Annotated in this window: 52 protein-coding genes (1 of these 52 only partly in view); 14 read left to right on the top strand and 38 right to left on the bottom strand. The window is 53.9% G+C overall.

All coding sequences use genetic code 11. The annotated features are described in order from the left end of the window. Nucleotides 1-659: hypothetical protein (locus tag OSC10802_RS42380; protein WP_044170224.1), on the top strand; the 659-nt coding region annotated here is incomplete at its 5' end. A 395-nt stretch (nt 660-1,054) separates the two neighbouring features. Here the strand turns inward: OSC10802_RS42380 and OSC10802_RS44965 are convergent. The 13 genes from OSC10802_RS44965 to OSC10802_RS0129440 form a co-directional block, all read right to left on the bottom strand. Next, on the bottom strand, nt 1,055-1,489 hold the full coding sequence (locus tag OSC10802_RS44965) for a hypothetical protein (protein ID WP_155968566.1): 435 nt from the start codon (nt 1,487-1,489) through the stop codon (nt 1,055-1,057). 277 nt (nt 1,490-1,766) lie between these two features. Further along, nucleotides 1,767-1,928 (bottom strand): hypothetical protein, encoded by a 162-nt coding sequence (locus tag OSC10802_RS51490; protein WP_155968568.1) that lies wholly within the window; start codon nt 1,926-1,928, stop codon nt 1,767-1,769. 527 nt (nt 1,929-2,455) lie between these two features. Continuing rightward, the gene (locus OSC10802_RS0129390; RefSeq protein ID WP_017720360.1) at nt 2,456-4,159 is read right to left on the bottom strand and encodes an ABC-ATPase domain-containing protein; all 1,704 of its coding nucleotides are present in this window, start codon (nt 4,157-4,159) and stop codon (nt 2,456-2,458) included. Between the two features lie 331 nt (nt 4,160-4,490). Next, entirely contained in the window at nt 4,491-4,940 is a 450-nt protein-coding gene (locus OSC10802_RS0129395) for a protein tyrosine phosphatase family protein (protein WP_232731780.1), read from the bottom strand. A 66-nt stretch (nt 4,941-5,006) separates the two neighbouring features. After that, entirely contained in the window at nt 5,007-5,177 is a 171-nt protein-coding gene (locus OSC10802_RS51495) for a hypothetical protein (RefSeq protein WP_017720362.1), read from the bottom strand. 397 nt (nt 5,178-5,574) lie between these two features. Further along, nucleotides 5,575-6,669: a DJ-1/PfpI/YhbO family deglycase/protease gene (locus OSC10802_RS0129405; protein WP_017720363.1), complete on the bottom strand. Its 1,095-nt coding sequence runs from the start codon at nt 6,667-6,669 to the stop codon at nt 5,575-5,577. A 476-nt stretch (nt 6,670-7,145) separates the two neighbouring features. Continuing rightward, nucleotides 7,146-7,610 (bottom strand): hypothetical protein, encoded by a 465-nt coding sequence (locus OSC10802_RS42390; protein WP_017720364.1) that lies wholly within the window; start codon nt 7,608-7,610, stop codon nt 7,146-7,148. 423 nt (nt 7,611-8,033) lie between these two features. Continuing rightward, the gene (locus OSC10802_RS0129415) at nt 8,034-8,585 is read right to left on the bottom strand and encodes a DUF2231 domain-containing protein (RefSeq protein ID WP_017720365.1); all 552 of its coding nucleotides are present in this window, start codon (nt 8,583-8,585) and stop codon (nt 8,034-8,036) included. A gap of 476 nt (nt 8,586-9,061) precedes the next feature. Then, the gene (locus OSC10802_RS0129420; RefSeq protein WP_017720366.1) at nt 9,062-9,334 is read right to left on the bottom strand and encodes a hypothetical protein; all 273 of its coding nucleotides are present in this window, start codon (nt 9,332-9,334) and stop codon (nt 9,062-9,064) included. A 34-nt stretch (nt 9,335-9,368) separates the two neighbouring features. Continuing rightward, nucleotides 9,369-9,899, bottom strand: coding sequence for a DUF2267 domain-containing protein (locus OSC10802_RS42395; protein WP_017720367.1), 531 nt, complete (start codon nt 9,897-9,899; stop codon nt 9,369-9,371). A gap of 224 nt (nt 9,900-10,123) precedes the next feature. Further along, nucleotides 10,124-10,282 carry a YqaE/Pmp3 family membrane protein gene (locus tag OSC10802_RS46785; RefSeq protein WP_071593367.1) on the bottom strand — a complete coding sequence of 53 codons (159 nt, stop codon included), beginning with the start codon at nt 10,280-10,282 and terminating at the stop codon, nt 10,124-10,126. Between the two features lie 151 nt (nt 10,283-10,433). Next, nucleotides 10,434-10,940 (bottom strand): Dps family protein, encoded by a 507-nt coding sequence (locus OSC10802_RS0129435; protein ID WP_017720370.1) that lies wholly within the window; start codon nt 10,938-10,940, stop codon nt 10,434-10,436. 137 nt (nt 10,941-11,077) lie between these two features. Continuing rightward, on the bottom strand, nt 11,078-11,311 hold the full coding sequence (locus OSC10802_RS0129440; RefSeq protein WP_017720371.1) for a hypothetical protein: 234 nt from the start codon (nt 11,309-11,311) through the stop codon (nt 11,078-11,080). Nucleotides 11,312-11,956: 645 nt separating this feature from the next. Between OSC10802_RS0129440 and OSC10802_RS0129455 the strand changes: the two genes are divergently transcribed. Further along, nucleotides 11,957-12,385, top strand: coding sequence for a response regulator (locus tag OSC10802_RS0129455; protein ID WP_017720374.1), 429 nt, complete (start codon nt 11,957-11,959; stop codon nt 12,383-12,385). Here OSC10802_RS0129455 and OSC10802_RS0129460 read toward each other — a convergent pair. From OSC10802_RS0129460 to OSC10802_RS0129480, 5 genes are all read right to left on the bottom strand, one after another. Continuing rightward, on the bottom strand, nt 12,360-12,776 hold the full coding sequence (locus OSC10802_RS0129460; protein WP_017720375.1) for a Na-translocating system protein MpsC family protein: 417 nt from the start codon (nt 12,774-12,776) through the stop codon (nt 12,360-12,362). The two genes, OSC10802_RS0129455 and OSC10802_RS0129460, sit on opposite strands and share 26 nt — an antisense overlap. A gap of 115 nt (nt 12,777-12,891) precedes the next feature. Then, the gene (locus tag OSC10802_RS0129465; protein WP_017720376.1) at nt 12,892-16,029 is read right to left on the bottom strand and encodes a coiled-coil domain-containing protein; all 3,138 of its coding nucleotides are present in this window, start codon (nt 16,027-16,029) and stop codon (nt 12,892-12,894) included. A gap of 37 nt (nt 16,030-16,066) precedes the next feature. Next, nucleotides 16,067-16,246, bottom strand: coding sequence for a hypothetical protein (locus OSC10802_RS0129470; RefSeq protein WP_017720377.1), 180 nt, complete (start codon nt 16,244-16,246; stop codon nt 16,067-16,069). 26 nt (nt 16,247-16,272) lie between these two features. After that, nucleotides 16,273-16,689, bottom strand: coding sequence for a hypothetical protein (locus OSC10802_RS0129475; protein ID WP_017720378.1), 417 nt, complete (start codon nt 16,687-16,689; stop codon nt 16,273-16,275). Between the two features lie 296 nt (nt 16,690-16,985). Then, nucleotides 16,986-18,095: a YihY/virulence factor BrkB family protein gene (locus tag OSC10802_RS0129480; RefSeq protein WP_017720379.1), complete on the bottom strand. Its 1,110-nt coding sequence runs from the start codon at nt 18,093-18,095 to the stop codon at nt 16,986-16,988. 725 nt (nt 18,096-18,820) lie between these two features. Here OSC10802_RS0129480 and OSC10802_RS0129490 point away from each other — a divergent pair. Continuing rightward, the gene (locus OSC10802_RS0129490; RefSeq protein ID WP_017720382.1) at nt 18,821-19,138 is read left to right on the top strand and encodes a hypothetical protein; all 318 of its coding nucleotides are present in this window, start codon (nt 18,821-18,823) and stop codon (nt 19,136-19,138) included. A 132-nt stretch (nt 19,139-19,270) separates the two neighbouring features. On the opposite strand, the gene OSC10802_RS56795 is transcribed toward OSC10802_RS0129490, so the two are convergent. The 4 genes from OSC10802_RS56795 to OSC10802_RS46790 all read right to left on the bottom strand — a co-directional run bounded on the left by OSC10802_RS56795 (nt 19,271) and on the right by OSC10802_RS46790 (nt 20,559). After that, on the bottom strand, nt 19,271-19,549 hold the full coding sequence (locus OSC10802_RS56795) for a hypothetical protein (RefSeq protein ID WP_369797103.1): 279 nt from the start codon (nt 19,547-19,549) through the stop codon (nt 19,271-19,273). A 21-nt stretch (nt 19,550-19,570) separates the two neighbouring features. Beyond that, entirely contained in the window at nt 19,571-19,720 is a 150-nt protein-coding gene (locus OSC10802_RS56800; RefSeq protein ID WP_369797104.1) for a hypothetical protein, read from the bottom strand. Between the two features lie 49 nt (nt 19,721-19,769). Then, a complete protein-coding gene (locus OSC10802_RS56805; RefSeq protein WP_369797105.1) occupies nt 19,770-20,099 on the bottom strand; it encodes a type 1 glutamine amidotransferase family protein in 330 nt (109 codons plus the stop codon). Nucleotides 20,100-20,379: 280 nt separating this feature from the next. Further along, entirely contained in the window at nt 20,380-20,559 is a 180-nt protein-coding gene (locus OSC10802_RS46790) for a hypothetical protein (protein WP_017720383.1), read from the bottom strand. Nucleotides 20,560-20,853: 294 nt separating this feature from the next. On the opposite strand from OSC10802_RS46790, the gene OSC10802_RS0129505 reads away from it, so the two are divergent. After that, nucleotides 20,854-22,827, top strand: coding sequence for an ATP-binding protein (locus OSC10802_RS0129505; RefSeq protein WP_017720384.1), 1,974 nt, complete (start codon nt 20,854-20,856; stop codon nt 22,825-22,827). Between the two features lie 365 nt (nt 22,828-23,192). Continuing rightward, entirely contained in the window at nt 23,193-24,194 is a 1,002-nt protein-coding gene (locus OSC10802_RS0129515; protein WP_044170225.1) for an IS4 family transposase, read from the top strand. A gap of 194 nt (nt 24,195-24,388) precedes the next feature. Here the strand turns inward: OSC10802_RS0129515 and OSC10802_RS0129520 are convergent, their stop codons facing one another. The 3 genes from OSC10802_RS0129520 to OSC10802_RS0129530 form a co-directional block, all read right to left on the bottom strand. Further along, on the bottom strand, nt 24,389-26,041 hold the full coding sequence (locus tag OSC10802_RS0129520; RefSeq protein WP_017720387.1) for an alpha-amylase family glycosyl hydrolase: 1,653 nt from the start codon (nt 26,039-26,041) through the stop codon (nt 24,389-24,391). A 216-nt stretch (nt 26,042-26,257) separates the two neighbouring features. After that, the gene (locus tag OSC10802_RS51500; protein WP_155968570.1) at nt 26,258-26,419 is read right to left on the bottom strand and encodes a hypothetical protein; all 162 of its coding nucleotides are present in this window, start codon (nt 26,417-26,419) and stop codon (nt 26,258-26,260) included. A 250-nt stretch (nt 26,420-26,669) separates the two neighbouring features. Continuing rightward, nucleotides 26,670-27,395: a response regulator gene (locus tag OSC10802_RS0129530; protein ID WP_017720389.1), complete on the bottom strand. Its 726-nt coding sequence runs from the start codon at nt 27,393-27,395 to the stop codon at nt 26,670-26,672. An 834-nt stretch (nt 27,396-28,229) separates the two neighbouring features. Here OSC10802_RS0129530 and OSC10802_RS42405 point away from each other — a divergent pair. Together OSC10802_RS42405 and OSC10802_RS45490 are read left to right on the top strand one after the other, a co-directional pair. Then, nucleotides 28,230-31,193 carry a PAS domain S-box protein gene (locus OSC10802_RS42405; protein ID WP_017720391.1) on the top strand — a complete coding sequence of 988 codons (2,964 nt, stop codon included), beginning with the start codon at nt 28,230-28,232 and terminating at the stop codon, nt 31,191-31,193. Nucleotides 31,194-31,629: 436 nt separating this feature from the next. Then, nucleotides 31,630-36,453, top strand: a complete 4,824-nt coding sequence (locus OSC10802_RS45490; RefSeq protein ID WP_052334341.1) for a PAS domain S-box protein — start codon at nt 31,630-31,632, stop codon at nt 36,451-36,453. Between the two features lie 141 nt (nt 36,454-36,594). Here OSC10802_RS45490 and OSC10802_RS0129550 read toward each other — a convergent pair whose 3' ends face one another. Further along, the gene (locus tag OSC10802_RS0129550; protein ID WP_017720393.1) at nt 36,595-37,635 is read right to left on the bottom strand and encodes a cysteine hydrolase family protein; all 1,041 of its coding nucleotides are present in this window, start codon (nt 37,633-37,635) and stop codon (nt 36,595-36,597) included. Nucleotides 37,636-37,766: 131 nt separating this feature from the next. Beyond that, the gene (locus OSC10802_RS42415; protein ID WP_017720394.1) at nt 37,767-38,069 is read right to left on the bottom strand and encodes a late competence development ComFB family protein; all 303 of its coding nucleotides are present in this window, start codon (nt 38,067-38,069) and stop codon (nt 37,767-37,769) included. Nucleotides 38,070-39,107: 1,038 nt separating this feature from the next. Between OSC10802_RS42415 and OSC10802_RS0129560 the strand changes: the two genes are divergently transcribed. The 4 genes from OSC10802_RS0129560 (at nt 39,108) to OSC10802_RS0129575 (ending at nt 42,132) form a co-directional block, all read left to right on the top strand. Then, entirely contained in the window at nt 39,108-39,554 is a 447-nt protein-coding gene (locus OSC10802_RS0129560) for a low temperature requirement protein A (RefSeq protein ID WP_026098926.1), read from the top strand. Nucleotides 39,555-39,704: 150 nt separating this feature from the next. Then, nucleotides 39,705-39,980 (top strand): hypothetical protein, encoded by a 276-nt coding sequence (locus OSC10802_RS0129565; RefSeq protein WP_017720395.1) that lies wholly within the window; start codon nt 39,705-39,707, stop codon nt 39,978-39,980. A 308-nt stretch (nt 39,981-40,288) separates the two neighbouring features. After that, entirely contained in the window at nt 40,289-41,716 is a 1,428-nt protein-coding gene (locus tag OSC10802_RS0129570; RefSeq protein ID WP_026098927.1) for a hypothetical protein, read from the top strand. 89 nt (nt 41,717-41,805) lie between these two features. Continuing rightward, entirely contained in the window at nt 41,806-42,132 is a 327-nt protein-coding gene (locus tag OSC10802_RS0129575) for a hypothetical protein (protein ID WP_044170226.1), read from the top strand. Nucleotides 42,133-42,467: 335 nt separating this feature from the next. Here OSC10802_RS0129575 and OSC10802_RS0129580 read toward each other — a convergent pair whose 3' ends face one another. Further along, the gene (locus tag OSC10802_RS0129580; RefSeq protein WP_044170227.1) at nt 42,468-42,980 is read right to left on the bottom strand and encodes a VOC family protein; all 513 of its coding nucleotides are present in this window, start codon (nt 42,978-42,980) and stop codon (nt 42,468-42,470) included. Between the two features lie 982 nt (nt 42,981-43,962). On the opposite strand from OSC10802_RS0129580, the gene OSC10802_RS0129585 reads away from it, so the two are divergent. Beyond that, a complete protein-coding gene (locus OSC10802_RS0129585; protein ID WP_017720399.1) occupies nt 43,963-44,217 on the top strand; it encodes an RNA-dependent RNA polymerase family protein in 255 nt (84 codons plus the stop codon). Nucleotides 44,218-44,604: 387 nt separating this feature from the next. On the opposite strand, the gene OSC10802_RS0129590 is transcribed toward OSC10802_RS0129585, so the two are convergent. From OSC10802_RS0129590 to OSC10802_RS0129610, 6 genes are all read right to left on the bottom strand, one after another. Beyond that, the gene (locus OSC10802_RS0129590; RefSeq protein WP_017720400.1) at nt 44,605-45,744 is read right to left on the bottom strand and encodes a patatin-like phospholipase family protein; all 1,140 of its coding nucleotides are present in this window, start codon (nt 45,742-45,744) and stop codon (nt 44,605-44,607) included. A 287-nt stretch (nt 45,745-46,031) separates the two neighbouring features. Further along, nucleotides 46,032-48,410: a lipoxygenase family protein gene (locus tag OSC10802_RS0129595; protein WP_017720401.1), complete on the bottom strand. Its 2,379-nt coding sequence runs from the start codon at nt 48,408-48,410 to the stop codon at nt 46,032-46,034. A gap of 273 nt (nt 48,411-48,683) precedes the next feature. Further along, on the bottom strand, nt 48,684-49,661 hold the full coding sequence (locus OSC10802_RS45495; protein ID WP_017720402.1) for a sigma-70 family RNA polymerase sigma factor: 978 nt from the start codon (nt 49,659-49,661) through the stop codon (nt 48,684-48,686). A 129-nt stretch (nt 49,662-49,790) separates the two neighbouring features. After that, a complete protein-coding gene (locus OSC10802_RS53400; RefSeq protein WP_198525217.1) occupies nt 49,791-49,937 on the bottom strand; it encodes a hypothetical protein in 147 nt (48 codons plus the stop codon). Between the two features lie 490 nt (nt 49,938-50,427). After that, nucleotides 50,428-50,691, bottom strand: coding sequence for a hypothetical protein (locus tag OSC10802_RS51510; protein ID WP_155968574.1), 264 nt, complete (start codon nt 50,689-50,691; stop codon nt 50,428-50,430). A 9-nt stretch (nt 50,692-50,700) separates the two neighbouring features. Beyond that, entirely contained in the window at nt 50,701-51,399 is a 699-nt protein-coding gene (locus OSC10802_RS0129610; protein ID WP_017720404.1) for a pirin family protein, read from the bottom strand. A 106-nt stretch (nt 51,400-51,505) separates the two neighbouring features. Between OSC10802_RS0129610 and OSC10802_RS0129615 the strand changes: the two genes are divergently transcribed. Beyond that, entirely contained in the window at nt 51,506-51,859 is a 354-nt protein-coding gene (locus OSC10802_RS0129615) for a winged helix-turn-helix transcriptional regulator (protein ID WP_017720405.1), read from the top strand. Then, entirely contained in the window at nt 51,856-53,349 is a 1,494-nt protein-coding gene (locus OSC10802_RS0129620) for a polysaccharide deacetylase family protein (RefSeq protein ID WP_017720406.1), read from the top strand. The genes OSC10802_RS0129615 and OSC10802_RS0129620 overlap by 4 nt, the downstream gene beginning before the upstream one ends. A gap of 140 nt (nt 53,350-53,489) precedes the next feature. On the opposite strand, the gene OSC10802_RS0129625 is transcribed toward OSC10802_RS0129620, so the two are convergent. From OSC10802_RS0129625 to OSC10802_RS0129645, 4 genes are all read right to left on the bottom strand, one after another. Continuing rightward, nucleotides 53,490-54,665: a patatin-like phospholipase family protein gene (locus tag OSC10802_RS0129625; protein WP_017720407.1), complete on the bottom strand. Its 1,176-nt coding sequence runs from the start codon at nt 54,663-54,665 to the stop codon at nt 53,490-53,492. 449 nt (nt 54,666-55,114) lie between these two features. Further along, nucleotides 55,115-55,738 (bottom strand): dihydroxyacetone kinase subunit DhaL, encoded by a 624-nt coding sequence (gene dhaL / locus OSC10802_RS0129635; protein ID WP_017720408.1) that lies wholly within the window; start codon nt 55,736-55,738, stop codon nt 55,115-55,117. 155 nt (nt 55,739-55,893) lie between these two features. Continuing rightward, entirely contained in the window at nt 55,894-56,967 is a 1,074-nt protein-coding gene (gene dhaK / locus OSC10802_RS0129640; protein ID WP_017720409.1) for a dihydroxyacetone kinase subunit DhaK, read from the bottom strand. Between the two features lie 183 nt (nt 56,968-57,150). Further along, a protein-coding gene (locus OSC10802_RS0129645; protein WP_026098929.1) for a DNA adenine methylase crosses the window boundary here: on the bottom strand, nt 57,151-57,671 show its 3' portion. 358 nt of this gene lie beyond the right edge of the window; the window shows 521 of its 879 coding nt (coding positions 359-879); its start codon lies beyond the right edge, outside the window; its stop codon occupies nt 57,151-57,153.

A 57,671-nucleotide genomic window follows, 5' to 3' on the forward strand; every position in this document is an offset into this window, starting at 1 on the left:
ACCGGCTCGGGATGCGTCCTTGGATCTGCGTAGCTTACAGCGCTCCGGTTGCTGCTGCCACCGCAGTGTTCCTGATCTACCCGATCGGTCAAGGTTCTTTCTCCGACGGTATGCCTCTGGGTATCAGCGGAACCTTCAACTTTATGTTGGTGTTCCAAGCTGAGCACAATATCCTGATGCACCCCTTCCACATGCTCGGTGTTGCCGGTGTCTTTGGCGGTAGCTTGTTCTCTGCCATGCACGGTTCTCTGGTGACTTCTTCTCTGGTTCGTGAAACCACTGAAACTGAATCTCAAAACTACGGTTACAAGTTCGGTCAAGAAGAAGAAACCTACAACATCGTTGCAGCTCACGGCTACTTCGGTCGCCTGATTTTCCAATACGCTTCCTTCAACAACAGCCGTTCCTTGCACTTCTTCTTGGGTGCTTGGCCGGTGGTCGGTATCTGGTTCACCGCTCTGGGTGTCTCCACGATGGCGTTCAACCTGAACGGTTTCAACTTCAACCAGTCGGTGATTGACAGCCAAGGTCGCGTTATCAATACTTGGGCTGATGTGATCAACCGCGCCAACCTGGGTATGGAAGTGATGCACGAGCGCAACGCTCACAACTTCCCCCTCGATTTGGCTTCTGTTGAAGCTCCCGCTATCAAGGGCTAATTCTTCCCCCGGTATGAGACCGGATAAATTCGGTCTCGACACCAACAAAAAGCGCTCCTCGAAAGGGGGCGCTTTTTTATTGTCTTAATTTGCACTGAATGTAGTGTTGAAATACTGGATTATAGCAGTATGCACTTAGGTTAGAACATTAGACCTTCAGGGGGGCGGGACGCCTGCCCTACGTCTATATAGCTATATAGCAGTAAGCATTTAGGAAACCTACATTCCGGCCTCCCTTGCTCCAGAGCTCCCGAAGCTTCTATTGTTCTAAGCAATATGACTGCTGCTATAAAATCGCCCTCAAATGAAACTTGCTTGGTGCGTTCCAAATGGCCATAAACCCGGTTTCTTTAAGAAACCGGGTTTGTTGACAATTAACCCCATCTGTTGCGCTCTCAACGATAGAACTGGGAAATTGGACCTCGGGATGCTTTGCTCGCTAGCCACAAGGATTGAATAGCGGCATTATAACCGGCTGTGTCTTTTTGCTGCCAGTATAGCACGGCGGCTTGCTGCAAATCTTTTACCGCTGACTGGCGCTGGCCCAGTTGAGTTCGCGCCTTTCCGCGCAGCAGATAGCCTTCCGCTAGCTCCGGATCGAGATCCAGGGCTCTGTTTGCCTGGAAGACGGCATTTTTATAATCTTTCACCGCAAAGGCGTTTCGCGCCAAGCTCACAAAGTCATCCGCTTCGACGGTCTCTGTCTCCACCTCTACCCGCACCTGCACCGGCTGCTTCTGGGTGGTTTGCGCGAATGCCGTCACCGGGGCTACACTCAGCGCTGCAGCGGCGATCCCTAAAATCGCTATGGTTCGGCGAATCCAGTTCATTTTCTTTCTCCTTCTCGTTTCAAACCGCTTCCGCCGGCTCTCTTTTATCCGGTTGAAAGCTGTTTTTTGTTCTCCTGACAAAAAGCTGAAAGCTTTATCCATCTTGTGTTTCAGCTGCGTTCCTTCCATCCCCAATCCCCAACCCAAAAGCTGTCTTGCGCTTCCGGGGATCGCTGAAAGCAAATGCTGCTTGTGCCATCAGCTCCCATCAAAATTTCCTCAATTCAGTCGCGCCCATTCTTCAGGCAATCAAATCTTACGGTGGGGGGCTATGGCCCTAGAGTCCGTCTTGCTGTCCTCCCGAATGCCCAGAAAGCGTCTGGCGTTCGTGCCGGTGTGAGTGCCGCCGGTCGGGAGAGTCGCGCTGCGGCCACCTGCCATCGCACCTCTCAGAATCATTATAGCACCGGCCTGTTTGCAGAACCTCTTCTAGATACATCCCTAACCTCCTTACGCTTGAGTCGCTGCTTGCTTTTCAAAGCGACCTATCGTTTCCTAAACCTCCTATGTTTTCTATTATGCAACAAAACAAGCCTTTTGCGCAACTGTGACCAGCTCTTTTGACGTGATAAATTTCGTGGCTCTGTGTGAGCGCTGCACTTGACTTTTTTCCCACTCCCTGCTAGCCTTCGGGGAGCTACTTTTTACAAGCTTGTTTACAACCTTGACAATTGAACCGTTTTGGTTATGCCGTCGCAGCGAAAGCCGGTGGGGAAAAAATGGCGGCCATTTTTTGTGAAGGAATGTAACAGCAGCGCAGGCTGGGCCCGACGTAGGACAGGCGTCCCGCCTGTCCCCACCGGTATCCCGACGTAGGACAGGCGTCCCGCCTGTCCCAAACACCTGAAAACAAGGAAAAAGGCTGCCGATTGGGCTAAAGCCCAACTACAAACATTTTCACGGAAAGACGTAGGACAGGCGTCCCGCCTGTCCCAAACACCTGAAAACGAGGAAAAATGGCACACTTCAAAGAACCTCAAGAGTGCGCAGGCGATTGATAGCAGCAGCCAGCTCAAACCGGCGAAACATGGCCAAATCGCCCTGGGGGAAGGGCGTCAGAATATCCAGCCCCCCGGACTCAATATCGGCCATCACGGCATCGAGAATCTCCGCCAGAGTGCGCCGGCTGTCCACATAGTGCTGCTTGGCGTAAACCATCGCTTCCGCTATCGCCCGCAACTGCCCCACATTGACAATCTGCCCCACCGCCGACAAGTCAATATCTTCCATTCCGAACACCACCATCACCACATCGCGCACCTTCAACTTGACGTGTCGCTGTCCCCGACTGGGGTTAATACTGTCCGGCACCGGCACGCGCCGGGGGATGCGCCCAAAGTGCTGCCCCCCTTCCGAAACCCGCCCCGTGCCGCACTCCCGGGCAATGGCCCGCGCGCGCTCTGTCACTTCCTGCGGCTGGAAATTCTCCATCGCAATCACCGTATCCGCCACATCGAAATAGTCACCGCTACCCCCCATCACCAGAATGGTCGAGACACCGGCATCCTGATAGAGCGGGCGCACTTTATCAATAAACGGCGAGATCGGTTCCTTCTCTTTAGCAACCAGCATCTGCATGCGCCGGTCGCGAATCATAAAATTTGTCGCTGCCGTGTCCTCATCGACCAGCAGCAAGCGAGCGCCCGCCTCCAGCGCCTCCATAATATTTGCGGCTTGCGACGTACTCCCGCTAGCATTCATCGTAGAAAACTCTGTCGCAGATCGCCCCTGCGGCAGATGGCGGACAAACGGTGAAATATCCACACCGGCAACCCCTCGCCCATCCTCAGCGCGAATCTTTACCGCCTCCTTTTGCGTCACCGCAAATTCCCGCCCATCTCCGGGAATGTGATTGTAAACCCCCAACTCAATCGCGCTCAGCAACGTAGATTTTCCGTGATAGCCGCCGCCCACAATTAAAGTCACCCCCGCCGGCACACCCATGCCGGTAATTAAACCCCGATTCGGGCAGGTAAATTCTACCTGCAGTGCCGGTGGGGATTGAAACGGCACAGCGTCTGGTGCCGGTCGCCAATCCACGCCGGTGCGCCGGGGTAAAATCGCCCCATCGGCAATAAACGCCACCAGCCCTCGCGCCGGCAGCATTTGCCGCAGCCAGTCGGCATCTTCCACCGTTTCCACGTGGCGCTGAATTTCCGCAGCGTTGAGCCGGCTGTATTTGAGAGATTTCTCAACAATTTGCGGGATATCATCGCAGAGCAATTGAGCCGCTTGTCGCCCCAAAATGCGCCGCCCATCAGCCGGCAGCCCAGCGACAAAGCGCACCTCGACAAATTCATCATTAATGAATGCAGATGTCCGTTCGAGAACTTCCTGACCGAGCTGTGCGATTGCAATTAAGCCGCTGTTGCCGGTGCCGCGCCGGCTGGCGGAGTCCCGCGCCGCGCGGTCGAACTGGCGAGTCAGGTAATCGAGCAGCGCGATTTCCCGGCTGCGCGAGCGATACAGATCGCGCGGGGTGCCGGCGACACTCTGCGGCAAAAGCACCCGCAACTTGCTGGGGGCGGCGTAGGGATCTCCCTGCACATAATCGACAATCAGCGTGAACTCAGGAAATTGGTAGGTTTCCTGAATGTCTTTGTAGGCTTTGTAGCCGCGACTGTCGAGTTGCAGCAGCCGGTTGCGCAGGCTCTCTGAGTTGGCAGTCATAAGTAGATGGACTAAATAAACAGCAAGGAAGTCGTATCGCAACAGCGCTCCTGCGGCGTTCTGTGCTTCCTACCAACCCCAAGATTAAGCGATCTCATCCCTGACTGCCAACCTGGAGAGCCGGTGTTGCGTTCTTCTTATCGGCCTGCCCCTGCGGCTAGCCGGCCCGAATTTCGCTGCCACCGCCCTCCCTGGAAGCCGGTTTCTGGTATTATAGCGGTTTTCATTTGGATGAAATACGCCCTTTGAAACCCGGTTTCTTCAAGAAACCGGGTTTCTCAGCAACTCACTAATATGAAAACCGCTATGATTTAATCGGCGAGCCTGTATTTTAGTGAGCGGCAACGTACTGTTCAAAGAACTCCTTCATTTGGGGATTCGCACAGTTGAATCCGAGTTGATGCGCCCGCTCAAACACTTGCTCTGCCCTCATTCCCTGGCGGGTTGCCACATTCATAAATGCCATCGCACCGGCACGCATGCCACTGGCGCAGTGGATGAGAGCCGGTTTCGGGAGCAGGTCAATTTGCTGCAAGACTGTGCCGGTCAGTTCATCATTGATTTCGCTGGTCTTGACGGGAATATGGACATACTGCAAGCCCAGAGCTTCAGCAAGCGGTCCCTCGTCGCTGAGAAATCCCTCCTCATCAGGCGAGCGGAGGTTGAGCACTGATTTGTAGCCTTCCTCAGCGGCTTGCTGCAACTGCTCTGGCGTCAGTTGTCCCGCTACGGTTAGCTGCTCGTTAATCTTCTTGACGTTTTCCACGATCGATCCTTTCATGTGAGTGGGCATAAAGGGAGCATCCCGCTCCATGCATGCTCTGCCGAAATCAATGCGATAGTGATTTCAGCAGGCGGCAGGAGAAGAATATTTTTGGCCAGCACCAATCCCGGCAACGGGATTGAAACAAGCCGCACCGGCACGTCGCCCCAGATCGAAGCGGCGGAAGCGCAGGACCTGCAGCCAATCGCCCCCCGCTGCCAGGAAGGGCGGCGCACCCCCTTTTGGGTTTGTCATTTATTCATTATATGCCTGTACTGTTATATAAGTGGATAAAAGCTGGTAGGGTGCGTTCCCCCCTGGGGGGGTAACGCTACTTTTGCGTGCTGGCGCAACGCACCCTGCTTTTGCGTCCCGGCGCAGGACAGTTGAGAGATCTAGCGATAGCCACTAAGGTTAGGACATTCGAGCTTGAGGTTGGAGGGAACGCTTACCCCACACCTGTCATAGTAATATAAGGCGTAGGACAGACGTCCTGCCAGTTTTTTTGTCCTAATCTAAGTGAATAATGCTATAGCCCTCTTTTGTCAAACAAGGGTGAAAGCCGGATCTGTCGTTGCCTGAAATAGCGCAAATTCGTCAAATTGCCCCAACGTGACAGAAGAGGGATAGACCGGCACCGGATGGGCTGGGCTCAGGCGACACCGGCACCGGTGGTTGGCTGAGCCGGCAGAGGCATTTGAAAGCCCAGGCGCTCCCGGTAGAGATCGGCCAAGCGCCGCTCGTACTGCGCCAGATCCTGTTCAATTTCGCTGAAAATCGCCGCAGAGGCGAGATCGGTGTGCATCACGCGCAGGTGGAAAGAATCCACCGCGCCGGTCTGGATATCGCCCAGCGCCCGCCGCAGGATCTCCATATCATCGCTCGGCTGGAACAAACTCATCAGCGAGCCATAAGCGCCCGCCGCCGCTGCCGGCAAAGAAATCGCCGCGCCCAAGTTCCGCAGCCGCTCCTCCAGAAGCTGAGCGTGACGCTGCTTGGCTTCGCAAATGTCGAACAGCAGCAAGCGCAGCGCCAAATCGTGGGCGCGGCGCGCGTACTGCTCAAACTCTTGCAGCGTGTAGCGCTCGCCGGCAAGCGCCTGGTTGAGACCGTCGATAATCTCGCTCTGCGTAGAGCCGCCCCAAGCTTGCGCCAGCCGCCACCATTCCGCCGTGCGATCGCTCTCATCGGGCAGTGACACCCCAGGAACACTCAGTCCCAAGCGTTTGAGGATGGCCGCTGTGAAAATCGCCACATCTGACGGCTGTCGCGAGGTGATCAGATCGCCGTCAATCACCACCGGCTGATCGATATACTGCGCGCCGGCATTTTCCATATCCTTGCGGACAGATACAAAGCCGGTGGCGCGCTTGCCTTTCAGCGAGTCCGTTTCAATCAGCAACTGGGGTCCGTGACAGATAGCAGCCACCAGTTTGCCCAGCTGCAAAGCGTGGCGGACAAATTCCACCGTATTGCGGTTGCACCGCATCATATCCGGAGCCGTACCGCCTGGGACAATCACAGCATCAAAATCCCCAGCACGCGCTTCCGCCGTCGTTCCGTCCGGTCGAATAGAAACTTTCCCCTGCTTCCCCCGGTACTCCTCATTCATGCGAGAGCCGAGCACAGTGACTTTCGCGGCAGCTTGACGCAGCGCCGTATAAGGGACTTGAAACTCGAAATCCTCAAAACCGTTTTCGACTAGGATAGCAACTCGTTTCGGTGCCGGTGGCAAATTTGTTACCATTTGATTTCCTCCTTGCTTTTCCAGCTGAACGCGCCGGTTTCTCTCACAGGTGGTTTACAAAGAAAACATGAACAAGCCAGAAAACGGGGCAGTTTCCGTGTCGGTAGCCGCCTACAGACGCCTGCCATTACATATCAGCCCCGTTGAAAAAAATCCAAACCTTATGCTGTTTATCTGCTCTTTGTTTGAAGCTATATAAGCCGTTAGGCTTTTAACCTACTTTTCCCTTGAAAGCAGGCAGAGCCGACCGAGGGCGTTCCCAGGCAGCAGTTTTCAGTTGCGTGAAGTAGGTTCCAGAAACCCGGTTTCTTAAAGAAACCGGGTTTTTCAGTCCCTCACGAATATGAAAAACGCCCTTATCTCCCCTGATTCCGAAATCAGCCAGCGCCAATCAGGAGGCATATCCTCCTGACTGGCATCTCCTGCAAAGCAGCAACACACCGCAACCTATGGAATATCAGGGCGACAGGAACGCATTAGTACACAAAAACTGAACCATTTTTCTCAACACTTAAGACGTTTTTGTCAGCCCCTAAATCCGTCGTTTGATTGAACGTTACCTGTAAAACACCGGGACGCGCAACATAGGGCTGAGCCTGTAGCAACCCGCCCCTCGGACGCTGGAAGGTGAGGTTTACCGGCGCTTTTAGGTCGAGCAGCGTCACCTGAGAGTGGCCCGGCAGGGTGCGCGGTTTGGTATCCCCAATCACCTGATAGATAATCGGGTCGCCAGTGTCATTCCTCAGTTTGATATCCAGCTGGCCCGCCACCGGCTCGATGCGGGCCAAAGGGGAGTTTTGCTGCTCTGGCAGCGGTATTGTTCTGGCCAGCTGGTGGGCAAAGCCGGCCAGGGGAATGGCTGGGATTGCCACAAGCAAGCTGCCACAAATAGCTCCTACTAACCCAGCCTTTGTTTGCCAGACCTTCTTGAGGTAATTCATACTATCTAGCTCCGGATTCAAAATTGGTTAGCGAGGGCAGTTGAGAGGGGAGGAATTATAGCGGATCTCAGTTGAATGAAGTTCGCCCCAGAACCCCGGTTTCTTAAAGAAACCGGGGCTCTCAGTTTCTCACTAATATGAGATCCGCTATCTACCACTTTTAGGAAATGTTGCCCCAGAGGTTGCTAGCGAGCCTCCTTTTAAAAGGGGCTGCGGCAGAGCAACGGTTTGAGCGACAAAAAATTGGTATTAGGGAAGGAGGGACTGCCGGTGAAAAGGCAAAAAGTAAGAAGCTTTTTTTGCCTCCGCACCCAACCCCAGAAGGGATATCTGTATCCCAACACTTTCCTTGACGCACCTTCAGGACGGCGGTTCCCTGCGGAAAACCGGAATTCCTGCGGGCGATTCCTCACCCCTAACTTTTCAACCCGATTGGTATGGACTGTCGCCACTCGGACCAATGACGCCAATTTTGTGCCGGAAAGTCAGCTCTCCGCCAAGCCAGCCGCTAATACCCAGCAGCGTCCCAACGATGGCAGAAATCGTCAAACCCCAGGGCAATATCGCCGTGGCTGGATCTCCCAGCCGCATCAGGAAGTTGATTGAACTCAGCACCATAACTAGGACATTGGCGGCCATGTGGAGCCAGCCAGCGCTGCGGTCGCGAACTCTTTTAATTTTCAGGAAGTCCATAAAGCCGCTGATCGCCGCCAAGACGCCGGTGAGCAAGCCAACGCCAATCAGCCAAACCGAGCCTCTCGCCCAGAAAGGGTCTTTTGTCAGCCAGTAGCCGATATCGCTTCCCAGCGCTCCGGTGAGAAAGGCGATCGGGAAAAGGACGATAGCGGGATGGAGGGGGTGCCCGACGATCGCGACTTTACTGGGGATGCCGGTGTCGCGATACTCTTTCTCATCCGTTTCAATCACGGGTGGGATATTGGGGTAGGGAACTGTATTTTTATCTTTCGTCTCCATAATTTATACCTGTCAAAATTTGCTGGGGCCAAAATGAAAAGTGGCAGCGCCCTACAGGAGGGATACAGGAGGTGAGCGAGAAAGCCGGTTGCCGTTTGTAGTTGGGCATTAGCCCAAAGTTTGTAGTTGGGCATTAGCCCAAAGTTTGTAGTTGGGCATTAGCCCAAAGTTTGTAGTTGGGCATTAGCCCAAAGTTTGTAGTTGGGCATTAGCCCAAAGTTTGTAGTTGGGCATTAGCCCAAAGTTTGTAGTTGGGCATTAGCCCAAAGTTTGTAGTTGGGCTTTAGCCCAAAGTTTGTAGTTGGGCTTTAGCCCACCGTTTGTAGTTGGGCATTAGCCCACCGTTTGTAGTTGGGCTAATGCCTCACAGGACAGCGGTTTCCGCTGTCAGGACAGGGGGGAGCCGCCGGCAGTCCGGCTGTTGCGCTTCGCCATTTCCCGCTCCTTTCTCCCCGGCGGGAAATTGCCGAATGAGCCTACCACCAAACCCGATTGCCGTGTTCGTCCATCCGAGCTTGCCTGATGACGTCAGAGATTTCCTCAGCATCCTTCACATGGTGGAGAGCTTTCTTTTCTCCGTCGGGATATTCCACAATGAAGTAAGTCGGGACTTTCAGGTGGTCGCCGGTGATATCGGGAGCGTCCACCGCCAGCTGTTTCGCCTTTTCTTCGATGCTTTGCGGTTCATCGGCAATCCGGTCGCCCGGATTGGCGGTGCGTTTCGTTTTGTTTTCTTCGCTGTCGCTCATACAACCTCCTCCAGGTTGACTCCCGCAATAATCCTTAGCCAAAGCTCTCTGCTAATGGCTTATTAAGCGATTTTGATTCCTCCCACATTCGCCTAATTTCTCCCGGCAAAAATCTGCCAATTTCCTGAATGGTTCCCGGAGACAGCTCGTCTTTAGTTGCGGAAAACACCGCCTTAATGACTGCTTCGGGAGCGGCTCGGCTGGCCAACCCGGCTTTTTGGCGAATCCGAGACGAAATATCCGGTTCCTTCTGGTAGGCCGGTCGGAGCCGGCGGAAGAAACGAACCAAGGGATTAGTATCTTCCCACAAAGAAGCTATCTCATTGTGAGGCGGTTTGCCATCCGCCTGCAGCGTTACTTCCTGCAGTTCGCCAGCCACCCGATCGGACGCCTCCAACGGTATCAGCTCCCGCATCGTGCGGAACACCGCAAGGGCAATCTCCCGGGCGTCGGAGATATCCTCCAGCTCACCGGCAACCCTGACTTTTTCCAAAAACGGCATGTTTTTGGGGGCAGTCGGGACAGCCGGCCCTTGGCGTTGAGAGTTATAAAAATTCGCTTCCATTTTTGTCTCAGTGATTGAAATTTATTAGTGCCAGCAACTCCTGGCTTTCATTCGGAATGCTAAAGTTAGAAACTTCTGGAAAAAAATTAGTAAACACACCGGGGTAAAAAACCGGGTTTTTCGTGCTGTATCGCTCACAGTTCCGTCTGGAGAGAACAGCCAACCCGGTTTCTGGCAGCCCTCACTGTTTCTTTACAAACAGTCTCTAAGAACCGGCCTGTAAATTATCGTTTAGCGATAATCCAGACGGCATGAACAATTCCTGGGATGTAGCCCAGAAGAGTCAAGAGGATATTTATCCAAAAGTCCTTGCCCAAGCCCACCTGCAAGAACACGCCCAGAGGCGGAAGAAAAATGGCGGCAATGATGCGGACAAGATCCATAAAATTCTCCTTTCCAAATAAATAGCCTCATCATAACATGCCGGGCAGCCTCGACTGGGTGTCTTACCGGGATGCAAAGAAGCTGCAATTGTCCTGGGCCTTTGCGCCCCCGCGCCCCCGCGCCCCCACTCCCCGCAAAGGAAGCCGCAGGCTAGCCGGCAAGCATGCTGCGGAGCATCCAGGCGGTTTTCTCGTGGACTTGCATCCTTTCGGTGAGCAGGTTGAGGGTGGGCTCGTCTTCCGAGCGCTCCACCACCGGCACCATCGAGCGGGCGGTGCGGACCACCGCTTCGTGTCCCTCCACCAGCTGGCGAATCATGTTCTCTGCTGAGGGGACACCCTCGGTTTCTGGAATCACGCTCAGGCTGGAAAATTCCCGGTAGCTTCCTGGCGCGGGAAGCCCCAAAGCGCGGATGCGCTCGGCTATTTCATCTACAGCCGCAGCCAGTTCTGTATATTGCGCCTCAAAGAGCTGGTGCAGGGATGAAAACAGCGGTCCCGTAACGTTCCAGTGGAAATTATGAGTTTTTAAATAAAGAGTGTAAGTATCGGCTAGCACTCGCGACAAGCCGGCAGCAATTTCTTGGCGACTCTCGGCGTCGATACCGATGTTAATCTCTAAATTTGTCTCAGGGTTAATCCCCAGATTGACATGCATAACCTCACCTCCGATGCTTCTGTAGAGCTTGGCTGTATAAATTTTGATTGGCTGTTGATTGGCTGTGTTCGGCCCTCGAACCCGTGCCAACTGCCGTCCAGCGCCTTGAGCGCCCCCACCCGCAGGAAAGACGAGCCTCAGGCTATTTTCATCAAACTGATTAAGCCCAGAACAGCCACTGAGGCCATCAAAGCCATGACTGCAAAACCAATGAGGCCGTAGGCAGACAGTCCCAGTAAATCGAACAGAAAAACGCCGACCGCCGAACCCCAAACCCCTAAAGCCAGGTTGCCGGCCAGCCCGATTTCTTGGCTCTTAAAAAAATGATTTCCTAGCCAGCCAGGAGTCCGATGGTGAGCAGTGGTGTTCATGGGTGGGTTTACCTTTTCACGCAGTTTTGGGGAGCAGGGGGAGTTTTGAAGACAGCAGCAATTCGTTTGGGGGTTGGGCAGTTCCGGGTGAGCAGAGCGTGGGACTATAACTCTGCCCGCAAGTCAAGTAGAATGACTGTGGGGCGGAGCGTGAATCGCAACTTCTTCTCTCCTGTGACAACTGGTCTATTTACCATTCAAATCCAAAACCACAAGGCCGGTATCCCCCTGTAGGTGGAAGTGGCCGGCACTCACTCTCAAAATCAACTCATCCTGCAGACAGAGGCTTCTTGCGGCAGTTTTTCGCCGCGCCGCGCGAAAATATTTTTTAAAAAAGATACTTTTTTGTTAGTACAGTGTACTGCTAAATTGGAGGGTGAAAGGCGACAGACATCAAGTCAAACGCTGTTTTTAAGCTTTCTTTAAGTATGTGAAGTTTAGGTAAAGTGCTAAGATTGCTCCAAGGAGCTCGGACTGTCTCTCGCGCAGCGCCGGCTGGAAGGCCAGCGAGAGGACTCAGAGCGACTTGTGGTGGAACGAGCCAGTCTGTTGCCAGTGCCTGTCAAGCCGCGTGCAGAATGCCTCGTCCCCAGTTTTGTTCCCCAAATAAGTCATCCAAAGTCGATCGCCTTTCTTCAAAAAAATATGCTTTTGGAATCAACCGACAGCGCCGGCTCCCCTTCTGTGACAAAACCCCCCTTAGTTTTGGCAGTGGATGACAGTGAAGACAACTTGGGGCTGATAGGCCAAATTATTGAGCTGTTAGGCTGCTCATTCATGGGTGCCTCAGATGGCCAGACAGCTCTAGCTTTGGCAAAGCAGTCCCAGCCGGCTCTGGTACTGCTGGACATCTGCATGCCAGAGGTAGACGGCATAGAAGTTGTGCGCCGCCTCAAAAAAGACCCGCAGACCGCGAATATTCCCGTCGTTGCCGTCACAGGATTGGCCAAAGGAGAAGACCGCGACCGCATTCTCGCCGCCGGCTGTGCTGACTGCATCACCAAGCCTTTTGTTCTGGAAAACCTAGAAGCAACCCTCTGCCGGCACCTCAATCTTCAGCCGTTTCTCTTCTAACCGGCTCGCCAGACGAGGGAGGGCGAACTTGCGGCGGAGCGGCCAACAAAACGATAGTGCCAGTCCGACCGGTCTCTAATTTGGCATGAGTCAGCACGTCGATCACAGGAGTTTCCAGAATTTCTTCAATCAGGGCCTTAATTTTCGGCTCAATGAGCTGCTGAAGCTCGTCGCGAAACCGCTCCGCCAATTCCTCCTGACCGCTCTCAGCCAGAAGCAGTTCAGCTTTTGTGATAGAATTCTCTAGAACAACGGTAACTTTTTCCTCAACAAGCCGGCAGTCTATTTTGCTTGGCTGATGCCCAATTTCGCTGCGGTAGAGAGCCCCGAGGCGCTGCGAAATAGTGCGCTCTAACTGTCCGCGCGTAGGAAGTGATTTTTCTCCAGTCATACGCTTTACTGCATGGTAAATGCTTTAAAATTGGAACTAACTGCCTTAAGAAACCCGGTTTCTTTAAGAAACCGGGTTTCTGGAAGAAGGAAAATAGCGGCGTTCCTGGCAGCCGCTACAGCGCCAGCGTCAAAACGGCTAGAGCGCCGCCGCCCGCCGAGGCGAGCGCCGAGACGAGCGCCGTGCCAAACAGCCACCAAGCGGCAGTTTCAGCAGCTTTGCGGGTTTCTTCCGCTTGTTGCTGAGCTTGCAGCTTCAGGTCATCCAGGCGTCGCTGCGCTTCCAGCTGCAGCTGTTCCGCCCGCTGTAGCACGCTGTTCCGCGCCGCCTCAATCTGGCCCACAATCCGGTTGGCGTCAGCCTCCGAAATATCCTCGCGGGAGCTGATAATCGCCACCAGCGTATCCCGATTCAGGTGGCTGAGGCGATCGCGCAGCGCTTCAAACCCCGCTTGCGGGTCAGAAAACAGCTTGCGGACATCCCGCCGGATGCCTTCGTAGTTCAGTTCAGGCCGGTTCAGGGAGTTGAGGTAGTCGCGAATCCGGGCCAAAATCCCGTCCACCAGCGAGCGGATGCGCTCCCGCACGCTCTCAATTTGCCCGACAAACTGGTCGCGCACGGAGAAGATTTGATCCGCAATCCGGTTCGCCTCTTCCTCAGAAATATCTGGCCGCCCGGACAGCGCCCTGACGATCGCAGGCCGGTCGATGTGGGAGAGGCGCTCGGCGAGACTCTGCGCGCCAACTTGCGGATCGTGCAGGAGCAGGTGGATGTCGCGCTTGATGGCTTCCGGGTTGAGCTCTTCGATGCCGGTAGAGCGCAGGTAGTCTTCCAGAGTCGATTGAAAATCCCGCACCTGCTGCTGAGCCCGCACCGCCAGCCGGCGGGGTGCCCGCGCGAAGCTGCCAATGGTTTGCTGCACGCTGTCAATAATCCGGCTGACTTCCGCCTCACTCAAGTCTTGCCGCTGGGACACCAGCCTCACCCAAGTGGCCCGGTCGATGCCGGCCAAGCGGTCGCGGATGGCCATAGCGCCCTGTTTCGGGTGCCGCAGCAGTTGAGTCAGGTCCCGCTGGATGCCTTCCGGGTTGAGCTCTTGCTTGCCGGTGGAGCGCAGGTAATCTGCAATCGCGCTCAAAACCCGGTCGTACTGCTCCTTTGCTTGACCGGCAGCCGCTTGGGTGCCGCTGGCCACGCGCTTCCACGCCGATTCCACCGAATCGAGAATCCCCTCGAGCTGCTCAGCGCTCAGGTCTTGCCGCCCAGACAGCAGCGCCACCAGCGTGTCGCGGTCAAACTGCGCCAGCCGCATCCGCAGCGCCCGCACGCCCGTTTGCGGGCTTTCCAGCAGGGCTTGCAAATCGCGCTTGATGCCTTCCGGGTTGAGTTCTTGCTTGCCGGTGGAGCGCAAGTACGACTGCAACTTTTGCCACTGCGCTTCCACTAGATTGCTGGCGCTCTCTTCGAGGGTTCGCGCCTCTTGCAAAATTTGATCGCGGATGCGCTCCAGCTGGCTGAGAATCGCCTCTGCTTCCGCCGCACTCAGGTCATTGCGGTGGCTGAGCGTCTGCGCCAGTGCCGCGCGGTCAAACTGCCGGAAGCGATTGCGCAGCTGGTCGTAGCCCGCCTCCTCGTCAGCGAGCAGCGCCCGGAAATCCCGCGTGATGGCTTCGGGGTTGAGGTCTTCCTTTTTACTCCAGCGCAGGTAATCCCCCACCCGCCTTTGCAGATCTTCGGTTTTTTCTCGCTCAAAGGCGGCGGCGGCAGTGTACAGCACTTGCAGCCGGATCGATTCGAGCTGTCTGGCGAGAAGCTGGATTCTGTCTCGGGTGAACACGCCGCGACTGGCGAGCGTCTCGGCAAAATCCGACCGGCTCAGCTGCTCGAGCTCCCGGCGCACCATTGCCGGGTCAGCTTCCGGATCGTAAAGCACTTCTCGGAAGTTGCGGTCAATTTTCTCCGGCGTCATCTCCCAGGAGTAGGTGTTGAGCAGGTAGTTTTCCACATCCGCCCGCAGGGTGCTCGCCGGTCGCGCCGGCACGTCAACTGTCACCTGAGACGCCACCTTGCCGGCTTGCTGGCTGGCTCTGTCTTTCGCCGCTTTCAGCTGCTCCACGATAGTTTGGGCGTCGAGCTCCGACAGGTCGGTGCGCCCCAGCACTATCCCCATCAGCGCGTTGAAGCCCGCCATCATCGCCTGGCTCATCATACTGGGGTTTTCTGCCTTGCGGCGCTGCCGGAATTCGTCGATCAGCTGGTCGAGCCTTTGGGTGAGCTGTGAGGAGAGCAACTCTCCGGGTTTGGCTTCCCTGAGGTATTTGATCAGCTGCGCCATCCCGTCGGCTGGCTTCTGCATCTGGCTCGTCGTCTGCTTCCAGGCGTCTTCCAGCTGCTCGGCAATCCGGTTAATGTCCCGTTTCGATAAATCGGTGCGAGAGCTGACTAAATCGACAAAGGTTTGCCGGTCAATGTTGGGAAGTTCCCCGCTGTCGGCGATCTCTGTGAGTTTGGTATCGCTGAGCAACTTTTCAAATTCCCGCCGTATCCCCTGAATGTCCAGTTCCGGCGGTTTCAGCGCTGCGATGTAGTCTTCCACTGTGTCCCGCAACCCGGCGGGGTCGATCGCTGAGCCGAACTCCCGGCGCACGGCGGCGGCGGCGGCTTCTGCAGTGGACACCACCTGGTCGCGCGCGGCTTTAGCGCCGAGGGCGGCGGCAGCCGTTCCAGCAATCGCTTGAAAACCGGCAGTCGCTGTGTTGATGGCTGAGCCCACCAAAGAGCCTACTGTGGTGGCGCTCAGCAAAACGAGCAGGGAGAAGTACGCGCCCCAGATCACTAACCCCAGAATGGCTCCCAAGGCGATACTGGTGATCAGGCTCAGCTTGACGGCTAGCAAGCAGCCGAAGAACAGGGCGAGGCTGACGGAAATCAGCGTCCACATCCCCAGCTTGGTTTCAATCTGGCGAATCGTTCCGCCCAGGCTTGTCTGCTCATCCGTCCGCTCATCCGTCCGCTCGTCGCGTGACGGACGCCCCAAGTAGGAAATGCCGGCGGCTACTGAAAGATTTGTTAGCAGCAGTTGAAACCCAAAGGCTAGCAGCACCCCTGAAATCAGAGCCATAAAAAATGCCGGCCCCGAAAAGACAAGCGATGCCTGTTCTGGCGTGACCATTCCGCGCCCCACCGGCATCTGAGCTAGCCAAAATGCCAAGGGTTCCTGCGCCGGCACCATGATTTGCGCACTTTCAAACATCATTTTACCTCAAATAAAAAAATTATAATCCGCGCTTTTAACGCAATTCTGAGGCGCGGGAGTCATTAAAAATTTGACTGGCCACTCGGAGCGCCAGGGCTGAGACCTGCCATCTCCTGCAAGCCCGCACCGTACTGTCTGTTTCTAATCGCTCGCTTTCAGAAACCGGGCTGACTGTCTCAAGAGCGAGTTTGAGCCTGACAATTTTCACCGGCACCCCGGTTTATCAGTCGCTTCAACCTCTTAAAATATGCCCGAAAAACCGCTCGTATCTGCTGGGCGGTGAGTGTGGGGCGCGCCGATGCTGACTCGCTCGGTTTGAATGCCGGTTGCGCCGCTAACCCGGCTGGCAATCGCTACCAATTGGGTGAGAATTTGCTGGTTGGGGACTCTTCCCGCCAGCACTACTGTGCTGCCAAGCTGAGCCACGCAGATGCCTTTAATCTCCTCCACCTCCGCATCCCGCTCGAACGCCAGAACGACTCGTTTGGCTAAGCCACTCGGATCGTATTCTCCATTCAATCCCACCCTTTCGGGTGCGATAAGTGCGGTGCAGGTCGCTGACAGAGTTTGAGCTTCTGCTGGTGCCTGCTGCTCAACTGTAGCGCTTCCCTCGGGTTCGGGTTTTTCTACACCAAATAGTCTTTGCAACCAACCCATCGCTGCTGTTTCTCGAATGTGTTTGTCTTAGATTAATTAAACAGTTTTCTCTGGATTTCACACATCTGCCTGCGGACATAATTAAGACGGAGCTGCAATCGCCTCCCTGTACCCGGCATCCCTCAGAAACGGCCCTCCGTCGCTCTGATGGGGTTCGCCTTCCAGATTGCAGCTCGGAACTTTCGTAAAATTACGGTTGATTACTTTTTAAAATTTATCGCGGGCGGACCTGTGAGAGCCAGAAAAATATGCAGCGAGCGGACTGAACTTTAATAAGTGTTCAAGCAGAAATTGCTTTACGGCTGCCGGCGCTTCCTCCTGTTGAGCCCCATCAGTCCCGCAGCGCCCTGGTAAGCGCCGATCAGTAAACTCAGCACGATGGCTGCGGGGTGCGGGGAGGGGCGCTGGCGGTCCGGCGCTGGGGGAGTGGGTTCGCCGGCGTTGGGGCGAGAGTGCCGGCTCTCCGGTGCCCGCTCTGCAAGGGCTTCGAGATGATCCGTGTGGGGTATTCCTTGCTGGGCGCGGGCTTCTTCCGTGAGGGGGACGGCATTGGGTGCCGGTTCAATCCGGGAGCCGTGTTTGTTGGCGTAGACCTGAGTGAACTCGGCACCAAAAAAGAGAATTTGGGCGGAATAATACACCCAAAGCAGGATGACAACAAACGAGCCGGCTGCTCCGTAAGTTGAGCCAACGCTGCTGTTGCCGAGATACATGCCGATCAGGGATTTGCCAATGGTAAACAGCAGGGAGGTGATAGCGGCACCGGTCCAGACGTCACTCCAGGCGATTTTAACGTCGGGAAGCAGTTTGTAAATCATTGCAAACAGCAGGGTGATGACACCGAAAGAAAATATAAAGTTTACTGCTGGCCACACGACTTCCAGGCTGGGGAAAAAGTGGCCAAAATAGTTGCTCAGTGCGGCTAAGGCGGCGCTGACTACCATTGAAACCAGCAGTAAAAATCCAATGCCCAGCACCATCGTGAAGGAGGAAAAGCGGTCTTTGATGATGCCCCTGACGCCGCGTCCGGGTTTTGGCGTTACTTCCCAGATGGTATTCAGGGAGTTTTGCAGTTCGCTAAACACGCCGGTGGCACCAAACAGGAGAATGGCGATACTGATTAGGGTGGAGATGATGCCTTCCGCCGGCTTGCGGGAATTTTGTATCATTGTCTGAATCACTTCTGCGCCATCCCGGCCAACCAAGCCTTGAATTTGCCCGACAATCTCGCCCTCAGCCGCATCTTGGCCAAAGACCAGAGCGACAATGGCAATTACAATAATCAGCAGGGGCGCTATCGAGAAGACTGTGTAATAGGCCAGCGCCGCCGCCAGCCGGGACGCCTTGTCTTCCTGCCACTCCGCAAAGGTTGCTCTGAGCAGTTTTACAATGGTTTTGAAATTCATCTTGGGACTCTATCTAAGGAGTGATTTCAAACTTAATAATCGCTCGCTTATTAACTTTGAAGGAGTGATATAGCGTTTAGATTTGAGGTGTGGGAGCTTAGAAACCCGGTTTCTTTGAGAAACCGGGTTTCTGGCCCCGGCCTCACAAATCCTTTAGAACCGCTATAGCTCACCATTCTATCGGGCGAGCCGCGCCACCCCCCCTCAAGAACATTATAACAGCGAAACAAATGGTAATATTATTTAACAGTCAACCTGGCTGGCGCATCCTTCTCAAGGAAGAAAAAATCGCCAGCCGGCAGCAAATCGGGGCGGCGCTTGGCTTGCTGCCGGCTCCCTGAACGCCGCAATTTGGGTATTTCTACTCGGACGGAATCGCGACTGCCAATGTGCCTAACAAAAAAAAGCGACTGGCAACAAGTCCTGCTCAACAGCTATATTGGAGATAAGGCATTTCGCCGGTGTTTTAAGCTAGTCCAAATCGGTTCACATCTGCATCTACAGTTACTCTCGCTGCCAGCCCCCCTGCGGGAAGCCGCTTCGGCGTCTGCCCCCTGGCTGCGAGAAAGAGTGGGCTGCTGCCTCTAGATAACAATAGTGCGAGATTTCAATTTTCCCTCGCTCCCGGGCGGCAGATCGGGAGCGAGAAACAGTGGGCTGCTGCCTCTAGACGATCGTAGGGCGAGATTTCACTTGTAACGAAAATTACTTTTTTACACGCTAACTTGTCCAGCGCCCTAAAAATCCTGAAGTCAGATTTGCGCAACCGTATAGCGGACTTTAGCTGGATTTATATTAAGGAGCTTTACATGCTGAAACAAATGTGCTGGCTGCCGGTCATGGGAGCGGATGGGGAGAAGGTTTTGCACTTGCGAACCGCACCCAACCAGCCGTGGCGACCTTATAACGCTTTTCCAGAATATGCTGTGCCAGACTACCAGATTCCTGGCGGATCGAAGGGCTGGGCAACCTACCAAAAACTGAGGAGCGCCGGCTGGGACATCGTGCCGAACACCCCAGACTTCCATCAGAAAAGTGCGTAAACTCATCCCCTCTCAACAAAAGCCCGCCAGCGCGGGCTTTTTCTGTACATATCGCACCGGCTGAGAAACTCGGTTTCTTAAAGAAACCGGGTTTCTGGCTGGTTTGGCTCCCAGAATACAGCACCGGCACCTCTAGGCGGCTTGGGCAGCGGCTGTCTCAAAAATAGGCACTCGCTTTTCCAGGTCAAACCGATATTCCTGCGGGAGAATGTGAAGCTTGGCACCGCAAATCGCCAGCGCCTCATCTTTCAACAATTCCTCCAGGTTGCAGTGACTAATTTCTGAAATATCGACAACAGTAACAGCCCCTCCCCCAAAGACTTGAAACTGGTTGCCATCTATAACCACAGCGGTATTTTCGTCAATGCCGAACCCCAAAACAGCAGGCTGCTGCGCCAGTGCTGAGAGCAAGCCCCCCAGAGGCCCGCGCTCCTAGAAATGCTGGTCGATCGCTATCCCCGGAAGAAAGCCCATACCGGGCCCCATTTCCACAACGTTAACCCTGGGATTTGTCTGAGAATCCCCTTCAACAATCATTACGTCTGGCATCACGGCTGCTCCCGCGCTCGTGCCGGCTACCACAATTCCTTCCGCATACCGCTGGTGAATTGCCTCATCCAGAGGGGTGTCCTTAATTGTGCTTGATGATGCGAGCCTGATCTCCCCCAGTAAAAAATACTCCGGTGGCTTTGTCAATCGCTTCTAAGGCACTGGACGAACTCGCATCGTCACGGGTTACGGTGTCAAGAATGCGAATATCCTCAGCTCCAAAGCGCTCAAAAACTCTGATATACTTTTCTCCCACTTCCCTAGGCAGCTCTGTGGCAGCCGTCATCACCACAATTCGGGCTTTTGTGCCGCCGGCACGCCGGACGAACTCCCGAAGGATCTTGCACTCCCCCTCCTTGTCTTCCGCACCGCCAACAATCACCAACGGCCCGCGAGTCCCACTCTTCGGCATAGTCCCTCCAGTTTTCAGCCCATTACTTTCAATTAAGCAGCAGACGTTCTCGCCTGACAGCACCCAAAAGGTAGAGATTGATACAGCCCATCCCAGGTTTTTTCTGTCCCCCACCCGAACCCCCAGCCGGGGCCGGTTCGCCAGCAATTCTCCTGGGGGAGCCGAGGGGATTGATAAACCCGCCCCGGCACCGACAACTAACTGATTTCACCCGCTCGCCCGCCGCCACGGATTGCTAGCAGGGCTGGCGCAAGGCTAGGAATTTCTGGCGATTTTTCAGCTATTTGCGCAACAGAGAGCGTGCCTTTTCAAGTGAGAAATGCCTGGGTTTTCCCTGCCAGACAATCTGGCACTCGTCCTTATCTGGCCCATCGCCGTAGCCAGAGATAAGTTTGAGGTGGAAAGCTCGCTCGGCAAGTTTTTCTACTTGATCTCTGAGAGCAGTTTTTGTACTGTTCATAGCTGCTGCCTCCTGAAGGCTCTCCTCTATATTTAAACGGCTTGGCTTTCTCTGGCACCTGCCAAAAGTTATATATTCCTGGGACTAAAATGCGTCTTGAGGGGGTTGCATGTAAGGCCACTCATCTTTTTTGCCAGACTCTCAGATGGTTTGATGAGACTGCCGGCTGGAATGCGGACTGCTGGAAAATGTCAGGGGGTTAGGAAAACCGTTATTTTCCCGTCAAGCCGGTCGCAGAGTATGTCTTTGGATAGCTGAAAAGGCACAGGCAATAGAGTTACCCTCGATCCAGACATGGAACCCGGGCGTTTCCTCGCGAGAGCCAAAAGCCAGTTTAGAAAAAGGGAGCTACCCACGATCGTCCAAGACCAAATTACCGATGCCTTGCGCATCAATGCCAGAAAAACCGACGCATTCGATATTTTTAACTTGCAGCATTACATCGGCCCCAACCCCTATTTGAACAGGGGGGCGCTAGTATTCGATTTCGCCCTCACCGGCTATCTGTCGCCCTTACCCATTGCCGATTATGTCGCGGCGGTCAGCGAGCGCTACCGGCACCTGAGCAATGACACTTACGAATCTTACGCCCACCTATTCGCTCGCACCGTCTCAGAAGTGGGCAAGCTGGACATGGACTTGCACTTCGACCGCTGGAGTGTCAAGCCCTATGAACATCATGCCAGAATTGCCACAGAAGCGCTGCACGCCCGCACCCAGCGCGGAGTGATTTACGCGGTTTGGGACTGGTTTGAAACCATCACTCAAAACGAGGATTTCCCCCTACACCGGCAGATAGAAACCCTGCAGGAGATATTCCGCAACTCCGTCTGCGGGGAACCGACAGTCTACACCCTGTGGCGAACAGCCGCCGAGAAAGGCATTCCCACCTTTTACCTGTGGGATGAGGGGCTCGTTCAGTATGGCTATGGCAAAAAACAAATTCGCGGCGCAGCTACCACCTTTGACTGCGACAGCCATCTCGATTCTGATTTCACCACCCGCAAGGATGACTGCAAAGCGTTTCTGGGCAACTTGGGCTTCCCTGTACCCAAAGGTGATATCGTCACCACCGGCGAGCAAGCAGAAAGAGCCGCTGAAAGGATTGGCTACCCGGTGGCAGTCAAACCGGTTGCCGGTCACAAAGGGATCGGCGTCACCGCTGGCGTGCGAGACGTGCAGGAGTTGAAATTTGCCTTTGCCCGGGCGGTGCAGTCCATCGGTCCCGACGGGCCAAAACATGTTATCGTCGAGAAAAGCATTGCCGGTGCGGATTTTCGCTTGCTGTGCGTGAACGGCAGATTCGTCGCCGCCACCGAACGCCGCCCCGCATCGGTGGTGGGTGACGGGCGCTCAACCATTGCCGAATTAATCGGCAGAGAAAACCGCAAACCGGCACGTCAGGACACCCCAACCTCCCCTATGAGCAAGATCCAGTCCGACGAGGCAATGCAAATGTACCTCCACGAACAGGGGCTTTCCACAAACAGCGTTATCCAGGCAAACCGCACCGTCTATCTCCGCAAAGTCGCCAACCTCTCCGCCGGCGGCGTCAGCATCGACGCCACGCGCACCGCTCATCCCGACAACATCATCCTGGCGCAAGACATCGCCAGTCACTTCCGGCTGACCTGTCTCGGCATCGATGCGATCGCTGAAACGCTCTCTAAATCCTGGAAGGACGGCAACTTTGCCATCCTGGAAATCAACGCCGCCCCCGGCATTTCTATGCACCTCAGACCCGCTGCCGGTGAGAGTGTCGATGTGGGGTCGAACATTCTGGAAACCTTTTTTAAATCCGGTGCGGAGGCGCGGATACCCGCCGTTACCTTCAATCGCATTTCGGTTAAAGAGCTTCAGGAAACAATTGACCGCATTCTTTTGCAGCGCCCCGACTGGACTGTTGGCGCGGTTTGCCGGGAGGCAGTCTTTGTCAACTGCTCGAAAAAAGTCCCCCACAAAGATTCTAACACTAATGTTCAAAACCTGCTGCGCAATCCCAAGCTTGATTTGCTGATTGCTGAGTGCGGGGAAACTGTCTTGGAAAGGGACGGGATGTTTTATTTCGGCAGCAATATGGCAGTTCTGGACAATCCTTCCGAAACTGAAAAGATGCTGGCGCGGGATGTCTTCGACAGCTCTACGGTTATTGTTAAGGAGGGCGATTTCGTCTCCATCCGACGCCAAGGCTTGATTGAACAGTACCGCCTCGGCGAAGGCGAGACCTTTACTCGCGTTTATCTCAAGGAAATCGGCACGATCTTGTGAGATAAGCGCGGTTTACATGCCAGAAACCCGGTTTCTTAAAGAAACCGGGTTTCTCAGTACCTGACTCAGATGAAAACCGCTATAATTTCCCAAGGGGCAGATCAGCGAAACAGTGAGCTCTCTCCTGGCTCACACCAGGTGGGGCGCGATTGCCGGTGCTGGCGCTTTATAGCAGCAGTCATATTGGTTAGGACAATTGGAGCGGGGGAGCGGGGGAGCCTGAATGTCCTCACCTAAGTGGCTACTGCTATATCAAGAAACCAGGTTTCTTTCACAAGTGTTGAATCTTAACAATTCGACATAAAAAAAGCGCCCAAAACGTGCTATGATTTGGGCTACGGTCAAATCAATCCTGTTAATAACCTGTGCTCAACTCATTCTCTAAGATTGTCCAAAATCGTTTGGCTTCTTTGCCTAAAAATGATTATCCTGTCCTTAACACCCGCTTGTTTATGTCCATATGGTTGAGCTATGCAATGGATAAAAGCTTGACCAGTATGAGAGATATATTAAAGCGACTAAATGGAACTGGCTATGAGCTAGATATTTCAACTTTCTCCAAAGCTAATGCGTCCAGAAATCAAGAGCCATTTCTGAGACTTTATCAACAACTTAATGAGGAAATTTGCCGTCAAAAAAGCCTTCAAAAATATGAGCTGTGTCCTATTGATTCAACTGTCATTACTCTAACGAGTAAATTGCTATGGCTGCAAGAATACTACCAAGTAAAGCTTGTTAGCTCCTTAAATTTAACCACAGGAGTTCCAGAAGAAAACTTAATAAATTTTGGATACGACTCTGACTACAGATATGGAAAAGAGATGTTAGCTAGTTTGCCCCCAAACGGTGTAGGGGTAATGGATCGGGGCTTTTCTAGTTTAAAATTTTTACGGCTCGCCCAGCAGTCAAACAAGTATTTTGTCTTGCGCATACCTAACAACTACAAACTTCAATTTTCTGAAAATAAGGGGCAGTTTCTAGTTGGGACAGGCAAGGACTCAGGAATATATAGAGTTGTTAACTTTTGCGATCTTGAAAAGCGTGCTGAGTATAGATTGGCCACCAATTTGGAGCGGGCCGAAGTCTCCGATGAAGAGCTTATGGAAATCTACAAATATAGGTGGCACATAGAGTTGCTATGGAAGTTTCTTAAAATGCACCTTAAGTTGGATAAGCTGATTACTAAAAATGTAAATGGTATAGCTATACAAATTTATGTTTCGCTGATAGCTTACCTGATATTAAAGATAGTAGATATTCCTAAAGAATGGGGGACTACGCTACTAGATAAACTCCGCTATCTTCAATGTTGTATGTGTCAAGAAATCAGCTATGTCCACTGGATAGAACGACTTCTCTCTGGCTAAGCATTTTTACTCAGGGCAGGATAAATGTAAGCTAAAATGTAAAGTTTTGTGACAGAATTCAACACTTGTGGGTTTCTTTAAGAAACCTGGTCTGTACCGGCACGCTGATATGCCGGCCTTAGATTCCGCAGGAACACTTATGAATTAATGGCGGTTGCGGCAGGGTGGGTTCCGGAGGAACCCACCCTGCAAGTCTATTGCCAGACAAACACTTTCGCTTCCCACTCCGCCAAATCCACCAAGATGTCATCCTCCCCGGATTCAATATCGTAGTTGTAAGTCCACTCATGCCAGGTGCCGGCACAGGGGAAGTGGGGAACGCGGTATCCTGCCAAATAGCTGTCCGAGAAATTCGCCACAACCACCACGCGAGATCCCTCCCCGTTCCAGCGGGTGTAGGCTAAAACTCGGCAATCCGGATTTTCGTGGAAAAACTCAATATTTTCCGTGTAGAGGGCGTGATTGTTTTTGCGCAGGTGAATCAAGCCTTTGTAGTATTCAAACAAGCCGCGATTTTCGTCATTGCCCAGCAGCGACCAGTTGATTTTAGATGGCTCTATCGTTTTGTGCTTGCACTCCCCAAACTCTTCTCCCATCCAAATCATCGGCACCCCGACAGCGGTCATCAGTATAGCCGCTCCCAGCTTAGCTCGCTTGAAAGCCCCCTCCCCAAAGATATTGCGCTCGGCTAACTCTGCAAAAAAGCGGTGGTGGTCGTGATTGCCGATATAATTGATGATATTAGTAGCGCCCATATAGCCTTGCCGCTTGCCATCAATGACATCCTTGAGGCGCTCCATATCAAACGTGTCACCGCCGAGGTGCGGAATCATCGTGTGCCAGAAACTGTCGTGCCAGCAGCCATCCATTGGACCGTCAAAATTGGTGACTGCCGGCGTGTCGGGAATGTATTCAGCGATATTGTAGAACGGCTTCATTCCAGCTGTCTTTTTGGTTTCCTCAACAATCCAGCGCATGAAGTCGAAGTTGCCAATTTGCCGCGCCGCGTCGTAGCGAATGCCGTCGATGTGGTATTCTTGAATCCAGAAGCGCACCGTGTCGCCGATAAACTGCCACGCCGGCTTGATATCTAGATTTTCATCGCAGTGTTCGTAATTAAACTCTGGACCCCAGTTATTTACCGGGTCTTTTGGAGAGTGGTGATACCAGTAATCGTGGTCAATCTGCGTCAGCGGGCAAGAGGCTTCCGAGTGGTTGTAAATCCCGTCCAGGATGATGCGAATGCCGCGTGCGTGGCACTCGTCAATCAGGTGTTTTAATTCTTCCGTGGTGCCGTAGCTAGTTTCCGTGGCGAAGAAATAGCGAGGGTTGTAACCCCAGCTGTAGTCGCCCGGATATTCTTTCACCGGCATCAGTTCAATGGCGTTAATCCCCAGTTCGCAGAGGGAATCTAACTTCTCAATAACGTGCTTGTATTTGCCGCGCGGGTGGGGGTCATCTTCGCCGCCAGAAAAGTCAGCAACGTGCAGTTCGTAGATGACTAACTCGCGGTCGGGAGGCAGCGGTTTGTCGTCGTGTTTCCAGACGTAGGTATCGACAATCTTTTCCCCATCTTTGATGCGGACTGTGCCGACTCCTTTGCTCTCATCCACGTCTGTCGCGTAGGGATCGATGATTTCCACCCACTGGTCAGGATCGAGGAACCAGCTTTTCGACTGAACTCGGAATTTATAGTCATAGACCCCATCCTTCAGTTCTACCTTGGTGCGGAAATAACCGTCATTCCCTTTTGTCATCGGGATTTCGTTCCACTTGGAAAAGGAGCCGATTAAGGTAACGCCTTTGTTATAAGGAGCAAATAATTTAAATTCAATGAGAGCCGCCATAGAACCTCTTTGATTCGGGGGATATTGACCTTCACACTCCTATTTTCCCCCTTCAAACTCTCTCAGCCATCGCTCTCCAGGCATAAATTACCGGCCCGATTGCGGCGGATTTTCAAATTAGGCTTCCAGCCAAAATGTCTAGATAACTTTTTAGCTACCTAGACCTTTATTGAGAAAGATTGTGTTAAGTCCAGCTTTAGCTTAAGCATTCAGCTTTCAGCCCTGCCGGTGGGCGTCAAACGCATTTCTTGCGTTCAGTCCGCGCTCTAGGGCTAACCCGTGGGGCAGACTGCTATAGCGGAGGCTGCAAACCCAATTTTTTTCCCGCCGGCACAAAGCGCGAATCGCTAACACCATTACGCTAGATGGCACCGGCATTTTGACCGGCAGCGCCCAACGAACGGGACATCCTATATTTCGGTGCGCTCCCAAAAGAGGAAACGCACCCTGCGGGTAATAGCGAGACGCCACCACCGGCAGAAAGGGCCCGCTTTGGGTAAAAGTCCGCTGTGTTTGCGGTAACAGTATTTTGACTCTATAAAAGAGTGATGATTTCAGTCATCTATCCAGCGACAGATTGACAGGACGGTTCCCCGGGTCACTATTCTCTATCTTCAGAGAGAGCCCCTCACCCAACCAAACCAGACCGGAGAGCCATGACAGCGGCTTGAGTGCGGTCATCAGCCGAGAGCTTGTTCAAGATATTGCGGACGTGAGTTTTGACGGTGCCGACAGTGATGTAGAGCTTTTGGGCAATAGCCGCATTGCTGTATCCCTGTACGATCAGCTCCAAAACTTCCAACTCCCGGTCAGTGAGTGGATAGGCTTCTAGCAGCTGGCTGTGTTCCTGGTCAATCGCGTGAATGCTAACGGTTGACGGCTTGGACGGCTCAGAGGAGGTGGGGGCTGCCGGCTTATTCCGAGCTTGGCGCAGCACGATGCCGGCGATAGCTGGGTCGATCCAGGAGTGACCTTCATGGGTGACTCGGATCGCTTCCAGCAACTGCTCGAAGCGGATATCCTTCATGCAGAAAGAATCCGCGCCGGCGGCAAAGGAAGCCAGAACAGCTTCTTCATTGTCCTGAAACGTCAGGATCAGCACCTTTGTTTTCGGTTCTGAGTTCGGTGTGAGGGACGACTTGAACCGCTGAGTCAGTTCAATGCCGTCCATATCCGGCAAGCCAATATCCACGAGGGCGACGTCTGGCTCCTCCTTTTTCAGGAGTTTCAGACCTTCTGTGGCATTGGCGGCGTCGCCGACAACTTTGATGCCCTCACGCTGTTGCAAAGCCGTGCGGATACCGATCCGAGTCAGGTCGTGGTCTTCAATCAGAGCAACGCGAATTTCACTCATTTTCTTTTGGCCAACTTTTCAGGGGTTGAATTCTTAAAAAAGCCGTTTACAAAAAGGTTAACCCTGCTTCGCTGAAATACACCTATTGGCAGCTGTAAGGAGCAAAGCACTTCAGTTACATTTCCATTGTGACACTTCCAAAGCTTCCGCGCTTGAAGCCGGTTTTCCCCAACCGGCCCCCTCTGGCCGCTCTGCAAAACCCGGGCGGCAATCGGAGCGCCAGTCGAGTACAAAGCTGGCTCATGAAGAGGGCGCAGAGGGGAACAAGGGAAAAGGCCGTTGCGCCAAACAGACAAGTCAGGGTCTCCCCCACACGCTTGGGGGTTTGCCAGGAGAGCCAAACTCCTTTCTGGCGGCTGATTCGCACAAGCTTGCTGTCTGCTGGTTTTTAGGTTGAACTTTTCCGTTTATCTCTAGCCCGTGTCGGAACCACTGGTCGAAAGCCCTCATCCCAAACAGACAGCCTCTCTCAGCCACCCTCAAGGATTTGCCGTTTCCGTGGCTGCGGTGTTCGTTTCCCCATGCCGTCAAAAGACCGGCCCGCCCGGTTGCGTCTGGCCTTTGCTCATTTGTTTTTTCACCGAAAGCAGGCTCGCGTGCGGCTTAGGTTCATTGTACCGCTCTCGCACCGGATTCAACAAAAGATTGGCCGGCGCGGGGAGATTCCCTGCCGGGTGCTGGCCCTGCCAGAGGACTCACCTTTATAGAGGATGGATTCTTTCGGCAGTTTTGATATAATTTTTTGTTTTCGCCGGTGCCCGCACAGATTAAGATGGCTGCACAGGCACTCAAAGCCTGCAACCGGGTGAGGACTGGTTTGATTAAAAAATCCCTATGAATAACACTTGCCACCAACAGTCACTGGGAGCGTGCGCCCCCAGCCAGGAAATACAGAGACTCAGAGCGCAAGTCGAGAGCCTCAAGCAGGCGCTAGAGGCTAGTGTTGACCGGCATCTCAGACTGATGGAAGCCATGCCCCTGCGAGTGTGGGCTGCCAGCGCTTCCGGGGAAATCACCTATCTCAACCGCCGGTGGTACGAGTGTGGGGGAGCGCCAGAAGCGGAATCGCTGGACTTTTGGTTTTTCAAATCAGTCCATCCCGAAGACCGGGAGCGGTTGCGAGCTCACCTGCTGCAGGGGTTGCGCCAGAGAGCTGGCTGGGAAATGGAATTGCGGCTGCTTTTGGCAGACGGCAGCGAGCGTTGGGCGGTGGCCCGCACCGAGCCGGTGCTCTCAGAGAGTGGCGCTGTTGTGGAGTGGGTGGGAACCTGCACCGACACAGACAAGTTGAAGCGCTCAGAACAGGCGGCCCAAAACAGGGCGGCTGAGAGTGAAAAGCGCTACCAGTTAATCGCCGAACACTCTACCGAGCTAATCTGCACGCACACCCCAGAGGGAATCTACCTGTACGTCTCGCCGGGCTGCCGCACCCTGCTCGGATATGAGCCAGACGAACTCGTCGGGCATTCCTTCTACCAGTTTTTCCACCCCGAAGACGCCGCCACCTTCAAAAGAACTTACGGCTTCCAAGGCAGCTCGCTCGGGACTTACGCGCTGGCCCACCGGCTGAGGCGCAAAGACGGCAGGTACATCTGGGTTGAGACGACCGGCTCATACCTGCGCCACCAGGATGGGGATACCGTCTTTGAGACGGTCGCGGTGTCCCGAAACATCAGCGAACTCAAGCTCGCAGAAGCCGAAATTTACAGCCTCAATCGAGAGCTCGACCGGCTCGCCCGCAAACAGACGGTGCAGCTGAAAGCGGCTAACCAGCTCAAAGACGAACTGCTCGGTCGCGAGCAGCTGGTGCGGCACCAGGCAATGCAGGCCGAGCGGCAAGTGGAAACCGAGCGCAAGCGGACTGAAGCGGCGCTGTATTTCCTCGCCGAGGCGTCGGGCGTCCTGGGGGTTTCCCTGGACTATCAAACCACCCTGGAAAACCTGGCACAGGCGATAGTGCCTTTCCTGGCTGACTGGTGCGCCATTAATGTCATCGAGCCGGAAGGCTCCTGCCGCTGTCTGGCCGTGGCCCACAAAGACCCCTCGCGAGCGGAGCTGGTGCGGGAGCTGCACCGCCGCTACCCAGCCTCTGGAGATGGGACCTACAGCCACCTTCGCCGGCTGCGGGGCGGCGAGACAGACGCGCCCTGGTGCGTCTCTATCTGTCTGGATATTACTGACGAAAAGCTGGCGGCGATTGCCTGCGATGAGGAACACCTGCAACTGCTGCGAGCGCTGAATCTCAGATCCTGCATCTGTTTGCCGGTGCGGCTGGGCCGGCAAATCTTCGGCTCGGTGCTGTTTGCCCTCTGTGACTCCTCTCGCCGCTACACCTCAGCCGACCTGACTTTAGCGGAGGATCTCGTCTGCCGCGCCGCCAATGCCGTAGAAAAGGCGCTGCTGTACCGGCAGGCTCAGGAGACAGGAGAGAACCTGCGGGAGGCGATCTTGATTTTGGGCGAGCACCAGCACCAGTTGCGGACGGTACACCGGCTGACCAATTTGCTCAACCAGCGCATCGCTGACCTGCCCGGTTTGCTGCAGGTGATGGTTGAGGCGGTTTGCGAGTCAATTCCGGGAGCGCAATTTTGCCTGATCGTACTTTACAACCCGGAGAGCTGCCAGCTGCAGCTGACCGCTACAGCCGGTCCGGGCACGGAAAACCTGCCGGTGGGAAGACCTCTGCAGACAGAGGACGGGGTGCTCAGCCAGGTGTTTTCCACCGGCGAATCCCGACTGCTGCGGCGAGAGTCGGGGCATCCGGGCTCCCGCCTGGAGGTGCCGGCTGCTGTTTATGCCGTGGCGATCGAGTCTCGGGAGCCGGTGGCAGGCACCGCGCCAGCAGGCGGGCGTCTGGGAGTGCTCGCAGTCGGCAACTGGGAAGATGCCGGTGCCTTCGATCCCGACGACCAGCTGCTGCTGGGTGCGGTTGGGGAGCAGGCGGCGATCGCGATTAACAACGCCCGGCTGATCAAAACCCTGGAGGAGCGAGAGGAACTTCTGGCGGTTCAGAATAACACGCTCGCCCGCCAGAACCGGGAGCTCGAAAGCTTGTCGGAGCGGATTGGGCAGCAGAATTTGCAACTGATCGAAGCGGCGCGGCTGAAATCGCAGTTTTTGGCTACCATGTCTCACGAACTGCGCACCCCTCTGAATGTGATTATGGGCTTTTCCCAGGTGCTGTTGCGCCAGCGCCAGAATCCGCTGGCCCCCAAGCAAACCGAGCTGGTGGAGCGCATTCTCAGCAATGGCGAAAACTTGCTGATGCTGATTGATGACATCCTCGACCTGTCGAAAATCGAAGCTGGTGCGCGACAGCTCAAACTGGAACCGTTCGATGTCGCTATGTTGGTGCGCGGAACTGTCGTTGAATTCCGCGCCATGGCCCAGCAGAAGAATTTGACTTTGCAGGTTGAGGTGGATTTGCCCGACTCCCACACTGTCAACGACCGCTCCTGCCTGCGGCAGATTTTGGCCAATCTGCTTTCCAACGCCATTAAGTTTACCGAGTCTGGCGGCGTGCGGGTGTCGGTGCTGCCCACAGCGACCGATCAGCTGGCTCTCGCGGTCGCCGATACCGGCATCGGCATCGCCGAAACTGACCTGCAGCACATTTTTGAACCCTTCCGGCAAGTGGATCAGGCCCTCAATCGCAAGTACCCGGGCACCGGTCTGGGACTCGCCCTCACGCAATCCCTCGTCCGCCTGATGCAGGGCACGATTTCCGTTGACAGCCAGGTCGGTGTCGGGTCCACTTTCTGCGTCGAGTTGCCCCGTCTGGTCTCTGAGCTCTCCTGACTGGCCGGCGGCTATTTACGTCTTATTGATTATTATTAATAATAAACCGCCCCCGTAAAAGGACGACAATAGCAATGGAAAAAGAGTAAAATTCATAATATATAAACATTAGCAATTAAACGGATATTTCCGCAGCGGGAGCTTTTGTGGGGGGGGTCACGAAGCGTGCCTTTGCGCATCTTTGTGGGAGAGGGGGCATGGGGTGAGGGCTTCTTGTGGGCGTCCCTCAATCATTCTTGCTGCGCGACGCCGTAAGACGCCTGGGTGCTAGCAACCGATAATAAAAATAATAGGATATAGTACAGAGCGCCTAATTTACTCCAGGAAATAAACAGAGTAGCCACCGGCTGGTTTCCATTAAATTTGAGCAGTTCGGCACGCCGCCAACTCTGTGGCTAGCAGTGCGCACATATCCTTATCAGGAGGGTCCCGCAGCGTGGAATACCAAAACATCACCTCTGACAAGCAGTCCGAAGAGCAAGTCCGCACCGCACTCCAAAAACTGACCTTCCATCTGGAAAACACGCCGCTGGCAGTCATAGAGTGGGATGGCGACTTTCGAGTGAAGCTCTGGTACAGAGGATCTGAAAACCTTTTCGGGTGGCGGGCGGACGAAGTAACCGGCTTGCATCCGGATGAGTGGTCATTCGTAGTGCCAGAGGACTGGCCGGCGGTGAGCGAGGCCATCGCCCGGTTGCGCAGCGGGCTAGAACAGCAAAATATTTCGCGGAATCGAAACAGCACGAAAAATGGCGGAGTGATACACTGCCAGTGGCACAACTCAGCGCTGCTAGACGAAACCGGCAATTTAGTGTCAGTGCTGTCCGTAGTTCAGGACGTCACCGACCGGGTGCGAGCACAGGAGGAGCTGCAACAGAGTGACCTAGCACTGAAGTTAGCCCTGCGCGCCGGTCGCACCGGCATCTGGGAGTGGAATATCCTCACCGGCTCCGTCAAGTGGTCTGACAGCCTAGAAGCAGCACACGGCATGGCTCCGGGCACCCACTCAAGGCAAAGTTTTGGCGGCACCTTTGCCGACTTCCTAAACATCATTCATCCGGCAGACCGGGAATTGGTCAGCAGCGCCATCGCCCGCGCCGTTGAGCGGCGAGAGAACTGCGACATCGAATTCCGCATCCTCTGGGCGGACGGCAGCACCCACTGGATAGCGGGAGTAGGACAGATATTTTGCGACGAAACCGGCTCCCCCGCGCGCATGCTCGGTGTGGGGAGCGACATCACGGCCCGCAAGCAAGCTCAAGAGGCCCTGCAAGCCGCCAACGACGAATTAGAAAGACGGGTTGAGGAGCGAACCGCCGAGCTAGCAGCAGCCAACGCCTCTCTAACCGAGCAAATCGCCAAAGCGCAGCTCCTCGATGCAGAGCGCCAGCTCCTGCTCGAACAGCTAGAAAGCGAGCGGGGGCTTTTAGAAGCCGTCTTGCAGCAAATGCCCCTCGGCGTCACCATTGCCGAGGCCCCTTCGGGACGGCTGATTTTCGCCAACCAGCAGACAGAGGCGATCTACCGGCAGGTTAACAGCACCAGCGGAACGCCAGCCAGCATTGAACAGTACAGGGACTGGCCCGCCTACTATCCCGACGGGCGACCGTGCGAACCGGAAAACCTGCCACTGCAGAGCGCCATCAGGACAGGGGAGGCGCTGACCGGCATCGAGCTGAAAATCCAGCGCGGCGACGGCACTTGGGGAATTCTGTCCTTTTGCGCCGCTCCCATTCGCAATCGCGCTGGGGTTCCCGTCGCCGCTGCCGCCGCATTTTACGACATTACAGAGCGCAAGCAGACCGAGGAGCGGCTGCGGCTGCTCGAGTCAGCCGTCGTGAACGCCAATGACGCGATCGTGATTACCGAAGCCGAACCAGTGAGCGAACCCGGTCCGAGAATAATCTACGTCAATGACGCTTTTACCCGCATGACCGGCCACACCCGTCAGGACGTCTTGGGCAAAAGCCCCCGCCTGCTGCAAGGGCCAAAAAGCGACCGCGCCGCACTCGATAAAATCCGGACAGCGCTCAAGCAGTGGCAGCCGGTGCGCGTTGAGCTAATCAACTACCGCAAAGACAGCTCCGAGTTTTGGGTGGAACTGAGCGTCGTGCCGGTGGCTGACTCTGGCGGCTGGCACACCCACTGGGTAGCTGTGCAGCGCGACGTCAGCGAGCGCAAGCAAGCAGAGGAAGCATTGCTCCGCCGCAAGCAGGAATTCAAAGCGCTAGTTGAAAACACACCTGATATAATTATTCGCTGTGACAGACAGCTGCGTTACGTATATGTGAACCCAGCCGTAGAGCGGGCAACAGGAATGCCAAAAGAAGCCCTCACCGGCAAACACTGTCTCGACACCGGCTTTCCAGATGAACTGTGCCGGCTCTGGGAAGAAACCCTGCTCAAAGTATTTCAAACCGGTGCGGAACAGTCCATAGAATTTCAAGCTCCCACCGCCGGCGGACTGCGCACCTACCAATCTCGCGTCGTTCCGGAACTGGACAGTGACGGCGCAATCCAGTACGGCTTGATAGTCAGCCGCGACATAACCGAAATCAAGCGAGCCCAAGAAGAAATTCGGCGAGAGAAAGACTTTTCCGAAAGACTAATTAACAGCAGCTTTGACGGAATTCTCGCGTTTGACCGAGAGTGCCGGTACACCGTCTGGAATCGGGCAATGGAAAGACTTACAGGGATGAGTAAGGCTTCGGTGTTGGGCAAATGCGCTTTCGAGGTTTTCCCCTTTTTGAAAGAAATCGGCGAAGACAAGTATTTCTTTGAAGTTCTCCAAGGAAAACACGCGAACGCTGCGCGAGAAATCAGCAGCGACCGGCCTTACAATATACCTGAGACTGGCCGGCAGGGATTTTTTGAAGCGTACTACTCTCCGCTGCACAGCGATTCAGGTGAAATCGTCGGGGGGCTAGGCATCATTCGCGAGATTTCCCAGAGGAAAAAAGCTGAGGAAGAACGCGCCCAACTCATCCGCGAGCAGGCGATCCGGTCGGCAGCGGAGAAGTCTGAGCGGCGGTTCGCCTTTATTGCGGAGGCTTCCCGGGTGCTGGCTTCCTCCCTGGACTACGAGACGACTCTGTTGAGCTTGGCGCAGCTGGTGGTGCCGGAAATCGCTGACTGGTGTGCCGTTTACGTGGTTGAGAGCGGCGGTCTGTGTCAGGTCGCAGTGGCCGGCACCGGCACAGGTTCAGGGTGCGAGGACAGGCATGGGGGGCAGCGGCATCCTGCCGGCGCGGCAGGGAGCGGCGTGGCCTTTGTGGTGAGCACCGGCACCTCCGAGCTGCACTCCTCGATTCCCGACTGGCTGCTGCAGCAAGTCGCCCGCGACGCGGAACACCTGCGGGAACTGCAGGAGCTGCAATTGAAATCGGCGATGGTTGTGCCGGTCGCCGCTCGCGGAGAAACGCTTGGGGCGATTGCCTTTGTAGCGGCTCAGTCAGGTCGCCAGTACGAAAAGGCGGACCTGGTTTTGGCTGAGGAACTGGCCTGCCGGGCCGGTCTGGCGATAGACAGCGCCCGGGCGCACCGGCAAGCTCAGGAGGCGCGAGAGCTAGCCGAGCGGGCAGCCCACCGCGTTGCCCGCCTGCAGGAGATTACTTCGGCACTGTCGGAGGCTCTCACTGCCGCACAGGTGGCTGAAGTGGCCGTCAGTCAGGGGGTTGCCGCCCTGGGGGCATGTGCCGGCTCGATGGCGCTGCTGGCGGAGGGAGAGTCTGCCCTTGAGGTGGTGCGGGCTGTGGGCTACCCGCAGGAGATTTTGGACTCCTGGCGCAGGTTCTGTGTCAGTTCGCCGGTGCCGCTGGCAGAAGCGGTGCGGACGGGAGAGCCGGTGTTTCTGGAAAGTCTGGAAGTGCTGAGCGCCCGCTACCCGCACCTGGCCCCGCTCCCGACCGTCACCGGCTACCGCGCCTTCGCTAGCATCCCGCTGCTGGTGAAAGGATGTCCGGTGGGGGCAATCGGTCTGTCGTTCAGCGAGAGTCGGGAGTTCAGCTCCGAGGAGCGGGCTCTGGCGCTCGCTCTGGGGCAGCAGTGCGCCGGGGCGATTGTCCGCGCCCGCCTGTACGAAGCGGAGCGGGCGGCGAGGGCGGAAGCTGAGGCGGCAAATCGGATGAAGGATGAGTTTCTGGCGGTGCTCTCCCACGAGCTGCGCTCGCCGCTCAATCCCATGCTGGGCTGGGTGCAGATGCTGCTGGCACGCAAGCTGAGTGAGGAAAAGACAAGGGCAGCCCTGCAAACGATTGAGCGCAACGTGCGGCTGCAGACTCAGCTGATTGACGACCTGCTGGACGTGTCGCGGATCGTTCGGGGCAAGCTGAAGCTGAATCCGCGCTTTGTGGAGCTGGCGGGCTCGATTGAAGCGGCTCTGAATGTGGTGCGCCAAGCTGCGGAGGCTAAGGGGATACAGATCGAGACTGAGCTCGCCCATCGAGCCGGTGTGGTCTGGGCCGATCCGGACCGCCTGCAGCAAGTGGTGTGGAATCTGCTCTCGAATGCGATTAAGTTCACTCCTTCTGGGGGGCGGGTGACTGTCCGCCTCGAAGCTGCCGGTGACTGCGTTCAGCTGCAGGTGAGTGACACCGGCATGGGGATCTCTGAGAGCTTTCTGCCTTTCGTGTTCGACCGCTTCCGCCAAGCGGACAGCTCCACGACTAGAAGCTACGGCGGGCTGGGTCTGGGGCTGGCGATTGTCCGCCACTTGGTGGAGCTGCACGGCGGAACGGTTAGCGCTGCCAGTCCGGGTTTGGGACAGGGGGCGACGTTTGCGGTGAGGCTGCCGGTTGCGGATTGGGGCGTCGGGCGTCGGGCGTCGGGCGTCGGGGATGAGATGCCGGTGCCCTTGGAGAGCGCCATACCGGCAGCCCCACTGTCGGGGTTGCGGATTCTCGTGGTGGATGATGAGGCTGACACGCGGGAGTTTCTCCACGCCGCTCTGGAAAATGGCGGGGGCGCAGTGCAGGCGGTGGCTAGTGCCGTCCTTGCGCTCGAGTCGATTGCCCAGTCTCCCCCAGATGTTTTGGTGAGCGATATCGCTATGCCGGGTGAGGATGGCTATTGGCTGCTCCGCAAGGTGAGGGCTTTGGAGTCGCAGGGCGGGAGGCACATCCCCGCTGTGGCGCTGACGGCGTATGCTAGGGAGTCTGATGTCAGGGATGCCCTGGCGGCTGGTTTTGAGCTGCACTTGCCCAAGCCGGTGGACCCGGCTCAGGTGATTGCTGCCATCTCCAAGCTCGCCGGCAGGACATGAGATGAATTACGGTTAGTTAATTGGCAACTATCATGGAGTAAATCTGATTATCACACAACAAAAGCATCGCTCGCAGAGGATTGGGGTGTCATATAAACAATATGGATGCAAACGGATTTTAGATTAGGAAGCCCGTCTTCGCTAGCGGATGTCTAGCCAGGTATCAATTGGCTCGGCAGACTTCACAATATGCATGCCGGCACCGGCAAAGCGCTCGTAGGCCGCATCCGCTTGCTCCGTAAAGTCTATCACACCCGGAATCACCACAGGCGTTGTGCAATCCTCCAAAAGATAGATTTTTTTCGCTAAGTTGGGGTCTTGCGCGGCAATCTCCGCCAGCAAATCCCCCACGGTCCAGGCAACGCAGTGACTTTTGGCCTGACCGGCAACAATCACAGCGTCAAATTCCAGCAATTTTTCAATGAAACGAGTATTTTTCTGAGCGATTGGGCGTCCGTCGTGACCCTGCAAAACTTCCGGACGCAAAACGGAATAGTTCTCGGTAAGGGGATTGCTGCCTTTCATTTCAAAAAGAGTTGGGCTGTGACGCGCGATATTGTGGAAGAACATCGCCTCCTCAACCGCTGATACGAGGGCGTGACCGATCCCTCCCCGCATAGAGTGATACGGCCAAATTATCAAGGGGTATTTGCCACCGGCACTCAATGTTTTGACGTAGTGCGGGGCGTGTTTTTCCAGCTCAGCGGCATCGAGGCCAATGCTTCCCGCAACATCGGGGTTTACTTTCCAGACGCCACTGAGCAGATCTTCGGGGGTGATAGCGGTGGCGGGGGCGGGGTGTTCGCCGGCACCATTAATCCAGAAGATGGGGTGGAAGATTTGGGCGGCGGTGTGGGTGTCCATTGTGGCGGCAATGGCGGTAATTGCGCCCAGATTGCGATAGATGAATTCGCACAGCCGCTGGCTGTCACCCACAGCGCCGGTGCCGGACCTGCCGGCGACAAACAGTTCAAATTCGGGGATGCAGAAGGTGTTTTGCACGTCAATCGCCAGCAGGCAAATGCGGGTTTGGTCGCTGGATGCCGGTGGGATGCCGTGCTGTTTTGCCCAGTTTTGGGCTTCTCCTGCCCGCTGCTGGTAGGGCACTCGCCAGACTTCTCCCACTTTGCGGGGGTCGAAATGGGGGGGAATGGGCAGCTGTTTGGCTGTTTGGTAGCTCACGGTTTCATTCCTCGACAAAGTTAAGATTATTTGTTATAATATTATAAATAATTTCTCTCTCCATCTCCTTCCGCTCGGGAAGAAGGGGGGTGAGACGCGATAGATCGCGTCTCTACAAGATGCACCCGATCTCATTTGTGTTTCAGGGGAGTTGAAACTTTCAAGGGGTCGCGCCGGACAGCAGCGAAGCCTTGACGCACAGCCTGGATGATTTTAGGCATCAGCTGAGTTTTAGCGCGGTTCTGTAGCTGCTGCCATCCCTCCTCACTGGTGGCGTAGAATGGAGGCAGGCGATTGAGAGCGTAGGCGATCACTTCTGCCGGCTTGATATATGGAACCAGCTGGGACGGCAAACTCTCAAGCTGCCGGTGCACTTCTTCAGCGACTAGGGGTTCGAGGGCGTTGCAGTAGAGTGCCTCGGGTGGTGGTTGCATAGGACACACGGGATGCGGTAAATTTGGTGTTGTCGTTTTGGGGTGGGGCGAACACTCAACATGCCTGCCAGGGGCTAAGAGTCGAGCCTTATCCCTTTCCGGAGACTGAAGGTGCCAGCCCCAACCAAATTCTGTTGAGTCAGGTAATTTTTAGTGGGTAGATGTCCTGAAGTTGGGCGACAGACTGCCCTTTGCGACTGACTTGCACCCTGACTGCAGGCGGAACTGGGGAGGTTTGTAGTTGGGCTTTAGCCCAAAGGTTAGTAGTTGGGCTTTAGCCCAAAGGTTAGTAGTTGGGCTTTAGCCCAAAGGTTAGTAGTTGGGCTTTAGCCCAAAGGTTTGTAGTTGGGCTTTAGCCCAAAGGTTAGTAGTTGGGCTTTAGCCCAAAGGTTAGTAGTTGGGCTTTAGCCCAAAGGTTAGTAGTTGGGCTTTAGCCCAAAGGTTTGTAGTTGGGCTTTAGCCCAAAGGTTAGTAGTTGGGCTTTAGCCCAAAGGTTTGTAGTTGGGCTTTAGCCCAAAGGTTTGTAGTTGGGCTTTAGCCCAAAGGTTTGTAGTTGGGCTTTAGCCCAAAGGTTTGTAGTTGGGCTTTAGCCCTACCGGGTGGGTGGCTTGCACAGATCACGCCCAAGGTGGCAAACATCCCGGTAACAGTCGCGTTGGCTCGGACGGTTACGGGTCTGCCGCTGCCCCTAGATGTGCGGTTGGGGCAGAGGTTCCAGTCTTTTTTATAACATATAGATTGCTTTTTGTCAAGTGCCGGCTGTCGGGGAGCGATGGGAAATTATCCGCTCTCGGTTTGGCTCAAACAGTTAGGGGTTAGGGGTTAGGGGTTAGGTTTTAGAGCTTAGGAGTTAAGGGTTAGGGGTTAGGTTTTAGCAGAAAAGTTGATACTTAACCCAATGCCCCATGCCCAATGCCCCCAGTCCCGCCGCCATGCCCCATGCCCCACGCCCGGTGCCCCTAAACTTTATAATTTTTTCAAAGTCAAGCGATTGTTGCCGCCTGACGAGTTTGGAAGCGAGATGCGGAGATCCACAGGATGACAAAAAGTTTGTGGCAGCCTCCCCGGTTGCGCACTGTGGGAGAGACGGAAGAGGAGCGACGCGCCACTTGGCTGGAACTGTTTTATGACTTGATTTTTGTGGCGGCTGTGTCTCAAGTGGCTCACTATCTCAGCAAGCACGTCTCGGTGTCGGGTTTTTTTGAGTGCGTGCTGCTATTCGTGCCGGTGTGGCGGTCCTGGATTGGGGCAACTTTCTACGCCACCCGCTTCGATACGGACGATTTGGGGCACCGGCTGCTGACATTGCTGCAAATGGTGGCGATTTCGGTGCTGGCGGTGAATGTGCATCACGGTTTAGAAGAGAGTTCAGCCGGCGCAAGCCCTGTCTTACGTTTCCATTTGCGGGATTTTGATTGTCCAGTATCTCCTGGCGGGATATCATATCAAGGCGGCGCGTCCGCTGATATAGCAGTATGCACTTAGGTTAGAACATTAGACCTTCAGGCCCGGCGTTAGCGCAGCGGCGCGTTAGCGCTACGCCTCCCCTACGTCTATATCCCAGTAGTAATATGGGTTAGGACAATAGGAGCAGGAGTGGGGGGGTGCAAAAGAGGCCGAAATGTACGAACCTAAGTGCCTAGTGCTCTAAAGGCGCTGTGCTTGGTTTCTCTGGGAGTCACCCACCCGATCGCTTGCAGCCTCGGACCGGCACGCCGGCGCAAAATCTTGTCCGCCTATCGCATTGCATCTGCGGCGTTTGTTCTGGTTCTGGCGGTTGCTGGGGTGAGCCTGTCGCCGGTGGTGCTGATTGCCTTGGTAGCAGTGGCTTGCGCCCTGCAAGTTGCTCTCGATTTGCTGGGAAGCAGTCAGGCCGGTGCGGAAGCGAAAGCTGAGGCGATTTCCGATTAAACAATTTATATATTTTCGGTTTTGATGTGCCTAGCTCACTCAGTCGAGCCGGGCAAAAATACCGTGTTGCGCATGTTCTGGGAACACAGGACAGTGCTCTGGCGGGCCTGGTGCCGAGAAACTTGTTTGCCGGTTGTGCGAACTGCTATACTACAGATGTAGTAACCAGAGTAGTGGGGGATGGAGCGCGGCAATGATTCGCCGGCGTTGCATTTTCCATAGGCTGAAATTCAACACAGCCGGCTTAACAAGCCTATTGACTTGTGAAGCTGATAGATTAAAAGCAACAAAAAGGGAGGCTTTAACTCGTGTCTTCAGAGATGCAACCTTATCAGCCAGAAAAAATTGTGCCGGATCTCGATCAGTTATCTCAAGGGCTGTCTGACTATCTCATTTTCCTGGATCTGCCTGCGGAATCTGTTCTTGTTAAAATGAAGGAAAGGCGACTGGTCATCAACAACCTGCCAGCTGTCGTAGAAGACCTGACCCCAAGCCAGCGCACGGCTTCTATGTATATTTCAAAGTTCATTGCAGCGTGTGCTGTGGGTCTGTTCGACGCGGCCCTTAATTACCTCTGGAATGAAACCGTTCGCAATCTTCGGGAAAAGGTGGCTCGGTTCGATCTTGAATATTTTTACGACAGTGTAGTTACGGATACGGAACGCCGTAAAAATTTTAAAGATGAGAGCGAACTCAAAGATTTAGATGACTGGGTGCTTGTTAAGGGGTGCCAACAGACAGGAATCATTAGTGAGATCGGGTACAGGCATTTAGAGTACATACGGGATATGCGGAACTACGCCAGTGCTGCGCACCCGAACCATAACGAGCTGACAGGTTTACAGCTTGCTAGCTGGCTTGAAACTTGCATCAAAGAGGTTCTTGGGAAAGAACCAGAGCAGCCTGCGTTCGAAGTGCGCAAGCTCCTGCGAAGCCTGCGGGAGGAGGACTTGTCGAAAGATAATGTTCCAGCTATTGCACAGGCAGTCCAAAAGCTACCCGACGATCTTTCACGGTCACTTTTGCGATCCATGTTTGGTATGTACACAGATCCGAAGCTGGGGGCTAGTACGAGAAACAATATCCAATTAGTAGCGAAAGAGGTGTGGGAAGTCTGCTCTGACGATGCGCGGTATGACGCTGGTCTGAAGTACGAATCGTTTTCGGCAAATGGGGAAGTCTCCAGAGCCAGCTTAGCGCGGGAGTTTCTGGATTTGGTAGATGGCCTTGCGTATCTTTCGCCAGGAAGTCTGGCTGTTGAAATTACTGCGGCTCTCGACGATCTGCTGGAGTCACATAACGGCTGGGACAACTTTTACAACGAGCTGTCACCGGCACGTCGGGTCCGCGCACTTGTTCCAGACAGCGGGGATGTTCCAGACAGTGTGGTGAAAAAGTATGTCAGGGTATTAACGATGTGCCGGATGGGAAACCCCTACGGCGTATCCCGTTTCGCAGAGCCGATTTATGAAGATCTGATAAGCCGGTGGCAAGACAAGCACATTACTATCTTTGTCAGCCTGGTAAAGGACACTGATGTGGGCTCCCGCTTGCAGCATACCTCCTGCGCCAAGAATTACCAGATCCTCGCCAAACAACTTGGAGAGCGGGCTATTAATATCAACTTGAAGGCAGCCCTAGATTTTATCACTAATTTCCCTCCCGATAAGTTGGCAAATGTTAAGCTGGACTCTCGTTTCCAACAAATGCTGAGGACTTTGGGGATACAGCGATGAACTTGGGTTCTTAGGTTATGGGATGGGCATTGCCCATCCTGCCTAACCACGTACAGATTGGCAATAAGCTAGTAGACTTATGAAAAAACTTGAACTCGCCGAAGCAACAGCATCACTGGCACGTGCGGGATATGGGTCAGGAACCCTTGATTCTCAGCGTTGACGGTCAACCTGTGGCAGCACTGATGCCGGTTGGAAATGCCGATAAAGAGACAGTCAGCCTCTGCATGAACCCTGAATTTATCGCCATCTTGCAAGAATCAAGGGCTTCCTTGAAAGCAGAAGGGGGAATTCCGCGCTTAAGAAGTCAAGCGGCGTTTGGGACTGGGTTAGGTAAAGTGCCGGCGGATTTCCAGAAAGCGCCAAGAATGCCGGTTCCGAAACATGCCGGCATGAAGTTTGTAGTTGGGCTTTAGCCCAAAAGTTTGTAGTTGGGCTTTAGCCCAAAAGTTTGTAGTTGGGCTTTAGCCCAAAAGTTTGTAGTTGGGCTTTAGCCCAAAGGTTTGTAGTTGGGCTTTAGCCCAAAAGTTTGTAGTTGGGCTTTAGCCCAAAGGTTTGTAGTTGGGCTAAAGCCCAAAGGTTTGTAGTTGGGCTTTAGCCCAAAAGTTTGTAGTTGGGCTTTAGCCCAAAAGTTTGTAGTTGGGCTTTAGCCCTACCGGCAAATGGCAGGACGCCACTGGCACAGGCGCGACGCCTGTTGCTAGGCTACTTTCTCCCCTTTCGCTCCCACCGGCTTTTCCGAAAAAAACGTTTAACTGTGCGAACTAGATGCGCCAGGAATTCCTGGATCTCCGCGCCCGCTACCGTACCGCGACAGCTCCAGGGGCAGATTCAGCGGTGCCACAATCGCTTTACGCTCAAACTCACCCCACTTTTCGCGGGGAACTCGCCAGAGAATTTCAAACTCCAGTCCGTCCGGATCTTTTGCATAAACCGATTTGCTCGCACCGTGGTCGCTGGCACCAGTGAAGCTGCCAAGCTGTTTGAGAGTTTCTGCAGCTTTCGCCAAATCTTCAATGGTCTTTACTTCCCACGCCAAATGGTAAAGACCGACTGCTCTTGGTGGTGGGGAGGGCGCGTCATCCCCCAGCGCCAGCAACCCCAAATCGTGGTGGTTGCTGGAACCTGCAGCTCGCAGAAATGCCATCCTCCCTTGCATGAGAGCGACTTCCTCGAAGCCAAAAACAGATTTGTAAAATTGAATCGAGCGCTCTAGGGAGCGCACGTAAAGCACTGCATGATTGAGGGCAGTAACAGGTATCATGATATTATCCTCCCCAGACTAGAATATCACATCGCGTCATCTAACTTTTATAAGCCAGCCTTTAGAGGTCTGTTATCAAGAAAACGTGAAGTCCCGAGAAATCGGCTTTCTTGTGGTGTGCCGGCGGTCAGTAGGGGCGGGTTTGCTGAGATCCGGCGCTTCGCCATTTTGGGTGAGCCGGCCCCCACAACTGCAGCAAGATTCCCGGTTTCTGGCCCTCTCGCTGTCTAAACAGTGATTTTATAAACCGGCACATAGCGTGCGCCACCGGCACAGAGGGGGTTGCGGTAGGTGCCCGCACGTTATGTGCCGGTCAGGGGAAAGCAGGTTTTCCCCAATGGCGGGATTCTGGGGCATTCCCAGCATTTTGGCAATAGTCCCGCAAAGATAACTTTTAGTATAGCGCGAGCCGGTGTAATTTTATACTTGTACAGACAGGCGCAGCGCACGCTGGCGGTACAGCTGCAGTACAATATATTGCGCTTGTGCTGCAATCGCTCTAAAGCCGGCCTACGGTTGACTTAAGATTTTCTTAAGGTAAAGTGGCCGAAAGTTGGCCAAAAATCGCTTTTTAGGTACGGGAATCCCTACCGGCACCCCACCTCAAAAGCTCGTTTCCGAGTAAATAATTGCGACTTTTGTTCCGGTGCCACCGGCAGCACCGGCACGGGGCGAGATGTTCTGGTAAAATGGCTAAAAGCTATTGCTGGTGGTGGAAAGCGGGTTTTGCTTGTGGGCGGGATTCAGGGGCTGAGGTGGGTTTTTGCAGATAAAGCCCCACTGTACAATTTTTAAAATATCACAAGCCGGTGCTATTTTATACTCGTTGGTACATAAGCAGTATATTGTGCTGCGCTATCGCAGTACAGTGTGATGAGGTTGTGCTTTGGGCAGCTGTTTGGGCGGGGATGGATGTGCCGGTGGGACAACTAAGCAATTATCCAAGAGGGGATATCCCTGGGATGTCCCCTGTCTCCCACGCATGGGTGCTTTGTTCCTGTTGCCGCCAGAAGATAAGATGGCTGAAATGGGCTGCTTTTATGTTTGCTATATGGAGGACTTGGTGGTGCTGGCGCAGACGCGCTGGGCGCTGCGGCGGGCGATAAAGGCTACCAACCAGGTGTTAGATCAGTTAAACGTGGGAAAGCACCCGGACAAAACTTTTGTCGGGTGGGTATCGCGGGGGTTCGACTTTTTCGGCGGTGAGAGCCACCGGGGTTGGGGGTGGCGCGAGTGAGAGTGGAACGGTTTGCCCTTGCGGATTTCCCGGCTTTACGAGTGTCGGTGCCGGCGAGTCGCATTACGGATATCGCAAGGCCGGTGGTTGAGATGGGCGAGGAGTAGTGTGTCGAGGGTTGATATCATGTCCGCTCGCATCTGTTGTGTGTGGAAAGGTTTGTAGGGGCGGGTTCACTAGCAATGTATCGGGAAAGCCGAGAATATTTCTAAACCCGCCCCCACACAAAGGGAAGCATATCAACGCTCCCGCTCCCATCTGCAATACCACAACAGTTCCACCGGACATGATATGAATTAAAGAAGGGGTTGATCTCTCTCCACTTTTTGAAAGTTGTGTCAATTTCAAGAAAGATAAAGAGGCGATCGCCTGCCCATCCTTGAAGGCTTAATCAGGATGGGCGTCGATAAATTGTTGAATGGCATCTAAAACTGGAACATCCTTTGATTTCTTATAATAGACTTGGCCGCATTGAAGATAGCATTCAGCCGCCTCCATCAGGTCTTGACAATTCTCCGGATTGTCGATCTCTTCGCTGACTTCTTTTTTCAAATTTTTCACTTCGGCAATGTATTTGTTATAGGGCTTGTCTAGCAATGGCCGCAAGCGTTTGTCTTGTCGTTCTCCTTTCAATCGCTCGTTTAGATCGAAATCCAAACGCAGATAACTGCTCCCCACACTTTCCATAATTTGGTTACAGATATCTCCTGAATTTTTCGCAGAAGGATTCAGGAACATATCGGCTAGATGCTGAGCCCAGCCCAGCTGTCCCCAGCCGCATATCTCTTTATAGCTGTAGGGACGAGTAGTCTTGCCAGTTCCAATGGATAGAACAGCAAGATTATTCAAATCTAATCCGTTCTGTTCTTCGATAAATAAGGCATGGGCTATCGCGACTAACGATGGGTTATTAGCCGACACACCCCCATCGATATGAGGGAGACTTTGCTCCGCGTTATAGGGGAGTTCATAAGGGGGAAAATATGTGGGTGCTGACGATGAAGCGGTGCATATTTTCCATAAATCGATATTGTCATACCATGCTCCTGCATCGGCAGGGTTATTGGCAAACCACGTTGTGTTTCGGGAATAAACGTCATAAGCAAGAATCAGAATATAGGGTTTAGTTATCTCGCAAATTTTTGGAGATCCTAACTCCGGGTGAATCAATTGTTTCTGCAATATTGTAGCCAAACCCTGCTCTCCCTTTGCGTGGGGGTATAACAGATGGCTTCCCATCGCTTGCTCAATAAGCCCAATTGGCCATTTTCGCTGCTGGCGTACCGAGTCTAGGAAGATATTTTTTCCCTGTTTTAGGTAGATATCAATCATTTGCTGGGCGTCCATCTGACAGGCAATCCCAGCCGCCAGAATTGAGCCAGTGGATGTGCCAGCAATCAAGTCGAAATATTCATGCAGTTTCTTCCCTGTCTTTTCTTTCAGTGTCGTTTCTACCTGCTTGAGAATTGTAGCCGATAAAACTCCACGGATGCCGCCGCCATCTAGAGTGAGAATTTTGAAAGTCATGGTACTCCCTGCCAAGTGAATTTTTAAGTTTGCCTAACCTTTAGTTGGGATTTGGATTAGAACGAAATCCGACTGTCTATTTTTCGCCCTTACATCTTCTTTAAGACGATCGCCGAGGTCATTGGGTTTTCAGCGATTTTTAAGTTCGTACTTATTTCAGGATTCTGTTTTTTGCTGCAATAGACCGGACTATTGCTTCTCACTGATGCTTCTGTTGCACAGAGAATGGGCGTAGGGCGGGCATGGCCAGCCCTACTGCTAGAACTGAGAATTAGCGGAAAAGAACCTCAAGTATCAATGCTGGAGGCAATTTGCTTGGGCGACAGGTATGGATAGGGAATCTTACCCTCCTGTTCCAGCTTTTTGTTCCGTTCCTCAATCTCCGCTGCTATATCATTGAGTTTGCCTATAAAAGCAGCGTGGATTTCGGGGAACAAATGATTTTCAGGCAAATCTGACAGTGGATGCAGAGATGGGGTGGAAAGAAGGTTGGAGAAAAAGACCTGGAAGTGGCCATCAGGAAAGTTCGCCAATGCGCTCAAAATGTATTCAAGAGTGATATCCCCTTCAGTTTCAGGCACACCCTTGAACAGGACGTTAGGTCGGTTTGGCACATACCCCAGGTATTGGTACTGGGAGAAGTTGATTGCCGAATGGTGGGCGCTGGCTAGAAAGATAATGTTTGTCAGGCTGTTTACCAGCAAATCCCGCGTTTCAATTTTAGCAGGAAAGCCTGGAACGGCTGCCCGTTCGGGATCGGCAGTTTCCGCTGCCCAATCTTGTATAGCTTTATCTGCTGCTACGGCGGCATCGTCTTTGTACACAGCCGCTACCACATTGCCAACGTACTCAGTCAGTGCATTCCAAATCTTGTAACCATCCTCTCGGAAGAAGAAGTCTTCTACCCCATCCGAACCCTGCTCGTCAAATCCCCGCGCCAACAGCTGTTGCGGGAAGCTCATACCAAAAAAGTCCCACTTCTTCCATGCCTTCCAGAATAACTGCAATCCCCCAGCTGTACCGGTGGCAAACGTTTTGTCAGTAAAGGGCACTTCTTTAGCAATCAAAGTCTGACGAGCTAGGTAGTTTATGCCGATAGTTTCTTGCAAGTGTGGCTTCAGCAGGATACCTATGGGGTGATCCTTGGGGAAAGCGTTGTGATGGCTAATAACAAAAGGTTCCACAACCAGGTGTGTCATGCCCAAGTGGACGACAAATTGGTGAAGTTGGTCGTCAGCACAGGCTGTGTGAATCTTCGCCAGCAGATACTTGTTGGGATAGGGCGAGTTGGGGGTGTAAACCTCATTCTTGCGGTCTTTGTGGCGAGTTAACTGGATGCCAACCATGTTAAGCCGCGACTTGCCACCATCGAGCAGTTCTCGGTATACCAACAGGTAGGGGGCGTAGAACACCTTACCGTCAAGTTGAGGAATGTCCTCTAGATCCCCGTAATCCACCATGAACAGCCGGTTTTCAGCGATTAGCTCCTGAATAGATTTGCCCTGAGCGGTCAGATTGAGCATCTCCTGCGGGATGGCGGATGCGTCTGTACAGAGGGTAATGTACATGGGATTGACCCCTTGAATCAGTTGGCGGCAGAATTCAACATCATCCTTCCAAATCTGGGGAATCTGCACCGGCGAAGGAATCCACTTGGCATAGTAAGCTGTCCAAGGATCGCCACCATCCTGCACAATCTTCTCTAGCTGTTGACGCAATCCTACTTCAGAGTAAACATACTCAGCCATCCGCTTTGCAAATAATCCCAGCTTCTCAGGCGGCAATGCCTGACCTGAGGGCAGACCTTTTACCATGTGCGGAAAATCTTCCAGGGGTAGGTCGGGTGAATCTTTGCGGCGCGGATACTTTTGATATTCATACTTTTGATCGCCACCCAGTGCCTGCTGCTGCGTCACTAGCACGACTTGATTTTTAATATCTTCCAGCACCTGCAGCAGGACAGGAAGCCCTTCTTTTAGCTTCTGCTGCATCTTTTGAGTGGCAGATAGTTTTTCCTCAGCTTCGAGTTCTAGCAGCAAGGAGACAACAATCTCTCCATGCTCCACACCTTGTAGCTTTAGCTGTTTGCGTATTTTCTCCCCTGATTTCAATTCTTGCAGATTCACCTCTGCATGACCCATAAAATCATCTCGACCGAGGTTGGCATCCCAGACACTTAACCGCAGTTTACCCGCAGGGTTCACTACATCAAAGGTGAAATTTTGATCCCACAAGGGGTTAAGAGTATTAAACCGAGCTTTCGATTTTTGTGGCTTGCTGTCGTCAAGATCGATGACAGCATAGGGATCGGGCGAAAACAAGCTGGGTCGGATCAGATTGCTCCCGCTGCTCAGTTCAACTTCTAACTTGCCAAAACTGGGATTAAAATGAGCGTCAAGGAAGGCGATCGCTTCCTTATAAGCTTTCTCCTGAGCGATGACAATTTGTCCAGCAAACACCTGACCGACATCTAGTTCGGCTGACCAATGAACAATAGTTTCCGTCTGGCTCTTGGCAGACATTTCCACCGTGGTCATGATGCTCTTGAGGTTGAGTGCGCTTGGCTTTGCTTCCACCAGCGAATACTTTAGCACGTGGTTCTGGTCATCGGGCAGTTCAAGACGCTCTTTGTATTCGCGTCCCGCCTTAGTTTTAAACGAGCGCACAGCCCCAACCTCATCTTTCCCAGGGGATCTAGGTGCAGGTATTCATAAATGTGCCACCATTTTAAGTTTTCTGCACCAAAAGCCCTAAATAGATCCCATACCTTGTTAATGGGTGATCTCACAATACCTGTCACATTTGCACCGCTGCTCATGAAATTTTTCCTTCTTACTAGATAACGGATGGTAGACTGGTTAGATCGCTCTTATCGACGGGGAGAGTAATTGCGAACTGAGCCCTCTGGGCTCTCGCCTCTTGCCCCTCACCTCTAGCCTCTAATTCTTGGTGTTGAACTTCGATTTAAACCATTCAAATCGAGCTTTGAATATCTGTTCAATCTCGGCTGGAACTTGCTGGCGATCTTTCCCTCCCACAGGGATAAACACGCTGTCATAGTTCACCTTGGTGACTCCAGGACTCACTTCGGAGAGCTTAACTGTTCCCCTGTAGAGGCTGACAGGTAGGGTGCTCTTAGTCACCTCATAAACCAAGATTCGCTCAGCATCGTCAGCGCACACGAGTTGTTCTTCTAGGGTGTGGTTGGGGAAAATAACCTGTCTCCCTGCTACAGGCACCATCCTCAGTTCAACTCCCCCATTCCCCTGGGACTTTTCCTCGATTGCAGACTCCGTTGCTGCCAAGGGAACCGGTGAATCCGTCCCAGGAGCATCGTCGTCGATAAAATATGCCTTCAACTCCTCTCGCAGAATCTTTCGCGCCTGGGAGATGCGCTTGCAGACCTTCTGGTAAGAAATCCCTTGCTTTTGGGCAATCTCAAGATGAGACAGATCCTTATAATAGTGGGGGATAAACGTCTCGCGCAGACGGGGAGGTAAATTCTCTATGGCGCGGCGAATCACAATCTTTTTCTCGTCCGCCTCCAAAGCGCTTTCTGGCGTCTCGTCCGGGGAAACCAGTTCTTCTCCCTCGCTAGAGGCGTACACTTCTATATTCTCAACTCTATTCGCGCCGCGAGCGCGTTCGCGATGAATGTCCACGCACAGATTTTTTGTCAGGCTGGTCAGCCATGCCTTAAAATTAGTTATTTCCACCGCCGCATACTTTTGCACCTTTTCCCCAGCCTTCAGCATCGCCCGTGACAGCGCATCTTCGGCGTCGGTTGGGTTGCCCATCCACTTAATGCAGCAACGATAAAGATAATCTCGATATTGCTGCCAGTGCTGCCAAAATATTTTGGCCAGTTCTGACCGGCGAGCGCGGCGCTCTGTTTGCGTTGATGCCAGAGAATTCAAGCTGATACTCCTTTACCTGGGTATGGCGTGAACCTGCAGACAGAGGAAACACTTGGGTTTTGGTCTGATTAAGAACAACTGCCCTCTATCTTTCGACATACCTACTCTATTCCTTCCGACAGGTGCCCGTCAAAAGGTTTCCACCTTTTTTTTGTAAATTAATCTTAAATCCGTGTAACAAACTGTAAAGAAGTAAGGCAGATTGGCAAACAATGCCGTCTGTGGCCACCGGCGCGTGCGCGTCACCTCTTCAGCCGCTGCGGTGTCGATTGGCATCACCGGCACCTATAGCCGCGAGGTATTGGCCCTAATATCCGTTTAAAGATAGCCTGTAAAAATGCCCCGTCAAGCTATCTGTTCTGGAAAACCTGGTTTCATCGTTCTGGGAGCTTTCGGGGGCGAGCGCCGAAAAAGGCGTAAAAACGGGAGTTCCAGCGATTGTACCCGGCGCGGGTAGGGCTATTACCGGCATTCAAACAACGCAGGACCGGCGTTTCGCCTGTCCTTGCAATAGGGTATGCCCCAACCGGCTTTCTTAGGAGCGGGTAGCAACGCTCGCCACAAGCGATAGACTAGCATCAGGTGCGCGGCGGCGAGGATGAATTGGCCGTCGCCCCCATGAGCAGGAGCACAGCCGGCGAGAGCGTTTTCAGGCCTTGTTGGGGCACAGCTTTACATTAACATCATAGAACAGGGATTTTCTTTAAGAAATCTTTGCCAAACAGGGTTGACAGAAGCCAAAAAATATGTGTGGGATACTAATTAATCAGGAAGCCGATGTAAACCTCTTATAAGACAGATGTAAAAGGGCCGGTTCGCGGCGGTGAATACTGGTAGAGATGCCGGTGCGACTGATTGGGCAAAATTCGCCGGCATACAAAAGTGGGATGCTCCCGATGGCAGGAGCGGGTTCATTCCAGATGTTTGCTGGTAATAAAAGCATGTCTGTAAACCCGCCCCCGCCAGATGGGAAGAGTACGGTGCCGGTGCCGGGAAGGGTGCCGGTGCCGTACTCTCGCGCGTTCCGCACCCTACTTTTTTACGCCAAATCAAACAGCAGGACCTCTGCGGTGTCTTTGGCCTCCACCGCCAGCCGGCTTTCCTCGCTAATTGCCGCCCCGTCACCGGCTTTCAGAACCGCGCCGTTGAGCGCAATTTCCCCCCGCGCCACTTGCACCCACGCATGCCGGTCGGGGCGGAGAGCCCGCACAGCCCGCTCTCCCGCACTGAGCACGGTGGCGTACAGATCCATATCTTGATGGACCGTCACCGAGCCATCCCTGCCGTCGCGAGAAGCAATCAGCCGGAAAACGCCGCGCTTTGACTCTGCGGAATACATTTTTTGCTCGTAACTGGGGGGCAGCCCTTTTTCTGCCGGCAGAATCCAGATTTGCAGGAGATGCACCGGCTCCGAGGGGGAGGGGTTATACTCGCTGTGGGTGATGCCGGTGCCGGCACTCATCCGCTGCACGTCACCGGGACGAATAATAGAACCGTTCCCCAGACTGTCTTTGTGCTCCAGCGCCCCATCCAGCACATAAGAGATGATTTCCATATCCCTGTGCGGGTGGGTGCCAAAACCCATGCCGGCTTGCACCCAATCTTCATTAATCACCCGCAAATCCCGAAATCCCATGTGCGCGGGGTCATAATAGTTGGCGAAAGAAAAAGTGTGATAGGTGTTCAGCCAGCCATGATTGGCGTGTCCGCGTTCTTCGGCTTTGCGTACCGTAATCATCGTCTTCTCTCCTTGAGAGCCGGTTGCTACTATTCAAACTTTAGAACAGGTAAGGCTAAAATGAAAAGTATGCACTTAAAAGTAAGATACTTACCAAAAAGATACTATGTCAGCCAAAACGGAAAGCCACACCCGACTCAGCTGTGCGGTGGAAACCACGCTGCGGGTGATTGGCGGGCGCTGGAAGGTGCTAATATTGAGAGAGCTGTTCGGGGGCGTGAAGCGGTTTGGCGAACTGCACAGGGCGCTGAGCGGAATCACCCAGAAGATGCTCACCCAGCAGCTGAGGGAGATGGAGGAAGATGGACTGATTCACCGGCACGTCTACTTGCAAGTCCCGCCCAAGGTGGAATACTCCCTGACACCGCTGGGGGAAACGCTCAAACCCATTCTTGACGCCATGCACGAGTGGGGCGTCAGGTATCACAGCGAACAGCTATCCTCTAATAACTCTGTATGATATCCTCAACTCAACTCCCTAACCTGCCGGTTTTGCCGGAAATCCCTGACGGACTTCCCAATATTTGCGGGTGGGAAAAACAGGTGGCTTCTGTAACGCAAAACAGCGACCCCGTATTCTTGCACAAAACGAATATTCGCTTAGAAGATATAACTGCCGGTTTTGCCATCGCCCTGCACATGCACCAGCCGACTATTCCCGCTGGACACAACGGCGAACTAATTAGCAACCTCCAGTACATGTTGGAACGGGGAAGCGACGAACATAAATACAATGCCGGTGTGTTTGCCTGGTGCTACAGCCGCATAGCAGAGTTCATTCCCGAACTTGTCGCCACCGGCTGCAATCCCCGCGTCATGCTGGATTATTCCGGCAATCTCCTCTGGGGGTTGCGGCAAATGGGGCGCGGAGATATCCTGGAAAACCTCAAGCGCATCACCTGCGATCCAGCTTACCAGCCTTATGTCGAGTGGTTGGGGACGATGTGGAGCCACGCCGTTGTTCCCTCGACCCCTATTCCCGATATTAAACTGCACATTCAAGCTTGGCAACACCACTTTGCGGCAATTTTTGGCTGGGAAGCGCTGGCTCGCGTCAAGGGGTTTTCTCCCCCAGAAATGCACCTCCCCAATCACCCCGACACCCTGTTTGAATTTGTCAAAGCCCTCAAAGAGTGTGGCTACCGCTGGCTGCTGGTTCAAGAGCATTCTGTGGGAACCCTCACCGGCGAACCCCTCGGATACAAACACTTGCCCCACCGGCTCGTCGCCCGCAATTCCCACGGGGAAACTGCCAGCATCACCGCCCTGATTAAAACCCAGGGTTCCGACACCAAACTGGTGGCTCAGATGCAGCCTTACTACGAGGCGAAAACCCTGTGCCGGCAGCAGTTGGGTGCGGTTTCCGTCCCCCCATTAGTGACCCAAATTGGGGATGGGGAAAATGGCGGCGTGATGATGAATGAGTTTCCCAGCGGCTTCAAACAAGCTTGGCATGAAGTGGCGCGTCAGGGCGGGGGGAAATCCGGCACTGTCGGGCTCACCGGCACGGAATACCTGGAACTGATTGAAGCTGCCGGAAGTATACCAGATGAGTATCCCGCTTGTCAACCTATCGGGCAGCACAAAATCTGGGAGCGAGTTGCGCCTGATAATTGCACGCCAGAAACGGTAGATAATGCCATTCAAGAATTGCAGCGGGAAAACCCAAATTTTCATGTCGATGGGGCGTCTTGGACAAATCATCTCAGTTGGGTGAAGGGATACGAAAATGTTTTGACTCCCATGAATGAGCTGAGCGCTCTGTTCCACCAAACATTCGATTCCTTGGTGGAGTCAGACGAAAGCATTACCGGGGAATCGCGCTACCGGCAGGCGCTGCTGCACAACCTGTTGCTGCAAACCAGCTGTTTCCGCTACTGGGGGCAGGGGGTTTGGACTGACTGGGCGCGGGAGATATACCAGCGAGGTGCCGGTAGTCTGCGCATGTAGGCTGCGTTCCGCTTGAACACGCACCCCAGGATGGGGAATCAACGATGCGGAACGCACCCCACCTCTTTTTCCGAGGCGCGAAAAACCCCTCTCACTCCCCCTCTCCGCTTGCGGGGAGGGGGTGGGGGGGTGGGGTTCTTCTAGTTGGCGTCAATAAACTTGGCGATTGCTTCTTTTACCGGCGGGCCATCAATGGCTTTCGCGGACAAAGTATTGGCTCTCGTATAATAAGTGCGGCCAGTGTCAAGGAAAGCTTCCGCAGCTTCAATCAGCGAGTCAATTGCTTCAACCTTATCCATTTCTTCCGTGAGGGGTTTGTTTGTAAACTTATTTTTTCGATCCTTTTCCGCCAATCGCACGCGAGCGTCTTGCCAAGTCTCCCCTGGTTTTGCTGCAAATTTCTCATTGAGTTCAAACTGAAGCCGCAAGTAGCGATCTGACTCCAGTCCGCCCATAAGCAGCTGGCAAATTCTGCTATCAATCTCCCCTTTTGGCTCCATAAAGATATCAACCAGATGGCTCACCAAACGCAGAACACTCCAGCCCTTTACTTCCTCGTAAGTGAATGGATTGCCAGACTGCCCCGTCCCGATAGAAAGGAGAGAAATATCTTGCAATTGGACGTTGTTAAGCTTGTATTTCTGTTTCACCTCTTCAGGGACATCTTTTGACTGGCTGATACTGAGAGCTTGGCTGATGGCAGCCAGAGAGGGATTGTTGGCAGAGACTCCCCCGTCGATATGCGGGAAGAACCACTGTCCAATTTCTTTCTGTGACTCTAATTGATAAGGAGGAAAGAAAGTTGGAGCGGATGAGGAGCAGACACATATCTTCCACAAGGGAATGGGATCGAACCACCGCGATCCAAGGTCAGGATGGCAGTTGGTAAAAAAGGTCGTGTTGCGATACAGTGTGTCGTAGGCAAGAATCAATATAATTGGACTTTCGATTTGGCTGATTGGAGTATCTCCAAACTGCTCCTTTAAGGCATTTTCCAGTCCCTCATGAGAGTATTTGTAGCCCTTGCCGGGAACGACTCCCTCTTTTAGATTGGTCAGGAATGGCACTCTAAATTTAGAGGGAAAGATACTCGCTCCGTATTTTTTGTATAACTCAATTATTTGGTCAGTATGCAGTTTTTTGGCCACTCCTGCAGTTAAAATTGAGCCGGTGGAAGTGCCGGCAATCATGTGAAAGTATTGGTGCAGGTCTTGGCCCGTCTTTTCCTTGATTTGCCGCTCAACTTCTTTAAGGATTCGGGCAGAGAGTACGCCCCGAATTCCCCCGCCATCAAAACTCAAAATTCTGAAAGTCATAGCAATTGCATTCTCAGGTTAATTCACGTTCGCGAGCCTCAGGCTCCCACCGGCTCCTGACGCACCTGTATCGATTATTTCTCCAGTCTTCAGGCTCTGTCAATAGGCCGGCGCAATTTTAACGCTTGCTTAATTATTGTTGCAATCCTTCACAATTATGGGAGAGATATTTGGCCTTTTCAAAGGATGGCTAGATAGCAGGGCCAAATTAGATACAGCCGTGTGTCGCTTGCAGGAAGGGCGTTACAGGGTATAAGTGCGTCCTGGAAGACGAGAATCGCTGATTGCGGTGGTCATCTTTCTCCTGTCCGCCCTTTCCCGGACCGGGTGGGGGGGTAGGGGGTGAGGTTGTTCTTATATAGCGGTTCTAAATGATTTGTGCTCCCTGTGGTGGCCAGAAACCCGGTTTCTTTGAGAAACCGGGTTTCTGCGCTCAAGCAGCTTTCCGCTTAGCGTGTTTCTAGCAGGGTTTTGAGGATGAGATAAGCGGAAGTGGCACCGGGGTCTTGATGGCCGGCACTGCGCTCGCCCAGGTAGCTGGCTCGTCCTTTCTTCGCCACCAGAGGAATAGTGTTTTTCATCCCCTCTTCTGCTGCGGCTACGGCTTGTTGCAATGCTTCTGGAACGCTCGCACCGGCAGCGATCGCTTGCTGGAAGGCGCTGGCTGCCGGTGAGAGGGCGTCGAGCATAGTTTTGTCGCCCAAATTCGCTTTGCCGCGCTGCGCGGCACCCTCCACACCGGCTTGCAGGAGAGCGGAAATATCCTCGCCGGTGAGTTCCTGCTTGCCGGCAGCTGCTGCGCTAGCCTTCAGAAAGAAAGTACCATAAAGCGGCCCGCTGGCACCCCCCACATTAGAGATGAGCGTCATGCTGACAGTTTTGAGGACAGTACCGATATCCTTGTCAGCAACACTCGGCAACTGGGCGATAACCTTTTGGAAACCCCGGTTCATGTTGATGCCGTGGTCAGCATCGCCAATCGCGGCGTCGAGTTCGGTCAGGTAGTCCTTATTTTGTTCTAGAATGATTGCGGTTGCTTGCAACCACCGCAAGATTTGCTCTTTTGTCACCATTTTCCAACCTCCCCGTCTTTATTGTGTTTGTAGTTGGGCTTTAGCCCTACCGCCGGACCCAGCCCCCACACAGTTTTCTGATGTGGCGGTGTGCGCAGTTCCGAAGCGACTGCCCCGGAACGAGGAAACGAGGAAAAAGCCCTCACTACAAACCGTCACATTCCCCAGCGCAGCGCCGGCGTCCAAACCGGCGCATCCCACAGTTTAATCATCTCATCATCTACTTTAAGTAAGGTGATGGAACACCCTTGCATCTCCAGAGAAGTCATGTAAGGCCCAATCAAGTTGCGGACAATCTTGAGCCGTTTCTTTTCGCAGATTTGAGCTAATTTGCGATAGATGATGTACAGTTCAGAAAGAGGAGTGCCGCCCAGACTGTTGACAAACGCCAAAACTGAATCACCGGCATTGAAAGGCGGGTCAGTCAGTTCCACTTCTGCCCATTCGCCGCTGTCCGCATCCCACTCGCGCACCGTGCGGGTGTAGGCGGAATCCTCGATAATAGAAATCGCCAGCATTTCGGCAATTTCATCGGCGGATTTCACCGGCACGCGCTGGCATCCCGGTTCCCCGTGAATGCCAATCCCTACTTCCATCTCACCCTCACCCAGGTTAAAAGTGGGGCGCATGATTGCCGGCACGGTGCAGGAGGTGAGCGCCACGCCCATACTGCGCCCGTTGAGGTTCACCTTGCGGCAGAGGTCGGCCAGCCGGCTGAGGTCATAACCCGCTTCCGCAGCTGCGCCGCAGATTTTTTCCGCGAGAACAGTTGTGCCGACTCCCCGGCGTCCTTGGGTGTATAGGCTGTTTTTGACGGCTGTGTCGTCATCGATGAGGATATTGAGCACCCGGATGCTTTCGGAGTGAGCCAGTTCGGCGGCCATCTCGAAGTTCATCACGTCGCCGGAATAGTTTTTGACGATGTTGAGGATGCCGGCACCGCCGTTTACTTGGCGAGCGGCTTCTAGGATTTGGTCGGGGGTGGGGGAGGTGAAGACTTCACCCGGACAGGCGGCGTCCAGCATGCCGGTGCCCACAAAGCCGGCGTGCGTGGGTTCGTGTCCGCTGCCGCCGCCGGAGATGAGGGCGACTTTGCCTTGGACGGGTGCGCCGGTGCGGTAAACGAACGTTGGGTCAAAGCGGACTTGGATCAGGTCGGGATGGGCGGCTGCCATGCCTTCCAGGCTTTCGCGCACCACGTCTGAGGGGTGATTGATTAGTTTTTTCATGGGAGGTTGTTATTTGTTTTTCGCTGTTCGTCATATCAAGTCCGGTAGCATGGTTATTGTATAGCAGGGGGCGGGTTTATTTCACCCCTTCGTTGTGTCGCAAATAGTTCGGGTGAGCCCCGCCCCTACAAAGATAACAATCCATGCCAGCGGACATGATATCAGTCGGCGGTATAATAATTGTCACCGGCACCAATTCAAATTGCGACTAATCAGCAGTTCGGTCATCTTCGCATGATGCGTATTTTTCATGGCAACAGCTCGGGTTTCAAATCCGTACTTGTGTGCCAAATCCCTCACAGCTTCCGTATTATCGTAGGTCATTAGAAAAACACCCTCAATTGCGCTGGCAATTTGGAAAAGTTCTTCGTGATCGATTTCCGAATAGGTGTAGAGCCGAGTTCCCGCCTTTTTTCCCGCAGCAGTATAGGGCGGATCGATAAAGAACGCGGCATCAGCGCGACAGGCGTTTTGCGAGAGAAGGCGCATTCCGTCCCCCTGAAGAAAAGTCAAGCGTTCGCGCACGGCTATAATATCTGCGATTCGCTTTCTCAGCGTCTCTGGATACCAGCGTGACTTGATTCCTTTCCCATTTTCTCCACTTTTTATTCTGCCCGCTCCAGCCGCCAAAATACCTCCGCGATGAATTCGGTTTTTGAGAATTGTTTGAAATGCTTTGTCTCCCAAGCTTAAGGCATCTTTTC

It is taken from the genome of Kamptonema formosum PCC 10802, assembly GCF_000332335.1.
Lineage (GTDB): Bacteria > Cyanobacteriota > Cyanobacteriia > Cyanobacteriales > Oscillatoriaceae > Oscillatoria.

Excerpts from the sequence above, each read along its gene's own strand:
- OSC10802_RS44965 (WP_155968566.1), bottom strand. The coding sequence starts at position 1,489 with ATGAACTGGATTCGCCGAACCATAGCGATTTTAGGGATCGCCGCTGCA.
- OSC10802_RS51490 (WP_155968568.1), bottom strand. The coding sequence starts at position 1,928 with ATGTATCTAGAAGAGGTTCTGCAAACAGGCCGGTGCTATAATGATTCT.
- OSC10802_RS0129390 (WP_017720360.1), bottom strand. The coding sequence starts at position 4,159 with ATGACTGCCAACTCAGAGAGCCTGCGCAACCGGCTGCTGCAACTCGAC.
- OSC10802_RS0129395 (WP_232731780.1), bottom strand. The coding sequence starts at position 4,940 with ATGAAAGGATCGATCGTGGAAAACGTCAAGAAGATTAACGAGCAGCTA.
- OSC10802_RS51495 (WP_017720362.1), bottom strand. The coding sequence starts at position 5,177 with ATGACAAACCCAAAAGGGGGTGCGCCGCCCTTCCTGGCAGCGGGGGGC.
- OSC10802_RS0129405 (WP_017720363.1), bottom strand. The coding sequence starts at position 6,669 with ATGGTAACAAATTTGCCACCGGCACCGAAACGAGTTGCTATCCTAGTC.
- OSC10802_RS42390 (WP_017720364.1), bottom strand. The coding sequence starts at position 7,610 with ATGAATTACCTCAAGAAGGTCTGGCAAACAAAGGCTGGGTTAGTAGGA.
- OSC10802_RS0129415 (WP_017720365.1), bottom strand. The coding sequence starts at position 8,585 with ATGGAGACGAAAGATAAAAATACAGTTCCCTACCCCAATATCCCACCC.
- OSC10802_RS0129420 (WP_017720366.1), bottom strand. The coding sequence starts at position 9,334 with ATGAGCGACAGCGAAGAAAACAAAACGAAACGCACCGCCAATCCGGGC.
- OSC10802_RS42395 (WP_017720367.1), bottom strand. The coding sequence starts at position 9,899 with ATGGAAGCGAATTTTTATAACTCTCAACGCCAAGGGCCGGCTGTCCCG.
- OSC10802_RS46785 (WP_071593367.1), bottom strand. The coding sequence starts at position 10,282 with ATGGATCTTGTCCGCATCATTGCCGCCATTTTTCTTCCGCCTCTGGGC.
- OSC10802_RS0129435 (WP_017720370.1), bottom strand. The coding sequence starts at position 10,940 with ATGCATGTCAATCTGGGGATTAACCCTGAGACAAATTTAGAGATTAAC.
- OSC10802_RS0129440 (WP_017720371.1), bottom strand. The coding sequence starts at position 11,311 with ATGAACACCACTGCTCACCATCGGACTCCTGGCTGGCTAGGAAATCAT.
- OSC10802_RS0129455 (WP_017720374.1), top strand. The coding sequence starts at position 11,957 with ATGCTTTTGGAATCAACCGACAGCGCCGGCTCCCCTTCTGTGACAAAA.
- OSC10802_RS0129460 (WP_017720375.1), bottom strand. The coding sequence starts at position 12,776 with ATGACTGGAGAAAAATCACTTCCTACGCGCGGACAGTTAGAGCGCACT.
- OSC10802_RS0129465 (WP_017720376.1), bottom strand. The coding sequence starts at position 16,029 with ATGTTTGAAAGTGCGCAAATCATGGTGCCGGCGCAGGAACCCTTGGCA.
- OSC10802_RS0129475 (WP_017720378.1), bottom strand. The coding sequence starts at position 16,689 with ATGGGTTGGTTGCAAAGACTATTTGGTGTAGAAAAACCCGAACCCGAG.
- OSC10802_RS0129480 (WP_017720379.1), bottom strand. The coding sequence starts at position 18,095 with ATGAATTTCAAAACCATTGTAAAACTGCTCAGAGCAACCTTTGCGGAG.
- OSC10802_RS56805 (WP_369797105.1), bottom strand. The coding sequence starts at position 20,099 with ATGCCGAAGAGTGGGACTCGCGGGCCGTTGGTGATTGTTGGCGGTGCG.
- OSC10802_RS46790 (WP_017720383.1), bottom strand. The coding sequence starts at position 20,559 with ATGAACAGTACAAAAACTGCTCTCAGAGATCAAGTAGAAAAACTTGCC.
- OSC10802_RS0129505 (WP_017720384.1), top strand. The coding sequence starts at position 20,854 with ATGGAACCCGGGCGTTTCCTCGCGAGAGCCAAAAGCCAGTTTAGAAAA.
- OSC10802_RS0129520 (WP_017720387.1), bottom strand. The coding sequence starts at position 26,041 with ATGGCGGCTCTCATTGAATTTAAATTATTTGCTCCTTATAACAAAGGC.
- OSC10802_RS51500 (WP_155968570.1), bottom strand. The coding sequence starts at position 26,419 with ATGCCGGTGCCATCTAGCGTAATGGTGTTAGCGATTCGCGCTTTGTGC.
- OSC10802_RS0129530 (WP_017720389.1), bottom strand. The coding sequence starts at position 27,395 with ATGAGTGAAATTCGCGTTGCTCTGATTGAAGACCACGACCTGACTCGG.
- OSC10802_RS42405 (WP_017720391.1), top strand. The coding sequence starts at position 28,230 with ATGAATAACACTTGCCACCAACAGTCACTGGGAGCGTGCGCCCCCAGC.
- OSC10802_RS42415 (WP_017720394.1), bottom strand. The coding sequence starts at position 38,069 with ATGCAACCACCACCCGAGGCACTCTACTGCAACGCCCTCGAACCCCTA.
- OSC10802_RS0129560 (WP_026098926.1), top strand. The coding sequence starts at position 39,108 with ATGACAAAAAGTTTGTGGCAGCCTCCCCGGTTGCGCACTGTGGGAGAG.
- OSC10802_RS0129580 (WP_044170227.1), bottom strand. The coding sequence starts at position 42,980 with ATGATACCTGTTACTGCCCTCAATCATGCAGTGCTTTACGTGCGCTCC.
- OSC10802_RS0129585 (WP_017720399.1), top strand. The coding sequence starts at position 43,963 with ATGGGTGCTTTGTTCCTGTTGCCGCCAGAAGATAAGATGGCTGAAATG.
- OSC10802_RS0129590 (WP_017720400.1), bottom strand. The coding sequence starts at position 45,744 with ATGACTTTCAAAATTCTCACTCTAGATGGCGGCGGCATCCGTGGAGTT.
- OSC10802_RS53400 (WP_198525217.1), bottom strand. The coding sequence starts at position 49,937 with ATGCCAATCGACACCGCAGCGGCTGAAGAGGTGACGCGCACGCGCCGG.
- OSC10802_RS0129610 (WP_017720404.1), bottom strand. The coding sequence starts at position 51,399 with ATGATTACGGTACGCAAAGCCGAAGAACGCGGACACGCCAATCATGGC.
- OSC10802_RS0129615 (WP_017720405.1), top strand. The coding sequence starts at position 51,506 with ATGTCAGCCAAAACGGAAAGCCACACCCGACTCAGCTGTGCGGTGGAA.
- OSC10802_RS0129620 (WP_017720406.1), top strand. The coding sequence starts at position 51,856 with ATGATATCCTCAACTCAACTCCCTAACCTGCCGGTTTTGCCGGAAATC.
- OSC10802_RS0129625 (WP_017720407.1), bottom strand. The coding sequence starts at position 54,665 with ATGACTTTCAGAATTTTGAGTTTTGATGGCGGGGGAATTCGGGGCGTA.
- dhaL (WP_017720408.1), bottom strand. The coding sequence starts at position 55,738 with ATGGTGACAAAAGAGCAAATCTTGCGGTGGTTGCAAGCAACCGCAATC.
- dhaK (WP_017720409.1), bottom strand. The coding sequence starts at position 56,967 with ATGAAAAAACTAATCAATCACCCCTCAGACGTGGTGCGCGAAAGCCTG.